The 57,671-nt window shown below is 33.9% G+C and carries 51 protein-coding genes (1 of these 51 running past the window's edge); 17 read left to right on the forward strand and 34 right to left on the reverse strand.

Features of this window, described 5'->3' with window-relative positions:
- Window positions 1-201: 201 nt before the first annotated feature.
- The 8 genes from ACIDC4_RS13910 to ACIDC4_RS13945 all read right to left on the reverse strand — a co-directional run bounded on the left by ACIDC4_RS13910 (window position 202) and on the right by ACIDC4_RS13945 (window position 13,744).
- Window positions 202-528 carry a hypothetical protein gene (locus tag ACIDC4_RS13910; protein ID WP_412045101.1) on the reverse strand — a complete coding sequence of 109 codons (327 nt, stop codon included), beginning with the start codon at window positions 526-528 and terminating at the stop codon, window positions 202-204.
- Window positions 529-727: 199 nt separating this feature from the next.
- Window positions 728-1,132 (reverse strand): hypothetical protein, encoded by a 405-nt coding sequence (locus tag ACIDC4_RS13915; protein WP_412045102.1) that lies wholly within the window; start codon window positions 1,130-1,132, stop codon window positions 728-730.
- 307 nt (window positions 1,133-1,439) lie between these two features.
- Window positions 1,440-2,006 carry a hypothetical protein gene (locus ACIDC4_RS13920; RefSeq protein ID WP_412045103.1) on the reverse strand — a complete coding sequence of 189 codons (567 nt, stop codon included), beginning with the start codon at window positions 2,004-2,006 and terminating at the stop codon, window positions 1,440-1,442.
- Entirely contained in the window at window positions 2,003-8,755 is a 6,753-nt protein-coding gene (locus ACIDC4_RS13925) for an RHS repeat-associated core domain-containing protein (protein ID WP_412045104.1), read from the reverse strand. The genes ACIDC4_RS13920 and ACIDC4_RS13925 overlap by 4 nt, the downstream gene beginning before the upstream one ends.
- A 5-nt stretch (window positions 8,756-8,760) precedes the next feature.
- Complete coding sequence (locus tag ACIDC4_RS13930; protein WP_412045105.1) at window positions 8,761-9,216, reverse strand: T9SS type A sorting domain-containing protein; 456 nt, start codon at window positions 9,214-9,216, stop codon at window positions 8,761-8,763.
- A 139-nt stretch (window positions 9,217-9,355) separates the two neighbouring features.
- Window positions 9,356-11,206, reverse strand: coding sequence for a glutamine--fructose-6-phosphate transaminase (isomerizing) (gene glmS, locus ACIDC4_RS13935; protein ID WP_412045106.1), 1,851 nt, complete (start codon window positions 11,204-11,206; stop codon window positions 9,356-9,358).
- A 9-nt stretch (window positions 11,207-11,215) separates the two neighbouring features.
- On the reverse strand, window positions 11,216-12,916 hold the full coding sequence (bamH, locus tag ACIDC4_RS13940; RefSeq protein ID WP_412045107.1) for a BamH family beta-barrel-assembly machinery protein: 1,701 nt from the start codon (window positions 12,914-12,916) through the stop codon (window positions 11,216-11,218).
- A 21-nt stretch (window positions 12,917-12,937) separates the two neighbouring features.
- On the reverse strand, window positions 12,938-13,744 hold the full coding sequence (locus ACIDC4_RS13945) for a glycogen/starch synthase (RefSeq protein ID WP_056248169.1): 807 nt from the start codon (window positions 13,742-13,744) through the stop codon (window positions 12,938-12,940).
- 78 nt (window positions 13,745-13,822) lie between these two features.
- Here ACIDC4_RS13945 and panC point away from each other — a divergent pair, with 78 nt between their 5' ends.
- The 4 genes from panC to radA all read left to right on the forward strand — a co-directional run bounded on the left by panC (window position 13,823) and on the right by radA (window position 17,991).
- Window positions 13,823-14,701 carry a pantoate--beta-alanine ligase gene (gene panC, locus ACIDC4_RS13950; protein WP_412045108.1) on the forward strand — a complete coding sequence of 293 codons (879 nt, stop codon included), beginning with the start codon at window positions 13,823-13,825 and terminating at the stop codon, window positions 14,699-14,701.
- A 14-nt stretch (window positions 14,702-14,715) separates the two neighbouring features.
- Window positions 14,716-15,066: an aspartate 1-decarboxylase gene (gene panD / locus ACIDC4_RS13955; RefSeq protein WP_026727479.1), complete on the forward strand. Its 351-nt coding sequence runs from the start codon at window positions 14,716-14,718 to the stop codon at window positions 15,064-15,066.
- A gap of 409 nt (window positions 15,067-15,475) precedes the next feature.
- Window positions 15,476-16,630, forward strand: coding sequence for an alpha/beta hydrolase (locus ACIDC4_RS13960; RefSeq protein ID WP_412045109.1), 1,155 nt, complete (start codon window positions 15,476-15,478; stop codon window positions 16,628-16,630).
- Entirely contained in the window at window positions 16,630-17,991 is a 1,362-nt protein-coding gene (radA, locus tag ACIDC4_RS13965; RefSeq protein WP_412045110.1) for a DNA repair protein RadA, read from the forward strand. The genes ACIDC4_RS13960 and radA overlap by 1 nt, the downstream gene beginning before the upstream one ends.
- A gap of 92 nt (window positions 17,992-18,083) precedes the next feature.
- Here the strand turns inward: radA and ACIDC4_RS13970 are convergent, their stop codons facing one another.
- Window positions 18,084-18,563, reverse strand: a complete 480-nt coding sequence (locus ACIDC4_RS13970; protein WP_412045111.1) for a DUF6252 domain-containing protein — start codon at window positions 18,561-18,563, stop codon at window positions 18,084-18,086.
- A gap of 255 nt (window positions 18,564-18,818) precedes the next feature.
- On the opposite strand from ACIDC4_RS13970, the gene ACIDC4_RS13975 reads away from it, so the two are divergent.
- Window positions 18,819-20,783 (forward strand): transglycosylase domain-containing protein, encoded by a 1,965-nt coding sequence (locus tag ACIDC4_RS13975; RefSeq protein ID WP_412045112.1) that lies wholly within the window; start codon window positions 18,819-18,821, stop codon window positions 20,781-20,783.
- Window positions 20,784-20,904: 121 nt separating this feature from the next.
- Here ACIDC4_RS13975 and ACIDC4_RS13980 read toward each other — a convergent pair whose 3' ends face one another.
- Window positions 20,905-21,654: a LytR/AlgR family response regulator transcription factor gene (locus ACIDC4_RS13980; protein ID WP_412045113.1), complete on the reverse strand. Its 750-nt coding sequence runs from the start codon at window positions 21,652-21,654 to the stop codon at window positions 20,905-20,907.
- Window positions 21,651-23,474 (reverse strand): tetratricopeptide repeat-containing sensor histidine kinase, encoded by a 1,824-nt coding sequence (locus ACIDC4_RS13985; RefSeq protein WP_412045114.1) that lies wholly within the window; start codon window positions 23,472-23,474, stop codon window positions 21,651-21,653. The genes ACIDC4_RS13980 and ACIDC4_RS13985 overlap by 4 nt, the downstream gene beginning before the upstream one ends.
- A 146-nt stretch (window positions 23,475-23,620) precedes the next feature.
- Here ACIDC4_RS13985 and ACIDC4_RS13990 point away from each other — a divergent pair, with 146 nt between their 5' ends.
- The 4 genes from ACIDC4_RS13990 to ACIDC4_RS14005 all read left to right on the forward strand — a co-directional run bounded on the left by ACIDC4_RS13990 (window position 23,621) and on the right by ACIDC4_RS14005 (window position 28,202).
- Window positions 23,621-24,583 (forward strand): SIMPL domain-containing protein, encoded by a 963-nt coding sequence (locus tag ACIDC4_RS13990; protein ID WP_412045115.1) that lies wholly within the window; start codon window positions 23,621-23,623, stop codon window positions 24,581-24,583.
- Between the two features lie 111 nt (window positions 24,584-24,694).
- Window positions 24,695-25,855 carry a vWA domain-containing protein gene (locus ACIDC4_RS13995; protein ID WP_412045116.1) on the forward strand — a complete coding sequence of 387 codons (1,161 nt, stop codon included), beginning with the start codon at window positions 24,695-24,697 and terminating at the stop codon, window positions 25,853-25,855.
- A gap of 15 nt (window positions 25,856-25,870) precedes the next feature.
- Window positions 25,871-26,494 carry a murein L,D-transpeptidase catalytic domain-containing protein gene (locus tag ACIDC4_RS14000; protein ID WP_412045117.1) on the forward strand — a complete coding sequence of 208 codons (624 nt, stop codon included), beginning with the start codon at window positions 25,871-25,873 and terminating at the stop codon, window positions 26,492-26,494.
- A gap of 67 nt (window positions 26,495-26,561) precedes the next feature.
- Window positions 26,562-28,202 (forward strand): DUF4139 domain-containing protein, encoded by a 1,641-nt coding sequence (locus tag ACIDC4_RS14005; RefSeq protein ID WP_412045118.1) that lies wholly within the window; start codon window positions 26,562-26,564, stop codon window positions 28,200-28,202.
- An 89-nt stretch (window positions 28,203-28,291) separates the two neighbouring features.
- On the opposite strand, the gene ACIDC4_RS14010 is transcribed toward ACIDC4_RS14005, so the two are convergent.
- From ACIDC4_RS14010 to ACIDC4_RS14030, 5 genes are all read right to left on the reverse strand, one after another.
- Window positions 28,292-29,329 carry an aldo/keto reductase gene (locus ACIDC4_RS14010; RefSeq protein WP_412045119.1) on the reverse strand — a complete coding sequence of 346 codons (1,038 nt, stop codon included), beginning with the start codon at window positions 29,327-29,329 and terminating at the stop codon, window positions 28,292-28,294.
- A gap of 221 nt (window positions 29,330-29,550) precedes the next feature.
- The gene (locus tag ACIDC4_RS14015; RefSeq protein ID WP_412045120.1) at window positions 29,551-29,850 is read right to left on the reverse strand and encodes a type II toxin-antitoxin system RelE/ParE family toxin; all 300 of its coding nucleotides are present in this window, start codon (window positions 29,848-29,850) and stop codon (window positions 29,551-29,553) included.
- On the reverse strand, window positions 29,843-30,094 hold the full coding sequence (locus ACIDC4_RS14020) for a hypothetical protein (protein ID WP_072957136.1): 252 nt from the start codon (window positions 30,092-30,094) through the stop codon (window positions 29,843-29,845). Before ACIDC4_RS14020 ends, ACIDC4_RS14015 begins: the two co-directional genes overlap by 8 nt.
- A gap of 120 nt (window positions 30,095-30,214) precedes the next feature.
- The gene (locus ACIDC4_RS14025) at window positions 30,215-31,159 is read right to left on the reverse strand and encodes an OmpA family protein (RefSeq protein WP_412045121.1); all 945 of its coding nucleotides are present in this window, start codon (window positions 31,157-31,159) and stop codon (window positions 30,215-30,217) included.
- A gap of 124 nt (window positions 31,160-31,283) precedes the next feature.
- Entirely contained in the window at window positions 31,284-32,045 is a 762-nt protein-coding gene (locus ACIDC4_RS14030; RefSeq protein ID WP_412045122.1) for an exodeoxyribonuclease III, read from the reverse strand.
- 118 nt (window positions 32,046-32,163) lie between these two features.
- Between ACIDC4_RS14030 and ACIDC4_RS14035 the strand changes: the two genes are divergently transcribed.
- Window positions 32,164-33,966, forward strand: coding sequence for a GNAT family N-acyltransferase (locus tag ACIDC4_RS14035; RefSeq protein ID WP_412045123.1), 1,803 nt, complete (start codon window positions 32,164-32,166; stop codon window positions 33,964-33,966).
- Window positions 33,967-34,057: 91 nt separating this feature from the next.
- Here the strand turns inward: ACIDC4_RS14035 and ACIDC4_RS14040 are convergent, their stop codons facing one another.
- The 5 genes from ACIDC4_RS14040 to ACIDC4_RS14060 form a co-directional block, all read right to left on the reverse strand.
- A complete protein-coding gene (locus ACIDC4_RS14040) occupies window positions 34,058-35,158 on the reverse strand; it encodes a suppressor of fused domain protein (RefSeq protein ID WP_412045124.1) in 1,101 nt (366 codons plus the stop codon).
- Window positions 35,159-35,416: 258 nt separating this feature from the next.
- Complete coding sequence (locus ACIDC4_RS14045; protein WP_412045125.1) at window positions 35,417-35,881, reverse strand: DUF2752 domain-containing protein; 465 nt, start codon at window positions 35,879-35,881, stop codon at window positions 35,417-35,419.
- Complete coding sequence (locus ACIDC4_RS14050) at window positions 35,856-36,236, reverse strand: DUF4234 domain-containing protein (RefSeq protein ID WP_412045126.1); 381 nt, start codon at window positions 36,234-36,236, stop codon at window positions 35,856-35,858. The genes ACIDC4_RS14045 and ACIDC4_RS14050 overlap by 26 nt, the downstream gene beginning before the upstream one ends.
- A 182-nt stretch (window positions 36,237-36,418) precedes the next feature.
- Complete coding sequence (locus ACIDC4_RS14055) at window positions 36,419-37,366, reverse strand: 2-hydroxyacid dehydrogenase (protein ID WP_412045127.1); 948 nt, start codon at window positions 37,364-37,366, stop codon at window positions 36,419-36,421.
- A 113-nt stretch (window positions 37,367-37,479) separates the two neighbouring features.
- Window positions 37,480-39,006, reverse strand: a complete 1,527-nt coding sequence (locus ACIDC4_RS14060) for a hypothetical protein (RefSeq protein WP_412045128.1) — start codon at window positions 39,004-39,006, stop codon at window positions 37,480-37,482.
- A gap of 229 nt (window positions 39,007-39,235) precedes the next feature.
- Between ACIDC4_RS14060 and nhaA the strand changes: the two genes are divergently transcribed.
- Together nhaA and ACIDC4_RS14070 are read left to right on the forward strand one after the other, a co-directional pair.
- On the forward strand, window positions 39,236-40,381 hold the full coding sequence (gene nhaA / locus ACIDC4_RS14065) for a Na+/H+ antiporter NhaA (protein ID WP_412045129.1): 1,146 nt from the start codon (window positions 39,236-39,238) through the stop codon (window positions 40,379-40,381).
- 4 nt (window positions 40,382-40,385) lie between these two features.
- On the forward strand, window positions 40,386-40,928 hold the full coding sequence (locus ACIDC4_RS14070) for a hypothetical protein (RefSeq protein WP_412045130.1): 543 nt from the start codon (window positions 40,386-40,388) through the stop codon (window positions 40,926-40,928).
- Between the two features lie 152 nt (window positions 40,929-41,080).
- Here the strand turns inward: ACIDC4_RS14070 and proC are convergent, their stop codons facing one another.
- From proC to ACIDC4_RS14135, 13 genes are all read right to left on the reverse strand, one after another.
- A complete protein-coding gene (gene proC / locus ACIDC4_RS14075) occupies window positions 41,081-41,857 on the reverse strand; it encodes a pyrroline-5-carboxylate reductase (protein ID WP_194617951.1) in 777 nt (258 codons plus the stop codon).
- Window positions 41,858-41,957: 100 nt separating this feature from the next.
- A complete protein-coding gene (gene mgtE / locus ACIDC4_RS14080; protein ID WP_194617952.1) occupies window positions 41,958-43,307 on the reverse strand; it encodes a magnesium transporter in 1,350 nt (449 codons plus the stop codon).
- Window positions 43,291-44,076, reverse strand: a complete 786-nt coding sequence (gene rsmA, locus ACIDC4_RS14085) for a 16S rRNA (adenine(1518)-N(6)/adenine(1519)-N(6))-dimethyltransferase RsmA (protein WP_083692330.1) — start codon at window positions 44,074-44,076, stop codon at window positions 43,291-43,293. Before rsmA ends, mgtE begins: the two co-directional genes overlap by 17 nt.
- Before the next feature lie 111 nt (window positions 44,077-44,187).
- Window positions 44,188-44,391 (reverse strand): hypothetical protein, encoded by a 204-nt coding sequence (locus tag ACIDC4_RS14090; RefSeq protein WP_412045131.1) that lies wholly within the window; start codon window positions 44,389-44,391, stop codon window positions 44,188-44,190.
- 36 nt (window positions 44,392-44,427) lie between these two features.
- Window positions 44,428-44,739: a DUF4286 family protein gene (locus ACIDC4_RS14095; protein ID WP_412045132.1), complete on the reverse strand. Its 312-nt coding sequence runs from the start codon at window positions 44,737-44,739 to the stop codon at window positions 44,428-44,430.
- Between the two features lie 141 nt (window positions 44,740-44,880).
- Entirely contained in the window at window positions 44,881-46,662 is a 1,782-nt protein-coding gene (locus ACIDC4_RS14100) for a tetratricopeptide repeat protein (protein WP_412045133.1), read from the reverse strand.
- Between the two features lie 82 nt (window positions 46,663-46,744).
- Entirely contained in the window at window positions 46,745-47,563 is an 819-nt protein-coding gene (gene lgt / locus ACIDC4_RS14105; RefSeq protein ID WP_412045134.1) for a prolipoprotein diacylglyceryl transferase, read from the reverse strand.
- Window positions 47,564-47,653: 90 nt separating this feature from the next.
- The gene (gene serS / locus ACIDC4_RS14110) at window positions 47,654-48,925 is read right to left on the reverse strand and encodes a serine--tRNA ligase (RefSeq protein ID WP_412045135.1); all 1,272 of its coding nucleotides are present in this window, start codon (window positions 48,923-48,925) and stop codon (window positions 47,654-47,656) included.
- A 307-nt stretch (window positions 48,926-49,232) separates the two neighbouring features.
- Entirely contained in the window at window positions 49,233-50,651 is a 1,419-nt protein-coding gene (locus ACIDC4_RS14115) for a tetratricopeptide repeat protein (protein WP_412045136.1), read from the reverse strand.
- A gap of 40 nt (window positions 50,652-50,691) precedes the next feature.
- A complete protein-coding gene (locus tag ACIDC4_RS14120; RefSeq protein ID WP_412045137.1) occupies window positions 50,692-52,236 on the reverse strand; it encodes a patatin-like phospholipase family protein in 1,545 nt (514 codons plus the stop codon).
- A gap of 106 nt (window positions 52,237-52,342) precedes the next feature.
- Window positions 52,343-52,720, reverse strand: a complete 378-nt coding sequence (locus tag ACIDC4_RS14125) for a PKD domain-containing protein (RefSeq protein ID WP_412045138.1) — start codon at window positions 52,718-52,720, stop codon at window positions 52,343-52,345.
- A 98-nt stretch (window positions 52,721-52,818) separates the two neighbouring features.
- Entirely contained in the window at window positions 52,819-53,385 is a 567-nt protein-coding gene (locus tag ACIDC4_RS14130) for a hypothetical protein (RefSeq protein ID WP_412045139.1), read from the reverse strand.
- A 259-nt stretch (window positions 53,386-53,644) separates the two neighbouring features.
- Window positions 53,645-54,187, reverse strand: a complete 543-nt coding sequence (locus ACIDC4_RS14135; protein WP_065451933.1) for a DMP19 family protein — start codon at window positions 54,185-54,187, stop codon at window positions 53,645-53,647.
- Window positions 54,188-55,369: 1,182 nt separating this feature from the next.
- On the opposite strand from ACIDC4_RS14135, the gene ACIDC4_RS14140 reads away from it, so the two are divergent.
- From ACIDC4_RS14140 to ACIDC4_RS14160, 5 genes are all read left to right on the forward strand, one after another.
- Window positions 55,370-55,834, forward strand: coding sequence for a hypothetical protein (locus ACIDC4_RS14140; RefSeq protein WP_412045140.1), 465 nt, complete (start codon window positions 55,370-55,372; stop codon window positions 55,832-55,834).
- A 50-nt stretch (window positions 55,835-55,884) separates the two neighbouring features.
- Window positions 55,885-56,646: an MBL fold metallo-hydrolase gene (locus tag ACIDC4_RS14145; protein WP_412045141.1), complete on the forward strand. Its 762-nt coding sequence runs from the start codon at window positions 55,885-55,887 to the stop codon at window positions 56,644-56,646.
- A gap of 148 nt (window positions 56,647-56,794) precedes the next feature.
- Window positions 56,795-57,076 carry a hypothetical protein gene (locus tag ACIDC4_RS14150; protein WP_065451928.1) on the forward strand — a complete coding sequence of 94 codons (282 nt, stop codon included), beginning with the start codon at window positions 56,795-56,797 and terminating at the stop codon, window positions 57,074-57,076.
- Between the two features lie 44 nt (window positions 57,077-57,120).
- Window positions 57,121-57,555 carry an SMI1/KNR4 family protein gene (locus tag ACIDC4_RS14155; protein ID WP_412045142.1) on the forward strand — a complete coding sequence of 145 codons (435 nt, stop codon included), beginning with the start codon at window positions 57,121-57,123 and terminating at the stop codon, window positions 57,553-57,555.
- Window positions 57,536-57,671 carry the start of a hypothetical protein gene (locus ACIDC4_RS14160; RefSeq protein WP_412045143.1) on the forward strand. Its footprint extends 338 nt past the window's final position, so the window shows 136 of its 474 coding nt (coding positions 1-136); its start codon is at window positions 57,536-57,538; its stop codon lies off the right edge, out of view. Before ACIDC4_RS14155 ends, ACIDC4_RS14160 begins: the two co-directional genes overlap by 20 nt.

Consider the following 57,671-nt stretch of genomic DNA (forward strand, 5'->3'; position numbering starts at 1 on the left):
ATTAATTTTAGCTCCAGTTTTCCTTCTTTACAAGATATCAATAAAGTAAATAGTAGAACTATTAGAATATTATTTTTCATTTCAATTATCTTTGAATATTATAAAAAAATCTAGGATAAATCTTATCCTAGATTTTTTAATCTCTATTTATTTCCATTTTAAAATATCACTCAAATCCAGAAGTGTTTAACTTTCTGCTATTTAAAATCTAATTTTCTGATAGTTTCTATTTAATAAAACTGGCTTTCCTACAGAGAGAACTTGCATTTTTTCGCAACTAAATTCGATACTCTCATCTTCATAATCTTGAATATAAAAATTTATTTGTTCCAGCCCATCTTCAGAAACATCTACAATATCAAAACCTGATACAAAATGCAATCCCGAACCACTAAAATTAAATTTTACATTTTTTACATTTTCAAAACTAAGTATAAGTTCAATAAAACTTTGATTTAAATCTGGCCACATTACTCTGTTATCTCGTGATTGAAAATAGCAACTTACTTTTAAACCATTTGATTCCACCGCATCTCATTTATATAATATATCACTTGGTTTCCAATGACTATTTTTATCTATAATATCTTCCAATTTATTTATGCTTTTTATAACTTTTTTTTAAGTTAGATACCTTTCTCTTCCAAAACTCGACCGTATAGCGTGAATTTGCAATCCGAGCAATTGGGGGCGCGGAAGCTGAGGAACACTTCATAGAGCTGAGTAACTATGTTCCTCTTATAAGTTCCTTAAAATTTTTGGCTTTTTTAATATTTTCTACCCACTTTAATTTATAGTCGTTTACTTCAAGATCACTTATTCGAGTTAACATGAGATCTCTCAAATCATCCAAATTAACTGTTTCATCCAATACTTCAAATATCATTTCATATTTAGATTTTACAAAAAAAGTCCTCCAGTTGCACTTTCTTTTTTCAAGTCTAATAATTTTATAAATAGCTCCTTTACTGTCAATAATCTTATGACTTAACCTTAGTTTCTCAAACAAATCATAAGATTTATTACAAAAGTAAACATCATAAAATATTATTTCGCTTACATTTTCCAGATTCCATTCATTTATCGAAATATCTAAAACAGGAAAAATGATTTTATTAATATGATCTTTCATAGATCTTTATTGTTGTTTGATCCCGCGCTCACGTACGAATCTTTTCGTGTGGCGCGATCTACTTAAACAACCAGCCAACCCACAACAGCAAAACTTATAAAATATAAGCCTTCAGGATTATGGAATTTATAATTTCTGCTCATTTTTTAAATATTAAAATCGATATTCTGAACCTTAATCAGCATGCCGCCACACGAAAGGATTGGTGCGGGAGCGGGGCGAAGTCAGAGACATTCGCACAGCAACTATGATGAAGAACTTCGCAGAGCGGGATAATTTGAAAACTGACTGTTACCTGTATTTTTTATTACTTTATTATTAACCAGTCTATTATTGTTTTTTTATCATTATCTATGACAACTCCAATCGAATATCCATGATAAATATTTTGATTAGATTTAAAATATTTATCATATTTCTCTTTTAAATAAATACCTTTCATTTCATTTTTTATGAAAAAAAAAATGTTTTTACTTAAATAATTCTTTGGGATAATTAAGCTATCGTTAACATTGGGCAATATTTTTTCATTACATAGATTACAACTATTAATATTTTCATTAGGAATGTATTTGATACAGTTATCTCTTGATGGAATAATTTCTTTGTACTCTTTTTGAATTTTTAGAACCTTTTTATCGTACTCATCTTTTGAATAACTTTTTCCAATAAAAACACCGCAAAATCCTTCTGCTTCTATAGAATAAGGATACCTAATATGCATGATATCGCTTTCGTTTATTTGTTTATCATTTATTAGAAATTGAGAATTAACTTCAGCAGATATCTCATTAGAAAAATCTCTATAGGCATTAATTTTTCTTGAATCATTACATCCAAATAATATTAAGAATATAAAATAGTACTTTTTCATTTTAAAAGATATAAATATTTTGATAAATTCCCTCCAGGGTATGATTGTTCACTTCTATGAATAGTCTCAAAAGTTGCAGAAGGATATAAAAATCCCCCCATACCTTTCATAAAGTTCGAAAACCAGCTATTGGTATATTCGAAGGTTTTATAGAAGATTTGTTTAGTGGTACTTAACCCAAAGTCCACATCTAATATTTTTGAAGAAGCAGTAGATCTAAATAAATTTTTTTCCAAAACCCACTTTGTTTTACCCCATATCTCTGTTCGATACGTATTTTTTACCGTTACTGTTCCTGAGGGAGTTACTGCACTTACTGCAGTCTGCTGAACCTCCTCCACTATAGCATCTTCAGGAACTTTAATATACTTTTCTTTTTGCTTTTCAGATAGCGTTTCATATTCATCATCAAATATGCTATAATCTCCTATCTTATGCATTGCATGATTCAATGCACTCACCACAAGACCAGTAGCAGCACCCTGCCAGAAATTACCTCCAGTAAGCGCAGCACCAGCACCACCAGAAACAGTACCAAAGGCAATCATACCTACTCCGCTACTTGCAAAATTACCCCCTAGACCACTCATACCCGTATTAGGTATAGCAACACCGTTACTACCTGCTTCGGTCATACTTGATCCTCCACTCCATGCACTAGCAGCCATACTACTCAATGCCCCAGCTGCAAAACCACTCCAGAACTTACCACCTGAAATTGCCGTCATACCTCCCTGAAAAGTACCGTGTGCCGCCGCACTAAAAGCGGCCTGCGAATAAAAATTAGCAAATAAATTGCCTGCAGCTGTCCCAATACCAAATGTTACTGCTGAACTTGCCGCACCTATAAAGGTTGCTTTAAGTAACCCACCTACAGTAAAAGGAACATCGGCTACTAATGCCGTTATAGTATATGTTAACGCAGCTATAGCTGCCCCTATACCTATTACAGCACCAATAACAATTTCACCACTTGGATCCGTATATTTTAATGGGTTGTTTAATACATACCCATAACGGTTATAGTTTTGCGTATTAGCAGCATCCTGAATAAAATTATCCGGTTGCAGAAAGCGGTGCAGTTTTGGGTCATACAAACGTCCGTTCATGTTTATAAGTCCTATACTCTGCAAATGTTCGTGACCTGTGTAGCCACGATCTAAAACCGTTAAACCTTCCAGATCTGTACCAGCTCCGTTTTGTACTTTTAATATGGCTCCCCAGGCATCAAATAATCGTTTTTCGACTATTGTTCCTGTATTATCAGTAATAGCTAGTATCGTGCCCTGATAATCTCTATGTAAATATAAATAATTTTGTGTTGTGCCGTCACTCTTCATTAGCAAAGGAGCACTATAACCATCACCGCCAATATAAGTTATAAACTCTATTGCTCCGGTTGTTCTGTTTTCTTTAATCTCCATAGTACCATCGCCAGAATAATGTTTGCGAAGTGGTCGAAGTAATTTTTCTTCCTGCGAGCCTCCGTAAAACATCGTACTGCGATCGTTGCCGTCATTATAAGTAAAATTTAAATAATCGATTAAATTTCCGTCGCGTCCCACTTCTTTAATGGTAACCGGGCTTTTAAATGTATTATAAACAATATCCAATTCGAGTCTTGAAGAAATATTTGCTCCTGCTCCCCTGTTTTGGTAGTAGCTTAAAGTCTCAGGAGTTGTAGTGATCGAATTATTTTGATATACTTTTCCACTTACTGTATAATTATAAGTTCCTACATTATTTTGAGCAATTCTTCCCTTTACATCATAAGTCTGTGTTTCCTTTTGCGCCTGTGCATTATTATAGGTTAATAATCTGTCTAATTCATCATAATCAAAACTTTCATTCCAATTGAACAGGTTATTTGTTCTGTTTTTCAAATTCCCTCTTTTGGGCTCAAAAGCTGTTATCAAAGTCATTACATTACCAGGATTTGTAACGGTTCTGTCAAATTTAAATTGAGACGCATAACCATATTGATCATAATTATTGGTGATCGCAATGCCGTTTCCTAAAGTTGCACCGGTAAGCTGTCCTCTTTCATTTGATGCATTAGTCTGCCATAACACCTTTTGGGTATCATCGTCTACAAGCTGCCATGCAAAACCATTTTGATAGGTATGCTTTATTTTTTTTGAGCTTGATTTCACTAAATCTGCTGTAGATGCTATTGACTTTTCTGTTAAAGCACGACCATAAGTGTCATATGTGAGCTCTTTTGTAAAAATGGCGTAAGGTGTATTTTCTGTTGTTTTAATGACCCTATTATACTTATCATACTCAAATGTGTTGTTTATTGCACTGCCGTCCTGATTGTTGACAAATGAACTGCCGGTTATTAAGTTTACAGCATTATATGTATAAGTTGTTTTACTGCTGGTATTATTACTGCCTGCAATTGTTTTCTCTGTTGTTCTTCCATAATTATCATATTCATAAGCTGTAGTACCATTTGGTGTGGTTTCTTTTTTAATTTGCCCAAAAGCATCATATGAGTACGTATAGGTACCAGCACTAGGGTCTGTCATGGCTATTTTATTGCCCCAGCCGTCTATAGAAATCGTTACTATGTTCCCCTGATAATCTGATTCTTTAAGCTGTCCGTTGGCATAATAAATAAAATTAACCGAACCACCCGGATCTGTGGTTTGCGTTTTATTACCTAAAGCATCTACAGTTGCAGTAGTAATCTTACCATCATCATCGCTTTTAGTCATAAGCCCGTTATATTCTAATTTTTGAATTTTACCCGTATATGCTGTTATTGTTTTTGGGCGCATTAAATAATCATACTCATAAGTAGTCCATTGGCTTGGAGATGAAAAATAAGGCTCGCTTTCTTTAGTTTTTCTTCCTAGTCCGTCATACACTACTTGTTTAGAGATTAAAGTACCTGCTGTAAAACCTTTTGTTGTAGAGACTACTGTTCTTGCCAAAACATCATATCGGGTAATGGTTTTACCTTCTGTATTGTTTGTTGTAGTAGTGGTGTAACCTCCATCAGATAATTTTGTATAAACGATAGTACTTGTCAAAGGTGTATCGGCAACATTTTGTGTAGTTGTATTGGTAAGTTTTCCCCAATTATCATAAACATAATCATTAACTACTCCCAAATAATCTGTTGATTTTGTAACCTGACCTAAGTTATTATAAACAAAATTTGTAACGAACTTTTGATGGTCTGTTTTTTTAATCACGAAACGTTTCGTAGTATCATACTCATCTATAATAGTTCTTGGTACAGGCGGAGTTGGAGCTGCTGGAGCGCTCACTGTTTTGGTTAATAAATTACCCAATGCATCATAAGTCATATCTTCAATAATCGGATAGGTATTATGCCCTTTTTTCTCGGTTTTGGTTAAGTTTGTTCCCGTATAAGTATAAATTTCTTCAGCTGATCTTATATCGCCTGTATAGATATGGGTTGAAGTATTTACTTTTCTAGGACGCCCTATATAGTAAGCACTACCCGTTCCGGCTGGATTACTGTCATATTGTGTATCAACAGTGGTCGTACCCTGTACTGCACCTCCATAATATTGTTTAGAAACACTTCTAACTTCTAAGCCATAATAATTATTGCTGTCTGCATTACCATCATAAGTATAAATCGTCTCCGATTTTACATTCGTCAGATGATCCTGAACCGTTTGTTTGGTAAGTAAAACATTGTAAACACTACTATTTAAATTTGGCGCATCTGTACTCTGTGATGTAGCTTTGGGAGATGCTGTAAAAATACTGTTATTGGCACCACTTGCAATAAATCCATCTTTTAAAATTATCTGAGGTGCTTGATAATGGACCGCAGCATCATCATTAATTTTTGACGATGCCGTTATAGAATTACCTGCTTTATAAGTTTGACCGGAAGTTACTGGGCTAGTAATAGTAATATTATCAATAACAGAACTAGAATAAACAGCATCACCTCCTCCTTTTGTGTAAGTCGCAAAAACATTGGTTTTGGTACTTAACAAATTACCTGGTATATCATTAAAAACTGTATTTCCTGCTGTACTAGTCCAGGTTATAGTGTTTGCACCACGAAGTGCAACATCATTGTACTGTGTTGTCCATATTTTTGCATCAGAATCTTTTAGATACCAACTGCTTCTTGTATTTTTGATAAAACCAACTGTTCCGTAATTATAATTGGATACAAATCCTCTGTATCTAAAATCCTGATATTTCGAAACTCCGTTTATTGTAGCAGTCAGTTTAGAAACCAGAGAACTGTTTGGATTTTTGATGATTTCTATATTGGGATAACTGACACTGTTAGCAGATGAATAAAAATCAAATTCTCCATTACTCTGACCAATGTCTGCAGCTTCCATTGCTTTATATTCAATAGTCTGTTTGATATTGCCACTAGATTCTTCTACAGACAGTAATCTGTTTTCGGCATCAACATTTTTATTGAACTGATAATACTCTATCACATTTCTATGACCTCTAACTACAATAAGGTCTGTATTAGATCCATTATATTTATAATTAGAAGCTACAGGAATAGGGATATCTGGTGAACCAGAATCAAAAGTAGTTGAATCATATGTTTGTACAAAACCTGACGCTCCCACTTTGCCAATATTATTTGTAAAAGCCGTTACCTGCCATTGCGTATTATGGTCATTTATTGTCCATTTTGGCTTGTAATATTTTCGCCATACTCGTACCAGATCAGATTTTCCATCACCATTAATATCTATAGCATAATAATTACTAAGATGAACCTGTGTATCATAGTACTTTCCTGTATTTGGCCAATACTCTACAATGTTATGCGATTCCTTTGTGAAAAATTCTCCTCCGGCCGGATTAGGATTACCATAATAAATATGCCATTGAATTTGGTTTTTTCCTCCTTCAGAATCCGGTAGCATAACATCTGTTTTTCCATCCCCGTTAAAATCTCCAAAAAGTATTTGTTTTGTAACAGAATATCTATCTATTGTTCCAGAGCCAATTACTTCCAATTCAATCCATGGAGCAGTTAAAAGCTGTTTAAAGCCTACTACTTTATATTTTCCATCTTTATTTACTATTAAAATATCTGACTTCCCATCTCCATTAAAATCAGCAATATATCTTTGGTCTCCTTGTAAAACTGAACTGTCCTGAAATTTCACATAACCGCTTGAACCCAAAGTTGAAGATGCATTAGGGTCAAGATTTAATAAGGAGAATTCTTTATTTGAATCTGATCCTGTAAAAATAGTATAAGTTCCTGGGTAATTGGTTGTATACCTTACACCTTCATCTGTATAATTAAAATATGTTTGCCCTGATATAGATTCAGAGTAGCAATATTCATTTATAGTACTTTCAATCAATACTTCACTAATACCATCTCCATTAAAATCTCCTTCCAGATAAATATTTGAACTTTTATATTTTGGATAATCTACTTCTTGATAATAGGGCTTATAACCCAAGCTCTCTTCTATATAAGTATCTAGTGATGGCTTCCTCGAGATGCTATTGTCAAAAGCAATTATTTTAGTCTGATTTACTTTAGCATTTCCAGAAGAAACATTAAATACTGTAAACTCAACATTAGTAGTAGTTTCAGTTGCACTAACAATAGATTGAAACTGATTTACTTTGTTATTAAGCAAAGTGGTAGCAGAAAAAAATTGTCTTTTATTAGCGGTAAAAGGTAATTTTATAGGAGTATCCGTTTTTGTTCCATTAAATAAATTAGTAAAAAGCTCACTTCCTGCAACAAAATCTAATCTTCCGTCTCCGTCGAAATCACCAGCAATATCAGTTTTGTCAAAAGCCAAATTATTGGTATATGTCTTTTCTGTTCTTTCCTGATCTCTTTTAACAGGACTATAAGTAAAAACTACTGGATTTGACTCTTCATTTTGAGCGTTTATTTCTGTTATTTTTTCTACACGCTCATAGCCCAATTCTTTATCCTCTATATGTGAAAGCCTATAAGTTCTAAAAATACCGTTGTTAGCATACACCTTTATATCTTGTAATATTTGGGTAGCATAAACAGGTACCCCTTTTAGATAATCTTTTTCAATACGTTTTGAATTTTTATAACTAAAACTAATCTTATTCTGAGCAGCAATTCCTGCTGTCATATTACCGCTAAAAATAATATTATCCATATACAACTGATTTATACCAGCATATGTAACTGTTTTATAATTATAATCTATAAAATTGGCATTTACATCCTCATAATGAACGATATACCAAGAGTTAAGAGAAACGGAATTTTGTAAGCTACCGGCACCTTTTGAGCCATACCAACTTCTGGATCCATCTGGTGCTGTTACAATAAAATATATAGTTGTACCTTCTATTTTTAACTCAATTCTAGTATTGCTTTTGTATTCTGTTTCATAAGTAGAACCACTTGCCCAATATGTTCCTGTTTTTATTAGTAGACGCTGACCATCTAGTGCCAACTTATCATTATCATCAAAATCAACTCCATCAACAAAACCATCAATATCACGACGTGTAGCGATACGACTAATTGTCGAAATACTATTTATACTCCAACCTTGTCCCGCAATACCACCTCTTACTCCACTATTGTAGGTAAGATTAATTATTGGCGCAACATTCTTAATACTTGGCGGAGTAGCTATTGGCAAGGTATAAATAGCTGATCCCGAACTGGAAATTTGTAATTCTCCTTTAGTATCTGTAAAATTTTGAGAAAAAGAAAAATAACTTATTAAAAACAAAATAAAAAAATAAAACTTTCTCATGACTCTTATTGTTTGATTATTTTAATAGATTTCTCGCCTCCGTCTTTATACGAAAGCAAAACAAGATAAACTCCTGTAGGATAACTTTGAAAAGGGATGTTCAGATTATTCATTGTCGCATTTCCTGGATAGGTTCTAAGAATTTGACCTGTCAAAGAATAAACATGAATTAAAGTGACATAATTATCCTGAGTCAATTGCCATTGCAAATACAACTCTTCTTTTACAGGGTTGGGATAATATGAGATAACATCCTGCGGAGAAAATTTTAATAAGTCATCATCTTTTAGTGCCTCAATTTCTTTTATATCTTCTACGCGTTTTGCAGATACAGAACAACCAGACAAACACAAAACTCTTTCGACCTGATTTCCCGCCTGATCATAATTAAAAGTTAGCTTTTGTTGTGCATTTGCTGAGAAGCAAAACTGAAATAAAATGATAAGTAAACATCTTTTCATAATACTGATTTTAAAACATTTCCTACAAATATATATTTATATTTTAAATCTTACAAAATTTATGTTAATAAAAAATTATAACCACAAAAAAAGCGAGACTCCCGTCTCGCTTTTTTAAATATTTATATTGAAATAAAATCTATTCTACAGTAACTGATTTTGCTAAGTTACGTGGCTGATCTACATTACAACCTCTCATTACTGCTATATAATAAGACAGCAACTGTAAAGGTATTGTTGTAATTAATGGAGACAACGCATCTGAAGTTTCAGGAATCTCAATAACATAATCAGCTAACTCACGAACCTGAGTATCACCTTTAGTTACTACAGCGATGATTTTACCGCTTCTTGATTTAATTTCCTGAATGTTACTTACAATTTTATCGTAGTGACCTTGTTTTGGTGCAATTACAATAACCGGCATATGCTCGTCGATCAAAGCAATTGGACCGTGTTTCATTTCTGCAGCAGGATAACCTTCGGCATGAATGTACGAGATCTCTTTAAGCTTTAAAGCTCCTTCTAATGCTACCGGAAAATTATATCCACGACCTAAGTACAAACAGTTTGGCGCATCTTTAAATATTGCTGCAATTTCTTTTGCTCTGTCGTTTGTTTGTAATGCCTCTGCTACTTTTTCAGGAATTATTTCCAATTCTTGTAAGTACGTACGGTAATCAGTATTCGACAAAGTTCCTTTAGCTTTACCTAATCGCAAAGCGATCATGGTTAAAACAGTAATTTGAGTTGTAAATGCCTTTGTAGAAGCTACTCCAATTTCTGGTCCTGCGTGCGTATAAGCACCAGCATGGCTTTCTCTTGAAATAGACGATCCCACCACATTACAAACTCCAAATACAAAAGCTCCGTTTTCTTTAGCCAATTTTATAGCTGCCATTGTATCAGCCGTTTCTCCAGATTGAGAAATAGCAATTACAACATCATCTTTATTGATAATTGGGTTTCTGTATCTAAACTCAGAAGCGTATTCTACCTCAACAGGAATACGTGTAAATTCTTCAAAAATATATTCCGCTACTAAACCTGCGTGCCATGAAGTACCGCACGCTACAATTAGAATACGTTTTGCGTTTAAGAATTTTTCTAAGTTATCCTCAACACCTGCCATCTGAACAATTCCTTCATTCGCATGAAGCCTTCCTCTGTAAGTATCTTTTATAACACTTGGCTGTTCGTAGATTTCTTTCAGCATGAAATGATCATAACCACCTTTTTCAATTTGCTCCAAATTCATTTGAAGCTCCTGGATATAAGGATCTACTAAAGAGTCATCTTTAATTTTTCTAACTTTAAGAGGCTTGTGCAATCTAATGTTTGCCATTTCACCATCTTCAAGATAAATGGCATTCGAAGTATATTCAATAAAAGGCGAAGCATCAGAAGCAATAAAATATTCTCCTTCTCCAACACCAATAGCCAATGGACTACCTAATCTTGCAGCAACTATTTCGTTTGGATTTTTCTTATCAAAAACAGCAATTGCATACGCTCCTACTACCTGATTTAAAGCAATTTGAACTGCTTTACCCAATTTTATTCCTTCTTTTTTCTGAACTTCTTCAATCAAATTGACTAAAACTTCAGTATCTGTATCAGACTTAAAAGTATATCCTCTTTTGATTAATTCCTCTTTAAGCGGCGCATAATTCTCAATGATTCCATTATGAATAATAACCAACTCACCTGAATTAGAAAGATGAGGATGTGAGTTTACATCGTTTGGAACACCATGTGTTGCCCAACGTGTATGCCCAATTCCTATAGTTCCGTTTGTAGTAAAATTATCTTTTGCTTTAGCTTCAAGATCTAAAACTTTACCTTTTGTTTTACAAACTTTTATACCTGTTTCAGCATCATATAACATGACACCCGCACTATCATATCCTCTGTATTCGAGTCGCTTTAATCCTTTTATAATAATAGGATAGGCATCTCTATGCCCGATATATCCAACAATTCCACACATATATTCTTATTAATTTGGTTTCGTGTAGTACACTTGCAATTGAAGTCTTTTCGCATAGTTAGCATCTGTTGAAGGAATATTTCCTCCAAACAATACCGTTCCTAGCGGACTCATAATTGAAGCTCTCGGTACTTCTGAAAAATAGTCATTTGGATTAGCCGGATCAATTAAAATTCTGTTTTTTAATTTACCTGAAGTTATGGTGTTTATATCTCCCGTTACTACCAATCCTAATTTCACATTTTTTACAGTCGCATCTTTTATTAAATTACGAACATGGCTCGTTAATCTAATTTTGTACGTTGTACCTCTCTTTGTAGTAGCGTCTACATTAATTATACCACTATAGACGATTTTATTATTAATACCATCAGTAGATCCGTCTGTACTAAAATCTACAATTGGTATATTATTTACTAAATCATACAAGTAAATTCTTTTTGGCTCCCAAACTCCGGTCATTTTAGCTGCATCAATAGAGAAAACTAAATTAGCCTCATTGGCCAGCCATTTTTTATACTTCACATTATTTCTAATTTCATCTAATTGATCTGAAACACCATTAGGAGTATTCACTACATTCCCCTGATCATCGTAACTTATTAAATCAGTTTTACCGAATAATTCAATTACCGCAAGCGACCCCTGACCTCCTCTTAAATAAAGACGATCATCTCCTGCATTTTTATTAGGATTCGTTACCGCAGCAGCATAAGCAGGATCTTTAACATCATTATATAAACCGGCCGCAGCTCCGCTTAGATTAATAACCAATGTTTTATCTTCCGTTGTAGCATCATCATCTGTAGTTACAGCTGTTTTTGCCTTGTACCTGATCGTGATTTTAGCATTGCTACCTTGTTTGAAAAAATTCAATAATGCGAGATTCGTCGGGTTACTTCCAGATTTCTCTACTTTAAAATACAATCCTCTAAAATATTCCTGAAAAACTGTTGTAGAAGAAAGCTTTGATGCCGGCGCATTAAGAATTTTATCTTGAAAAAATTGTTTATTTAGTTTTAAACGCATTTCAGGAGCAGTATAAGTGTAATTATACTTTTTTACCGCAGCATTAGCATCTACTACCGTTGAATCTTGTTTCTGTTGAATGTTACTAAAAAAGAATGCATCGTTTTGTGACGGATCCGTAGCATCATTTAATCGATTACCCGGCGGAATTATATTTCCAAAAAAATCAGCATCCTGATCTGTATAATACAATTGAGCAAATTGAGAACCGCCATCTATATACGAAGAACGCATTTGAACACCAGACTCGTAAACACTCAATTTAAGTTTCCCACTTTTATCTCCATAAATAGAGTCTAATGCATAATAATTCCCTCCGTCAGGATTTGCCCCTGTCGCATGACTAAAATAAGGTACACTAAGCACTACGCTTTCGATTACAGGTGATTCACCAATAGTTGGCGCATTGGTTTCTAAAGCAACCTGACTTACAAAATTTGCCGTAGTCGTTCCAAAAACCGCGTTATCATATATACCCAAACCATTAAGTGTCAATCCGTTTGACTGAACTGGAGTTACTTCCTGATTATAAGCTAAAACATCATATTCTGTATGTTCCAGACCAAAATGATCGTCTCCGATTAAACCCTCACCTATTTCATTAAAATCTTTATCACAAGAATATAAAAGGACAACAGTTGCTACTAATAGAATTTTCTTAATAAAAGAAGTATTATACATGTTTAATAATAATGTTAAAATTTAAAGACCCATTGTTTTATAGAAATTTGTATACGCTTCAGCGAATGCATCTTTCGTGGCGAAAGGTAAAAAAGGTTTTCCTGAAGATTCTATAAATTTTGTTAAACTTGGGGATACGTTTTCAGATGCGATAATTACAGCATCAGAGTGTAATATGCTAGCTTTTAGAACATTTTCATAGTTTGGCGTTTCTAAATCAGAAATTGCTTCATGAGGAACTCCATCAAATTTCACCTTATTTATCATTTCTAAATCCAGATTTTCATCAAAAGACTGTCCGTAAACAGAAGTAACTATTTTGGTTTCAGAAAATAAAGCTTCATTTTTATAATAGTGCTTCATGTAAATTGGCAACATTGCAGCCAGCCAACCATGCACGTGAATGATATCCGGAACCCAATTTAGCTTTTTCACCGTTTCAACAACTCCTTTAGCAAAAAATATTGCTCTTTCGTCGTTATCAGGATACAAAACTCCTTCTTCGTCAGCAAAGGTTGCTTTACGTTTAAAATATTCATCGTTATCAATAAAATAAACCTGAATTCTCTCTTTTGGAATCGAAGCCACCTTGATAATCAATGGCATATCTAAGTCATTCACTACCAAATTCATTCCTGAAAGTCTAATAACTTCATGTAACTGGTGTCTTCTTTCGTTGATATTTCCATATCTTGGCATGAAAATTCTTATCTGACCTCCTTGATCGTTGATCATTTTTGGAACGTCATAAGACATTAAAGAAACCTCATTTTCAGCCAAATAAGGCACGACTTCAGATGATACATATAATATCCTCTTATCTTTCATAATAGTATTTTACTTAATTTTTGGTAATAAAAACGTTGCAAAATTACAAAAATTTATGCAGTTTATAACTAATATATTATGTTTGCACTAAATTTTAATAATACTGCCATGCATATTTTCTACGGTAAAGTAGCTTTGATAGCTTATTTAAAAACTATCAAAACCGCAAATTCAACCATCGGATTTGTACCAACAATGGGCGCTTTACACCAAGGTCATCTGGCGTTAATGCAAAGATCAATAAAAGAAAACGACGATACCGTTGTAAGTATTTTCGTTAACCCAACGCAATTTAACAACCCGGAAGATCTCGAAAAATATCCAAGAACACTTGAAGAAGACGTAAAAAAAATGCGCAATTTAAGTGACAAAATGATTCTTTACGCTCCAACTGTAGATGATATTTACGAAGGACATACTATATCACAATCTTTTGACTTTGACGGACTGGAAAATCAAATGGAAGGCAAGTTTAGGCCAGGACATTTTAACGGAGTTGGAACAATAGTAAAACGTTTGTTCGAAATTGTAACGCCAACTAATGCTTATTTTGGAGAAAAAGATTTCCAGCAATTGCAGATCGTTAAAAAAATGGTCGAAAAAACACATTTACCGGTAAATGTTGTGGGTTGTCCAATTTTTAGAGAAGATAACCAATTGGCAATGAGTTCACGTAATGAACGTTTAACTCCCGAAGAAAGAAAAGAAGCTTCTATTATATATAAAGTTTTAACCGAAGCAAAAGAAATATTTCAAAATGGAACTCCCGAAGAAACGATTCAATTTGTCGAAAATTCTTTCAAAGACAATGAGCGTTTTGAGCTGGAATATTTTGTAATTGCTGACGAATCTACATTATTACCTATCGATCATAAAAGTAAAGACAAAAACTACCGTGCATTTATAGCAGTATTTGTTAATTCTATAAGGTTGATTGACACCATTTCATTAAATTAATTTACCTTTGCAACATGCAAATTCAAGTTATAAAATCTAAAATTCATCGAGTAAAAGTAACTGGAGCTGATTTAAATTATATTGGCAGTATTACTATTGATGAAACTTTACTGGAAGCCTCAAACATTATTGAAGGTGAAAAAGTATCTATTGTGAACATTAATAATGGCGAACGCTTTGAAACTTACGCTATAAAAGGAGAGAAAAATTCGGGCGAAATTACCCTGAACGGACCTGCTGCAAGAAAAGTTCAAAAAGACGACATCATTATCATTATATCCTATGCAACCCTGGAATTTGAAGAGGCTAAAACCTTCAAACCATGGATCATTTTCCCTAATGAAAACGATAATTCGCTAACCTAAGCTTTCCTTTTACACATTATTCAACTTTAGTTTGTCAAATTTACTTTTGTGCAAACGATATTTTATTGGCTGAATTCAATTTTTGATTTTAAAGAATAAATAAAACTTTCTGGAGTGATAAAAAAATAAGAATAAATTTACCGCAGAGCGCACAAAGTTTTTACTGTAAGGGGTTTATAAAAAACACAAAGTTCACAAAGCTAAGTCAATACAAAGCTTTGTGAACTTTGTGTTTTCTGAAGATATTATTAAATAAAATCTTAGTGTATTTTGCGGTTAAAATAATTATTCTTTACAAACCTGAATTTACATTGCTATTTTAAAAATCCTACAATAATAAAAAAGCAAATAAAGTATTATATTGCTACACTATTTCAATACTTTTTAATTCACTGAAATGCCCCAAATCATGAAAAAAGTTTACTTACTGCTTACCTTAATTTCTTTTTCTGTCTTTTCGCAGAAAACATTCGACAACATCAAATCTGAAAAACTTGGTGTAGAAAGAAGAATAACGATTGGACTTCCTGAATCCTACGAAGCCAATCCCGAAAAAAAATATCCTGTTTTATACTTATTAGATGGAGATTATTTATTTGATCCTTTCTCCGGAGCTTTAAGTTATGGTGCTTATTGGGGAGATTTACCCGAAGTTATTATAATTGGTGTTCATCAAAATAAAAATGACGAACGTGAAGATGACACAACCGTAGATCAAAATACCGGACTTCCTTTTGAAAAAGGAGCAGAATTTTTCGAATTTATTGGTGCCGAATTAGTGCCTTATATCGAAAAAAAATACCGTACATCACCGTTTAGAATTATTGCCGGTCATGATGTAACAGCAAGTTTTATTAACTTCTATCTGTATAAAGAAAAGCCTCTTTTTAATGCTTATATTTCTTTTAGCCCTGAATTGGCCAATAAAATGGAAGTTAGAATACCGGAAAAATTTGCCAAAATCACAGAACCTTTATTCTACTATTTGTCTGTAGCAGATGGAGACAACAAAAAGATCAAAGAGCCTATCGAAAAATTAGACAGTAATATTAAAATCGCTAATAATCCGTTAGTAAATTATAAGTACGATTTGTTTAAAGGCACAACACACTATACTGAGGTTTTGCACGCTATTCCAAGTGCTTTATACCAAATATTTGAAGTTTACAGACCAATTAATTCTGCGGAATACAATAATAAGATCGCCGTTCTTGAAACTGGTTATGCTGATTATCTGGAAAATAAATACAACGTAATGTCTAAAGTTTTGGGAGTTCAGATTCCGGTAAGAATGGGTGACTTTAAAATTATAGAAACCCTGATTTTGAAAAAGAATGCTTATGATGAATTAGGTAAAATGGCCGAAATTGGAAATGTAAATTATCCAAAAGCCATGTTAGGAGAATACGAATTAGGATTGATGTATGAAAAAATGGGAGATCCTAAAAGAGCTTCAAAAAAATATCAAAATGCTTCACAAATGGAGCCAATTGGCGATTTAAACAAAGATCTGATGTATGAGAAAATCGACCAGATGAAAACACTCGAAAAAACCGGTAAATAATGTCTAAAGTTAAAACTTCTTTTTTTTGCCAGAACTGCGGCACCCAATATGCCAAATGGCAAGGACAATGCAATGCCTGCAAAGAATGGAATACTATTGCTGAAGAAATCATTCAGAAGCAGGAAAAAGTAGCCTGGAAAAGCGAACCTACTCCAACTGGAAAGGCTCCCCGTCCATTAAAAATAAATGAGATTGAATCGACTCAGGAAATCCGTATGGATACTACTGATGGCGAATTGAATCGTGTTTTGGGTGGTGGAATTGTTCCCGGATCTTTGACCCTTTTGGGCGGTGAACCCGGAATTGGAAAAAGTACACTTTTGCTTCAGATATCATTAAAATTACCTTATAAAACTTTATATGTTTCGGGCGAAGAAAGTCAGAAACAAATAAAAATGCGTGCCGAAAGAATTACGCCAAACAGCGACAACTGCTATATTCTGACGGAAACGAAAACGCAGAATATCTTCAAACAAATTGAAGCCATTCAGCCTGAAATTGTCATTATCGACTCTATTCAGACTTTGCACACGGACTATATCGAATCAACGGCTGGAAGTATTTCTCAGATTAGAGAAACGACTGCCGAACTGATCAAATTTGCCAAAGAAACCAATATTCCGGTTATTTTAATCGGACATATTACGAAAGACGGAAACATCGCCGGACCAAAAATCCTGGAACATATGGTTGATACCGTTTTACAGTTTGAAGGCGATCGAAACCACGTTTACCGAATTTTACGTTCGCTAAAAAACCGTTTTGGTTCTACTGCCGAACTTGGAATTTATGAAATGTTAGGAAGTGGTTTACGCGAAGTCAGCAATCCGTCTGAAATATTGATTTCGCACAAAGACGAAGAAATGTCGGGGACGGCGATTGCTACAACTATGGAAGGCATGCGTCCGTTGATGATCGAAATACAATCGCTCGTAAGTACTGCAGTTTACGGAACGCCACAACGAAGCACAACTGGTTACAACGCCAAAAGGCTGAACATGATTTTGGCTGTTTTAGAAAAAAGAGCCGGATTTCGTTTAGGTGCAAAAGATGTCTTTTTGAACGTAACGGGAGGGATTTCTGTTGATGATCCCGCAATTGACCTCGCTGTTGTTGCCGCCATTTTATCTTCAAACGAAGATATTCCGGTAACAAAAGGATTCTGTTTTGCCGGCGAAGTTGGACTTTCGGGAGAAATTCGTCCTGTAAATCGTGTCGATCAAAGGATTCAGGAAGCCGAAAAATTAGGTTTCACTACTATTTTTGTATCGAAATATAATAAAATCGCCTTAAAAAATCCTGGAATCAAAATTGAACTTGTTGCCAAAATTGAAGACGTAGCCGGTATTTTATTTGGATAAAATCAAAAAACAGATTTTCTATTATAAAAAAATGCTCATGAAAATTTTATACAAATCTTCATGAGCATTTTTTGCTTAAAGAAGCATAAGATCTATCTTAAAACTCTAAAACTTCCTTCTGTAACAGTAAATGTCTGTTCTCCTGAAGTAGTTCCCGAAAAAGTAAATGTGCCTTCAATTTTTTTATCATCAACAGCGGTAATATTTATTTTTCCAGATTTAGCATTAGCATTATTTATTGCAGGCAAAAAACTAAAAGACGCTTGATAAGTAGTCTCCATATTTGATAAATCATATACGATATCATGGCTTCCCTTAGTAACATTCAAAGGCGTCCATAATGAGATTTTTTTGTATGTGTTATCAATTCCCGTACTTCCCATAATATTCATGTTTAACGAAGACATAACGCCAGGCTCAAAATTGTATACTGTACCATTGTATGTGAATTTGATAAATTCTTCCTGATCGTCCGGAGTTCCTTCATCATCAGAATCATTACTACTGCATGACGATAACACCATTGCACAAATGGCAAAAGACAAAAACATAATTTTTTTAAAGATTTTCATTGGTTTGATTTTAATATTATTAATTGCGCAAATATATATTGTGTAAATTGTAAAACTTTACGGCTTCTCTCAATTTTGACACTAAACCATAAATTTCTTCTATTATTTAGAAAAACAAAAAACACAATAACAACAAAATCAAGACTTTAAATCATTATTGAAAATTTACAAGGAAAATTTTATAAGCTGATAAATTTAAATTTAAATTTACACTAGCTTTGAAAAGCGAAAAATTCCGAATACCAATCTCCATTTATGAAATTCCCAAAACAAAAAATATACAAAGCACTTATAATACTTGCATTAGTATTGATAGTGCTTTTTTTAGGCTTTTACTTTTTTCGTGATTCGCTTTTAAAACAAGCTATTGCCAAAGTAAAAACTAAGATGAATACCGAATACAACAGTACATTTTCTGTAAAATCGGCTACGTTTGATGGTTTAAATGGTATTAAATTGACCAATGTTGTTTTGGTTCCTAAAAATGCTGATACACTTTGTAATATTGAAAAAATTGAAACCAGCATCAGTTTATCCAATTTATTAATTGGTGATGTACAAATTGGAACTTTAAAGGTAAATAACGGCTATATTCAATTAGTAAAAAAAGGAAATGTCCGCAATTTTGATGCTTTTTTAAAGAAAGACAAAGCCGATACTGACAAAAACGAAAAACGTAAATACGCAGCTTTTGCCTATCGCATTATTTCTAAATTACTGAATCTGGTTCCTACAGACATGAAACTGGAAAATTTGAATTTCAAGATTGATGACAATGGCAAAAAGACTTCTGTTGCTGTAAATAAACTGGCTTTAGACAACAAACAACTCGAAACCAATCTTCATGTTCAAACTAAAGATTTTGACCAAAAATGGAACATAAAAGGATTTGCTGACCCAAGAAATAAAAAAGCTGATATTCGTTTCTTCAATTTAGATACCGGAGCAATCAGAGTTCCGTATTTAGACGAGCGATATAACTTAAAAGCAAGTTTCGATTCTATCAGACTAAATGTTCAAAACATAGAAAAAGATGGAAGCGAATTGCACATCGACGGTTATACTTCGATTACCAATTTAAAAATTAATCATCCTAAAATTGCCAGTAAAGATGTAATTATAAAAAATGCACGTTTTGATTATCGCTTTTTATTGGGAGATGATTTTATTTCGATAGACAGCACTTCGACAATGCAGTTGAACAAGATAAAAGTGAAACCTTATATTTCGTACAGCACCGAAAAAGATACGATATATACTTTGAAAGTGGATATCCCAAAAATGAAAGCGCAGGATTTTATTGTTTCATTGCCTGACGGATTGTTTACTCATTTTCAGGGAATGGAAGCAACCGGAAATTTCGATTATAAACTGGATTTCAAATTCAATAAAAACAAACCGAATACTTTAGTTTTTGATAGTAAACTGAACAAAGAGGATTTAAAAATCACTAAATACGGAGAAGCCGATCTTAATAAATTAAACGGCGAATTTGTGTATCGCGCCATTATCCAGAATGTATTGCAACGCCCGGTTTTAGTTGGAAATGCAAATCCTAATTATACGCCTTTAGACCAGATTTCTCCTTATTTACGAAAATCTGTTTTGACGACCGAAGATCCGTCTTTCTTTCAGCATCGTGGTTTTATCAATGAAGCTTTCAAACAATCTATTCTAAAGAACATCAGAACCAAAAAATTCTCTCGTGGCGCCAGCACCATCAGCATGCAATTGATTAAAAATGTGTTCCTGACCAGAGAAAAAACACTTTCGCGTAAGCTCGAAGAAATTCTATTGGTTTATATCCTTGAAAACAATCGCGTGGTAAGCAAAGAAAGAATGCTTGAGGTTTATTTCAACATTATAGAATGGGGACCAAATGTATATGGAATTGGCGAAGCAAGTCATTTCTATTTCCAGAAAAGTCCGTCGGCTTTAAATGTGGATGAATGTTTGTATTTGGCGACTATTATTCCGAAACCAAGAAAATTCATGTATCAGTTTAATGATCAGGGAAATCTAAGGGACTTTGCGGTACAAAACCAGAAGTTTTTAAAGAATTTAATGTTTCGTCGTGGTCTTTTAGTTCCTGAAGATACAATAGGTCAACTTCCGGTTTATATTTCTGGTAATGCAAGATCTTTAATCAGAATAAAAGCTCCGGATTCAACTGCGGTGAAAAATGATTCGCTGTCGATAGAAGAAGAATTTGACTTGTAATACTTATTTAACCGCAAAGTCCGCAAGGTTTTACGCAGAGTTCGCAAAGGTTTTTATTTCACAACTTAAAGAAATCTTAGCGCGCCTTGCGTAAAACCTTGCGGACTTTGCGGTTAGAAAACTACTTAAAGTTCTTTAAAAAATCTTCTTTATAAGTAGGCGACACTTCGATTTCTGCACCGTCGTTTAGTGTTACAATTCCTCCTTTATTATACGATTTTACACAATTCATATTAATGATATGCGATTTATGAACCCGGATAAAAGGCAAAGGCAAAATCTCTGAAAAGTGTTTTAAAAATCGGCAGACCATTTTCTTGCTTCCGTTATTCAAATAGAGATCTGTAAAATTTCCATTTCCGCGTAAGCGAACAATTTCTTCCATTTTTACGACTTCAAAACCTTCGAGTGTTGGTAAAATTACCTGTTGCTTTTCTGGTTTTGATTCGTGAAAATTCTCGACGATAATTTTATTTCGATTAAAGATTTCATGATTCATGATTTGATGCTGGACTTTGTTTACCGCCACAATCAATTCTTCGATACTAATGGGTTTAAGCAAATAATAAGCCGCACTTTGGTTTAGAGCTTTTAGCGAATATTCAGAAAAAGCGGTTACAAATATGGTTTCGAATTGTAAATCTTTACACGCTTCAAGAACATCGAAGGCATTCCCAAAAGGCATTTCGACATCCAGAAAAACCAATTGCGGCCGAATTTCATGCAGCAACGGCACAGCTTCTTTTATATTCTGCGCTTCACCCACAACTTCAACCTGCGGGCAATATTTACTCAAATAGTTTTTGAGTACTTCGCGTGCCGCCAATTCATCTTCGACAATTACACTTTTTATCTTCTGAATAGTCATCATATGGTATCAATTAATGGAAAAACAATCTGAACTATTGTTCCGGATTCCGGCAATGCTTTCTCTTTAATCTCAAAAGCAATATTCTTTTTATACAATTCATTCAGCAAGCCAATTCGTTCATTGGTATTATTAAGTCCACGGGATTCATGCACTTTCTGGTTGATCGTTTTCAGTTCCTGACTTTTGGTTAAACCAATTCCGTTATCATCAATAATTACGACAATTTTCCCATCAATAAACCGGAATTGAAGCTTAAGAAATCCCTTTTTGTCGAGATAACGCAAACCATGCCAAATCGCATTTTCAAGATGTGGCTGGATAATCATATTGGGTACAAAAACCCTTTCTGCATCCAGAGTTTCATCAACCGTAATTTCAAAATCGAACTTATCCTGAAAACGCAAATGTTCCAGATCCAGGTATTTTTTTAATTGCTCGACTTCTTTATCCAGCGAAATAAAATCTTTATTCGAGTTTTCCATCATATTCCGCATCAAATTCGAATACGAAGTCAGGTATTTATTGGCTTCCAGTTCTTTATTTTCAGAAATAAACTGATTGACACTATTTAAACTATTAAAAATAAAATGCGGATTCATCTCGCGTCGCAACGATTGCAAAGCGATTTCTTTATTCTTGGTTTTTATAGCGTACAACGCTTTTACAATAAAAGCAAACAACAACAACAGCAATAAAATTGATCCTAAAAGAAAGTAGTTGAAGGTGTTTTTCTTGGTAATTAATTCATCTTTTAATGATTTTTCTTTTTCTAGCTGACGTATCTTTCCTTCTGTAACCTGAAAAGTTTTCGCATTAATCAAAGTAGTGTCAGATTGAATTAACTCATCAAAATTTTGAAAGAATTGCTCATAAAGTGCCATACTTTCTTTTTCATTCCCATTAGATTTATAATACTTTGCTAAGGCTGATAAAGTATTTTTGGCTTCCGCCGAATTTCCTTTTTTAGACGCCAAATGATACGCTTCTTTCAATGAAACTAATGCTTTCTTTGGTTCTTCTTTTTTAAAATAAAGCGTTGCCAGCGATTGCAATTGTTTGATTTGGGTATTAAAATCTTGTTTGGTTACGGCTTCGGCCAAGAGTTTTTCGTTGATCCCGATTGCTTTTTCAAACTGATTGTCTGAGGCATAAACATTCGCAATTTCATTCTTAATCTTAATTACAGATTCCGGTTTGTCTTTTGCGTAAGCGAGTGCATTTTTATAACTTTCTATTGCAACGCTTTTATCTTTTAAGTCTAATGAATTTTGGGCTTTCTGAACATACGCTTCTGTAACTTCCTGGCTTTTCTTTTCCTTTTTCAGCAATTCAATATTCGAATCTACATAATTGGTCTGACTGGCAGGATTGGATTGGTTTTTAAGTCGGTTGGCATCGTTTAAGTTGATCTTTTCTTCGGCAACATCTTTGGATAATGCGCCCGCGACTTCGTAATTTTTAATCGCCGAATTAAAGTTTTTTTGGTTTTCCTGTACTTTGGCCAAACTACGCGTTACACGGGTTTTATCTTCAGTCCGTTTTAATTTGGTGTAGCTGTTTAATGCTCGTTTAAAATATTCCTCGGCTTTGGCATTATCACCATTATTTAAAAATTCGTTGGCCAATTTCTCATAATTCACGGCAATTTTCGATTCATCGTTTTCATCTAATGAAACCGATAAATCTTCAGCCGCCTTACTGATTTTGACCTGCTTGCTTTTTTCGGCTTTGGGCACAGGAATTGCCTGCGCTATTGTTCGTTGCGGAAACAATAGTACTATACAAAGCGCACTAAAACTAATTAACCAATGACGTTTCACAAATAAGTTGTTTTGAAAATGTAAAGTAACCTAATTTCAAATTCCCATCCTATATTTTTCACCAAGTCAAAAGACCCGTTGACCCATTCTTCCAAAAGTACGTTTTTTCATTCAATACATTTGGCATCAATATAAAAATTACAATCATGAAAAAACTATTCTTTACAGCATCAACAGCATTATTTTCTACGTTCATAATGGCACAGGCTTCCGGAAATATCAATTATCACGATCAGGAATCTTATAACAATACCGCTATTGATATAAATTTTCCTTCAAACAATGATATTCTTGTAAGCGTAAAAGGGCTTGCAAATGTTAAGGCAGACGCGTATACAGCCATTTTTAGCATCACTCAAAACGGTAAAACCACTAAAGAAGTGAATGAATTAATGGACCAAAGAATTATGCAGTCTCTAAATGAAATTAAACTTAAAAAAGGAGTGGAAACTTTTGTTGACATGATTTCTTTTGTTCCGGTTTATGAATACGAAACAGAAAAAAAAGTGTTTAATCGTAAGACTTATAATGAAGTTCCGGCAGGATTTGAATTGCAGAAAAACATTCATATCAAATTCGATGATCCCAATCAGTTGAATGAATTTATTGCAATTTTATCCAATTATGAAATATACGATCTGGTGAAGGTGGATTATTTTTCTAATGCATTAGAAACCATCAAAAAAGAAATGACAACGAAAGCAAAACTTCTTGTTCAGGAAAAATTAAAAAACTATCAGGAATTGCTTGGAGAAACATTTATAAATACTGAGAAAAAAATTACCGATGATTTCATTATAAATGTACCCATAGAAATGTATAAATCGTATGAGGCGTACAATAGTTCTTCTTTAAACTTAAAAAAAGCCGCAAACATTAATCAAATCAACAAATCGGTTACACTTTATTACCAGCCGGTATTTAATAAAGATTTTGATTTTGTAATGAACTCAACGGTTTTAGAACCTGTTATTCAAATACAATATGAAATTAAAATTGCGATTAACAGAGAAAAGAAACCGGTTTCAAAAACAGATAAGGAATTTATTCTGGTGACTCCAAACGGCGATTTAAAAAACCTTAATATCAATACAACGAAACAAAACTAATCTGACAGAATCGTTTCACCAAGTCAAAATACCGTTTCACCCTTTCTGTAAAAAACAAGGTCTTTAAGTTTTTAAGTTTGATCTGTAATCAACAATTAAAAACTCGAAATCATGAAATCAAACCTATTTATCTCAGCACTTTTAGCCACTGCAATTTCTTTTGCAAGCTGCAATTCTTCGAATGCAAATTCTAAAAAGAATACTGTAATCGAAAAACCAATAACGACAGAAAATACCAAAATACAAGTAGCACTTTTACTGGACACTTCCGGCAGTATGGATGGTTTGATAGATCAGGCAAAATCCAGACTTTGGAACATTGTAAATACGCTGACCACTTTAAAATATGACGGAAAAACGCCTGATATCGAAATTGCTTTATACGAATATGGAAATGACGGATTATCTCAAAAATCGAATTATATACGACAAATAGCGCCTCTTTCGACAGATTTGGATTTGATTTCAGAAAAGCTATTTGCTCTGAGTACTAATGGAGGCAATGAATATTGCGGCGCTGTAATTCAGGATGCGACCAAAAAACTAAAATGGGCGAAAGACGACAACAATATGAAGCTGATTTATATTGCCGGAAACGAAGAGTTCAATCAGGGCGGGATTAATTATAAAGAAGCGATTAGTGATGCCCTAAAAAATGGCATTTATGTGAATACTATTTATTGCGGAGATAAAGCACAAGGCATACGCGAACTATGGAAAAACGGTGCCGATTACGGAAAAGGGAAATATTTTAATATCGATTCTAATGAATCTGTGCGATACATTGCGACGCCGTATGATGATGAAATTACAAAATGCAATGAAAAAATCAACAAAACTTATATTAGTTATGGTGCCAAAGGTTCTGCAAAAAAAATGAATCAGGAAACTCAGGATAAAAATGCACAGAAAGTTTCTGCATCAAATTATGCTGAACGTGCGGTAAGCAAATCAAAAGCGGTTTATAAAAATGAAAGTTGGGATTTGGTAGACAAAGTAAAAGAGGATAACACCGCTATTTCTAAAATCAAAAAAGAAGAATTACCGGCAGAACTTCAGAATAAATCTGAAGCTGAAATCAAAACAATTGTCGAACAAAAAACGAAAGAGAGAGCCACAATCCAGAAAGAAATTGGTGAATTGGGCAAAAAACGTCAGCAATTTATTGATACCGAAACTAAGAAAACCAAGAAACAAGATGATCTGGGAAATGCCATCAATACATCGATCGTTGGTTTTGCAAAAGTGAAAGGTTATACGGTGGAGAAATAAAACCAATCGGTAAACATGAAAAAGAAAATCTTCCTTTTGCTGCTGTCCAGTATTTTTGGTCTGAGTTTTGCATGTACGAACAAGAAAGAAGAATCGATAAGTATCAAAAATTCAAAACCGGTTTATTCCTACGAAGAGAAACTAAAAAGTGAGATCACTGAAATCAGGAGTTTTTTGGGGAAAACGCCTAAATACAATTCAGATGTTGTTTTCTTTTTAGACATGAAGATTGAATCTGGAAAAAACCGGTTTTTTATTTACGATTTAAAACACAACAAAATACTCGATAAAGGTTTGGTCGGACACGGTTCCGGATCTGAAACTGGAACTTACGGAAAGCTAAAATTTAGCAATGTCAAAAATTCGAATTGCAGTTCTTTAGGAAAATATGCCATTGGCGGTTCCTATTCAGGAAGATTTGGCAAAGCCTATAAACTCTACGGTTTAGACAAGACAAACAGTAATGCTTTCGACCGAAATATAGTACTTCACAAATATGTTGACGTTCCTTTTGAAGAGCAAATTAATCCTATTTGCAATAGTTTGGGATGCCCAATGGTCAACGAAAAGTTTTTTAGCGTAATCGAAAAAAAGATTGATAATTCTAAAAAGAAAATCATTTTAGTAATTTATTATTAAGTTAAACCAACCTTCGGGCAATTTTTGTTATCTATACTTTTATAATAACACTTTAAATTATAAACTCATGATTAAAAAACAAGCCACATTGCTCTTATTGCTAATAAGCACGTTTGTATTGGCACAAAAGCCAATTTTTACTACTGCCAAAGTAAAATCAGCAACAGTATATTTTAATGCCGCCGAATTATCTCAAACTGCAACTGCAACACTACCAACTGGTGCGAGCGAAATTGTAATCAAAAATGTTGCGGTGAATTTAAATGAAAATTCTGTGCAAATTGGCGCACCATCTGGCGTAACAGTTCTTTCGGTTCAATTTACCAATAATTATATTTCAGAATACGAAACAGATTCTAAATCGCCTGCGCTAAAAATAGTTAGAGACAGTATTGCTTTGGTTCAGAAGGAAATTCAGAAAGTGAATAATACCATTAATTCTGAAAACAAAACGATACAGCTTTTAGATAAAAACCAGCAGATTTCGGGCGTAAATTCAGGTTTGAACGTAGCTGAATTAATGAAAATGGTGGATTATTATAAAAACAAACAAATCGAGATTGCCAACAATATTAATACGCTTTCTGAGAAACAGCAAAAATTAAACGAATTACTGTATAAATTACAAAGCAAACTGGAAATTAATGCTAATAAAGAAGAAAAAACTTCATCCGGTAAATTAATTGTTCAGGTTATGAATGAAGTTGCAGGAATCGTTCCGTTAGACATTTCATACTTAACAAATAATGCTTCGTGGACTCCGTTTTATGACTTACGTGCCGAAAGCGTTACGGCGCCAATTAATATGATGTACAAAGCTCAGGTTGTTCAGAATACCGGAATCGACTGGAAAAAAGTAAAACTTACTTTGTCCAGCGGAATGCCAAATCAAAACAATCAGGCACCAATATTAAGTTCGTGGTTTTTGAGAGACAATAGTTTTGCTCAAAATGGTTATGGATCGCAAAGAAATAAAATGAATCAATTGCAAGGACGAGTTGCAGGACTTGCTGTAGAGAGCAACGAATTGAAGGAAGTTGTTGTAACGGCACCTGTAATGAAAAAATCATCTGTTTCAAGTTATACAACTGTCGAAGAAAATCAATTGAATGTTTCGTTTGATATTGATATTCCTTACGATATTTTATCAAACGGAAAAGTTCATAGCGTTTCTTTAAAAGAAATAAAATTACCTGCATCTTATAAATATTATGCTGCACCAAGAGTAGAAAACGAAGCTTTTCTGTTAGCTGAAATTGCAGATTACAGTAAGTATAATTTATTAAGAGGCGAAGCCAATATTATTTTTGAAGGCATGTATGTTGGTAAAACTTTTATAGAACCGAACCAAACGAGCGATACTTTGAATTTAAGCATGGGACGTGATAAAAAGGTTTCGATTAAGCGAGAAAAAGTGGCTGATAAATCAGGAACTAAGTTTTTATCTGCCAAGAAAGAACAAACTTTTACTTTTGACATCACAGTAAGAAATAATAAAAAAGAAGCGGTTGAATTGTTATTGAAAGATCAATATCCGTTAAGTACCAATAAAGAAATTGAGGTAGAATTATTGCAAAGTGACGGTGCAAAAATAAATGCCGAAACCGGAATACTTACCTGGCAATTGCAGCTAAAACCAAATGAAAACAAGAAATTCAGAATTAGTTATAAAGTCAGATATCCTAAAGACCAGAATTTGAATTTATAAAGGAAACCGAATTGAAACACAAATTCCACTAATTTTCACGGATTAATCTGTGTTTATTAGTGGAATTTGTGTTTAATCTAAAACTCTAATTAAGGAGCCGGATCAGGAATTATCGCCTGAACTCCCGCTATTTCGGTTAAGATTTCTTTCGACAAAAAGACATCAATTGTATCGATGTTTTCTTTTAATTGTTCCATTGTCGTTGCACCAATAATCGCGCTCGTTAAAAACGGTTGTTGCAAAACAAATCCTAATGCCAATTCTGTCAATGTCAGGCCGTGTTTTTTAGCAATTTCCTGATACAATCTTGTCGCTTGCAAACATTGATCACTATTGTAACGTGTGTACTGCGGGAAAAGATTGATTCTTGCGTTTGGATGTGCTTCTCCGGTTAAAAACTTACCTGTTAAAACTCCAAAAGCCAAGGGAGAATAAGCCAGTAAACCTACATTTTCATATTTTGAAACTTCGGCAGAACCTACTTCAAAAAGACGATTTAATAAATTATACGGATTTTGAACGGTTTTGATTCTTGGCAAATTGTGGTATTTGCTTTCTTCCAAAAGACGCATCATTCCCCAGGCATTTTCGTTAGAAACCCCAATGTGTTTTATTTTTCCTTCTTTAATTAATCCGTCAAAAGTTTCCAGAGTTTCTTTAAAATTATCTTCCCATTCAGCATCGTGATCTTTAAAACCGCGTTGTCCAAAATAATTGGTTGGTCGTTCCGGCCAATGCATTTGGTACAAATCGATATAATCTGTCTGAAGACGTTTTAAACTATTTTCTAATGCGTATTTAATACTTTCCGGAGAAAAATCTACTTTCTCTCTCATATAAGTAAAATTAGGGTTTGGACCCGCAATTTTAGAGGCCAAAACCACTTTTTCGCGATTTCCGGTTTTCTTGAACCAGGTTCCTATAATTTTCTCTGTACTTCCGTAAGTGCTTTCGTTTGCAGGAACTGAATACATTTCGGCAGTATCAAAAAAGTTAATTCCTCTTTCGAGTGCATAATCCATTTGTTGATGTCCTTCTGCTTCAGTATTTTGTTGCCCGAAAGTCATTGTTCCGAGGTTTATTTTACTAACTTTTATGTCGGTGTTGGGTAGTGTGGTATATTTCATTTCTTTTGAGTTGCTAAGTTGCTGAGTGACTAAGATTCTAAGTTTACAGCTTTTGAATTATAAAACTCAAAGATACGACGGGATTTTTCAAATGAAAATTGTACAAAAGTTAAAAAAAGGATAAGGTTTTTTTTTAAGGTTCTGAGTTGCTAAGATCCTAAGGGACTAAGTTTTATTTTTGATAAACAAAAAAGGTTCAAAGTAAAACTTTGAACCTTCTGTTATTTTAAGCTTTTCAAAGGATTTTGAAACGAATTAAAAACCCTAATTACAAAAATTGAGTTTTCTTTAATCTGATATAATACTTTATAATTTCTAATGATAATTCGTCGGCAATCAAATCTATATTCATCTACCTGAAATTGTTCAGCAAATACAATACTATTTGTACAATTAAACAATTCATCTCTAATTTGAATTGCTTTTTCTTTAGAGACCACTTTCTTCAATGAAATATAAATATCTTTTAAATCTTCTTTCGCAATCTTAGTCCAAAAAACTACAAGTTTACTATTACTCATTATCCCAATCTTGCATTTCTTTCGATAAATCTTCTTTTGAAATTATTCGATTGTATTTTACATCATTCAATCCTTCCTCAACTTTATTATTATATTCAGATAAAGTTAAAGGATTCCCCTGCGCATCATATGAAACCACTTCATTTAAATAGTTATCAAACACAGAAGAAACAATTCTTAATACTCTTTCATCAGCAAGATCTAATTGATGACGTATTTTATCTTTTAATTCTGGAAGTCCCATAATTATAGCTTTTTTAGAGTTTCAAAGTTACAAAAATATAAAATCAAAAAAGGCCCAAAGTTCAAAACTCTGAGCCCTTATAAAATCTTAGCAACTTAGTCCCTTAGAATCTTAGCAACTTTAATTAATACTATTCAACATATCAGCGATTTCATCTAATCTTGGTGTTAAGATGATTTCGATTCTACGGTTTTTAGCTTTTCCTTCCGGGGTAGCATTACTCGCTAGCGGAGAAAACTCGCTACGACCTGCTGCTGTTAATTTTTGTTTGTTGATTTTAGCGTTTTCGCTTAAAATATTTACAATTGCCGTAGCTCTTTTAGTCGATAAATCCCAGTTGTTTGCAATTGGTCCTGAACCTGCATACGGATCATCATCTGTATGACCTTCGATAAGAACTGAAAGATCCGGATTGTCTCCTAATACTTTTCCTAATTCTACAACGGCTTTTCTACCTTCGGTTCCAACGGCCCAGCTTCCTGAATTAAAAAGTAATTTGTTTTCCATAGAAACATATACTTTTCCGTTTTTTTGTTCCACAGTCAAACCTTTACCTTCAAAACCGTTTAAGGCTTTAGATAAAGTTTCTTTTAGTTTGCGCATTGCTTCTTCTTTTGCAGCAATCATAGCTTCAAGTTCGTTTAATCGACTTGCCGTTTTATCAAGACTTGCTTGTTCTTCGGCTAGTTTTTTTGATTTTGCTTCTAATTGAGCTAACAATTCACGGTTTTTAGCCATGTTTTTCTCTAATGCATCGTTGCTGTTTTTTTCTAATGCATTGTATAAATCCTGCAAAACTTTGAACTTACTTTGCGCCGCAGCCAAATCTGCTTTTTGTTTTGCCAATTCGTCTTTGGTAGCATTTAGATCTTTGGTTAGATTATCGCGTTCTAATTCTAACTGATTTTTTGATTTTTGTAAATCGGCATTTTGATCTGCGATGGAACGGTTTTCTTTTTTAAGATCTGAATATTTTGTTTCAAGATCGTTGTAAATTTTCTTGGATACGCATGAAGTCATAGACATAGCTAGAACTAGTAATCCGATGGAGGCCTTTTTAATCATATTACTTTTTGGTTTTTATTTTTGGGGAGCATTAATAATGAACAATGTCAAAATTCAATATCAATAACAATATTAATATTGAATTTTTAACTTGCTATTCTCTCAACAAGAACAGTACCAAACTTTACTCGATTTCGACTAAAACCGGGCAATGATCTGAATGTACGGCGTCCGGAAGAATTACGGCGCGTTTTAATCTGTGCTGTAAAGAGTCGCTTACCAAATTGTAATCAATACGCCAGCCTTTGTTATTTCCTCTGGCTCCGGCGCGGTAACTCCACCATGAATAATGATGCGGATCTTTATTGAAATGACGGAAACTGTCGACAAAACCTGATTTCATAAAGCCATCAAGCCAGGCACGTTCTGCAGGTAAAAATCCAGAAACGGTTTTGTTACGAACAGGATCGTGAATATCGATGGCTTCGTGGCAAATATTGTAATCGCCACAAATAATCAAATTAGGTATTGTTAGCTTTAGCTCGTTAACATAAGTTTGAAAGTCATCCATAAACATAAATTTATGATCTAATCTTTCAATATTGGTTCCTGACGGAAGGTAAAGACTCATTACAGAACAATCGTCGAAATCGGCACGAAGGTTACGTCCTTCAAAATCCATGTGCTGAATTCCGGTTCCGTAAACTACATTATTGGGTTTTGTTTTGGATAAAATAGCTACTCCGCTATAACCTTTTTTGGTAGCGGGATAATAGTATTGATACGGATAACCGGCATCTTTTATTAAATCGACCGGAATTTGTTCTTCGGTGGCTTTTATTTCCTGAAGACAAATAACATCAGGGTTGGCATTTCGTAACCATTCGATAAAGCCTTTAGTTATTGCGGCGCGTATTCCGTTTACATTATAAGAAATAATTTTCATCAGTGTTTTTTTAAGGATTCCAAATGTAATAAAAAAGTGGAAAGTTTGTGTTTGAAACAGCGAAAAGTAGACTTTTTTGTTATCTTTGTTCGCTGCTCTAATAAATTAAAAATAGTACATGGGTTTAGTTACCGCGAAAGAAGTTGCAAAGGCAATAAATGTTGAGAAGTACGGAGTTCTTGGTACTTTTTCAGGCTGGATTCTTATGAAGGTCCTTAAAATTTCTACCCTTAATAAAATTTACGATCATAATAAACATTTAGAAGACGTTGCGTTTTTGAACGGAGTATTGGATGAATTGCAAATTAAGTTTGAAATTCCGGAAGAAGATTTAAAACGTTTACCTAAAGATGGCGCTTATATTACCATTTCAAATCACCCTCTTGGAGGAATTGATGGTATTTTGCTATTGAAATTAATGCTCGAAAGAGAACCAAATTTCAAGATTATCGCCAACTTTTTATTACACCGAATTGTTCCGCTAAAAAAATACATTATGCCGGTTAATCCTTTTGAGAATCATAAGGATGCTAAATCGAGCGTGGTGGGAATTAAAGAGACTTTGCGTCATTTAAGTGATGGAAAACCGTTAGGAATTTTCCCTGCCGGGGAAGTTTCTACCTATAGAGACGGAAAATTAGTAGTGGATAAACCTTGGGAAGAAGGTGCTCTAAAATTGATTAGAAAAGCCAAAGTTCCGGTTGTACCGATTTATTTTCATGCTAAAAACAGCCGATTATTTTATTGGCTTTCTAAAATTGATGATACCTTAAGAACTGCTAAACTACCATCTGAATTGCTTACGCAGAAAGACCGTGTAATTAAAGTTCGTATTGGAAAACCAATTTCTGTAAACGAACAAAATGAGTTTGAATCGTTTGAAGATTACTCTGAATTCCTGAGAAAGAAGACTTATATGCTTGCCAATCCTTTTGAAAAGGACCATAAATTATTGGACACGGCAAGTTTAAAAATACCAAAAGCACCTAAAAAAATCGTTACGCCTGCAAACGAACTAGAAATGATTAACGAAGTAAACGCGTTAAGAAATAGCGATTGTCGTTTATTGCAGAGTAAAAATTACGAAGTATTTTTTGCAAGAGCAAAATCGATTCCGAATATCCTGCACGAAATTGGCCGTTTGCGCGAAATCACTTTTCGTGAAGTGGGCGAAGGAACTAATGAATCTATCGATTTAGACAAATTCGACCAATATTATCACCATATGTTTTTATGGGATGATGAAACCAAAAAAATTGCCGGTGCCTATCGTATGGGATTGGGTTCTGAAATTTACCCTAAATACGGTATTGAAGGTTTTTATTTGAATGATTTATTTAGATTCGAACCTGAATTGCATGATATGATGCACAAATCGATCGAAATGGGTCGTGCGTTTATAATCAAAGAATACCAGCAAAAACCAATGCCTTTATTCCTTTTATGGAAAGGTATTATTCATACTACGTTACGTTATCCTGAACATAAATATTTATTGGGCGGTGTGAGTATCAGTAATCAATTCTCTGACTTTTCGAAATCACTTATGATTGAGTTTATGAAGTCGAATTATTATGATCCTTATATTGCGCAATACATTCACCCGAAGAAAGCGTATAAGGTAAAACTAAAAGATGCTGATAAGGATTTCATCTTTGATGAAGCAGAATCTGACTTAAACAAATTCGATAAAATCATTGACGAATTAGAACCAGGAAATTTACGTTTGCCGGTTTTAATTAAAAAATACATCAAGCAAAATGCACGTGTTGTCGCTTTTAATGTCGATCCTTTGTTCAACAATGCCGTAGATGGTTTGATGTATATAAGAATCGCAGATATTCCTGAAAGCACTATGAAACCTGTTATCGAAGAGTTTCAGATAGAATTGGAACGTAAATTATCTGAGAAAGAAGATTAATTACAAAATTGGATATAAAATAAAAAAACTCATAAGCCGCAGCTTATGAGTTTTTTTATTTTAATACTTTATTTGCTTGTTGCTGTTCACTTTAAACAACTTCTTCCCGGTTTAAATTAAATATTTCTTCTCCAATATCATCTAATTTATCAAGCACACCCTCAACTCCGGATTCTATCATTTCTGCTCTTTCTTTATTTGATATTGGAACTATCCATAAAAAAGTAGTATTTGATTCTCTATATTGAGGCAATTGAATTTCCGGCAGCACTTTGAGCTTATTGGTAAGTATACCAAAATTAAATTTTTCATTAACTCCTGTTTGAAACTCTACAGTATGCCCTTCTGCTAAAAAAGTAACAAAATCCCAAGGTATTGCTGTTATCCCGCTTATAGAGCTCCCAATTTTATTTATCTGGTCGTTATTCAATGCAGACTTTAGAATAACTCCAAGTTCTATTCTATTAACATCACTTGTGTTTTCAAAATACATCTCTATTTTGGGCTGTGGTCGCAATGATACTGCTACTGTTGCAAAAACAACTTTTTCTTCACCTTGATTTACACAAAGACCTTTTGGAGGCCATTCTGCATTATCAATTGCAAAATATTTTTCACTTTTACCGAATATTTCATCGTAATAATCTAAAATTTCTGGCTGCAGAATTCTAAAAGGACTCATTTCTTCATCCCATGATTTTAAAAATTCGTCTGAACGTTTAACACGCGTGCGCATTTCATTATCTTCTGAAAGTTCCCACGCAAAATCGCCTGTTCCTTTACAATCGCGAGCGTATCCGTAAAAACCGCCATTACCTCCCCAACTAGGAATGACACATAAAATTTCTCCGTTTTCTAATAACGCCGCTCCATCTCCTTCTTCCAGCCAAACAATTTCCAGAGTATTAGCATTAAGTCCTTCCTGTCCTTCCGGAAATTTGCAAAACTCTTTGGTTAACATAGGAGGAACACCTTTTTCCATCAATGCTGTCTCTATTTCATTTGGAGCTGCGCTTAAATTTCTAATCCAACAGCTTTTTGTACCAAAATCTTCATTATCCCCAAACAGATAAAAGTAGGCCGTTCTATTATCCTGTTCTACAATTGCAGTTATTGGACAGCCAGGACTTCTTAGCTCAAGAATAACCTTAGGTTTTTCAATTTTATTATTGTTTCTACTAAATAATCCCATGTTTCTATATTTATTATTCCCAGATTAAATTACGCTTAAGCAACGTTTTTTATCTTGAAAACACTATTAATTTTAAACTAAAATAATACTTTTTAATTTCAGTTGGCACGAACTTATCTGTAAAAATTATGGAAAAGTAATTTATCACTTCCTTTTAAATTTGATCATCTATACGCTCACACTATAGGGAAAATACTTAACGTTGACGCGAAGTCAAAAAAAAATCCCATTTGCTTTCACAAATGGGAACTTAATATTTTAAAACCAAATCGACTGATGTAAGATATCATCAAAGGAGTTATTCCTAACAAATAGTACTAACCTTATCAAATGATAAAAGGCCAGAAAATAAGCCATATTATAGGCTAATTTTCGATTGTATAGAATTCCTGTAAAATATTCTTTTTTGGTAATGATTTCTGTGGTTAATATAATAATGGTCAGCCAGCAAAATAGAATAACAAAAGGTCCTAAAATGTGGTAACTAACACTCTTATAAATATCTCCCTGATAAAAATACACCAACGATTTTGTTATACCACAACCCGGACAAGGAAATCCGGTAACCATTTTAAAGGGACAAAACGACTGATCTGTTTCTAAATGGTCATTGTGGTTGTTAAGCATTAAGAAAAACGGAATTATCAGTGTAATTGCTGCACCGATAATTCCGTAAACTTTACGCTTTACTCTGCTATTATTTGTATAATCTGTTGATATCACCTTGTACGATCATTGCAGCTGCCATAGGAAAGAAAAGACCTAAAACAATTAATAAAGTAGACTGATCTTTTTGAAGCTCACCAGTTTTTTCATAAACTTTTGGCAACGCATCTTTACCAGCTAAGTAATAAAAATAAATATTTACAGGTAAACAACATCCTGCAAAAATTGCAATAGGCTGCGAAATAACTTCTTTTTTAGCTACAGCATTAAAAACCTCTGCAACTTTAATATTCCAATAAATCAAATATAAACCACAAGTTAAAAATCCAAAAATCAATACCATTATTGGATCTACTTTGAATACTGGGATTTCGTTAAAATCATTAGACGTCTCTTTAAAATTGTTTTCCATTTTTATTTATTAAAATTAATTGGTTAGTTCCTACTCTTCGGATTTTCGGCTACTCCTTATTTAGAAACAATATTATTAAAAATTAACTGTAAAAACTAATAATCACCTGAAAATTGTACAGAAAAAACTCGTTATAAAACTCTAAAAATATTACAAGCCTTCTAAGTGCTTTTTGACTGAACTTACTTTGAGTAAACTGTTTTAATTTTATCGACAATAACCTGCGCCAGGCGTTCATGGCTCTCAAATGTCCAACCGGCAATATGAGGCGTTAGTAGAGCATTTTTAGCTTCTAGAAGATATTGAAAAGCTTCGGGAGTATTTTTATCCTGAAATAAAGTTTCAAAGGATAATTTTTCATATTCCAAAACATCCAAACCTGCTCCCAAAATCTTTTTAGACTTCATCGCTTCAACCAAATCTGCCGTGACGATGTTTTTACCACGTGATGTATTGATGATCCAAAATGGCTTTGCGAAAGCATGTATAAAATCAGTATTGACCATTTTATCTGTTTCAGGAGTCCACGGAAGATGTAAACTCAAAACATCGGCTTTTTGCTGTAATTCCTGTAATGAAACTTGTTTGGCATTTTCGTCTCCAATATTTTCTAAAATATCATGAAAGATAACATCGACTTCAAAACCGCGAAGTTTTTTAGCGAAAGCTTTTCCCATATTTCCATAACCAATAATCCCTACCGTTTTGCCATCTAATTCGTGGCCGCGATTACTTTCACGATTCCAATGTCCGGCTTTAATTTCGGCGTCGGCCTGATTCAAATTATTAAATAAAGACAATATTACGCCCAATGAATGTTCTGCAACAGCGTTGCGATTACCCTCAGGAGCAGCAATCAAATGAATTCCTTTTGTTTCGGCATACTCACAATCGATACTTTCCAAACCCGCGCCAACTCTGGCAATAAACTGCAAATTGGTCGCTTTGTCGAGAAAGGTTTTATCAATTTTAAAACGGCTTCGAATTACGATTCCGTTATAATCTTGAATTTTGGCCTCGATTTCTTCTTTCGAAGATTTAAAATCGGCGTGGTTTTCAAAACCGGCATCTTCTAATTGTTGCCAAAGAATTGGGTTATTGCTGTCGATATGCAGAATTTTTATGCTCATTGTAGTTGTTTTTTTATGGAAACAAAAATACGGCTAATTCTTTATATTTTCCCTTCATTACTCATCGAACAAAATGTAAAGCAAGCCAAAAATGGTATTAAAATATTTTTTGATTAGTCTAAAAGATAAGCAAACGAATAGAACACATATGGCGAATCGTATTTTATCACTCCTGTTGTTAGCTGACCATTTGATTCTTTCATTCTAAACTCAGTAAGCGCAGCATAACCCGGTGTTTGAAACTGACGAATTAGACGTCCTTCTTTATTTATCACGAAAATTGCCACACTCTGTTTTTCATCTCCATTAGATTTTTCCGTCAAGTACAACCAAAACACAAAATCTCCATTGGCACGTTTAAATCCTTCTGCACTATTGATGTACGGTACTTCGTAATTATCCGGGAATACAAATTGTATTTGCCATAAAGCTGTATTATGTGAACTCAGTTTTTCGAATATGATTTTATTCGAAAACATTCCTTTTTGCTTAAAGTTATAGGTTTCCTTTTTTACTTCATCTTTATAAAATGTAACCGTCGACCAGGTTTCTTCTTTCGCTGGTTCAACAACAGATTCCTGAGTTTCTGCAGAAGTTTCTGTTTCGCTTTCCTCTTCATCACTTTCCTCAGGTGCCGATGGTCCGCGATAAACAGATTCATAAGGTTCTTTATCTGACTTGTCTGTAGTAACTTTTAAATCTGAGTTTACTGTAAATCTTTTATTCGTTGCATAATAGTAACCATCGGCACTTGTATTTTCTATTCCTTCAATATACAAACCGCCATCACTATTCAATTTTATTTTATCTATTTTCGTATCTACGTACTGCTCAAAAACATTCATTTTTAAAAGTTTAAGATTAGTGTCGAGTATTGCGACAAACGGCATTTGCTCTACTTCAGACTTTCCAACTTGTCCATAAACACAGATTTTACCTTTTAGATATTCTACAGAAAAATTACCTGTTGGTATATACGAAATACCTTTTTCCTGAAAAGATTTTAGGAATATCGATTCCATTGATTTACTAACCGTTTCATAACCTGAGTAGGTATTATTAAATTTTAGTTTATCGATATGATATTCTTTTAAGTTATAGCGCACTCTTCCTTCGCCAGTTTGTTCTTCAACGGACTGAGTTAAAGTTCTATCTTCTTTTTTGATAAATAATGTAAACCCGCCCTGATTGTCTGTTTCAACCTGAGTGGTAAAAAGTTCATACTTTGTTTTAGGTTTTAATGCCAGTTTTTGCTTTTTTATTTCTTTCCCTTCTTTATCGAGTATTAAAACAAAAGCAGCAGTATTGTTACGGTTTTCATCACTTTCTTCGATAACGAAAAGCATATTTCCGTTGGCTAATGCATGAACACCTTCAAGATATCCGGTTTTCATATCCCATTTATATTGCCATAATTCGGGTGAATTGTATTTTTTCGAAAAATGAATAACTGATTTTACTTTCAGTTTTTCATTACCGGTTATTGGCTGATCCTTTTGATAGTTTTTGTCAATACTTACAGGAATGGGCTTTTTTTCAGAGATTTTTCCATCATTTTGAGTGTTTTCTTTTTTACAGGAAATTTGAATCAGAATAAAAAAAAGTATTAAAGCGCGAAATAGACCTATTTTATAGTTCATTAAGGTGGTTTTGGTTATTAAGAAGCACGAAAATACTATTATTTTTTTTAAGTTTTTTCTTAAATCAACAACGATTAAGAAGCTTCTAAAAAGCATCAAAATTTATTTTAAAGATGTTGTAAAGTCAAATAGAAAGCTGCTGAATTTTTTATTGGTGAGATTTTTTTTAACTTTGAATAAATACGAATAGAGAAAATTTCTCTTTTTTAAATCTTCAGAAACCTCCGCAATGAAACTAACCAAGACTTTTAAAGCCTTTTTTGACAACGAAAAATCAGGAGGATTGCTCTTACTATTTGTTACGCTTATATCGCTATACCTTGCCAACTCCCCTTTTCAAACTGAATATATTGCTTTTTGGGAAAAAGATTTAGGCGGACATTCGATCACACACTGGATTAACGATGGTTTAATGACCATTTTCTTTTTATTGATAGGCTTAGAACTGGAACGAGAAATCTATCACGGAGAACTATCAAGTATAAAAAACGCTTCATTACCAATTATGGCGGCTTTTGGCGGAATGTTGGTTCCCGCGGCTATTTTCCTGGCTTTAAATTTTGGAACTGCAACACAAAACGGGGCAGGAATTCCTATGGCAACTGATATCGCGTTTGCCATTGGGATTTTATCTCTTTTAGGAAAAAGAGTTCCGGCGTCATTAAAAGTATTTTTAACAGCTTTGGCGGTTATAGATGATCTGGGAGCGATTATCGTTATTGCTATATTTTACACCACCTCAATTGCATTTGTAAATCTTGCTATTGCTTTAGGAATATGGGTTTTCTTGTTTATTTTGAATCGAATGAAAATTCACAATCTGATTCCTTATTTAATTGGAGGAATTGTGATGTGGTACTTCATGCTTAATTCGGGAGTTCATGCTACCATTACGGGTGTTATTCTGGCATTTGTAATTCCGTTTGGAGATGGCGGAGAAAAATCTTCTTCGTATAAATTACAGCACTTTTTACACAAACCTGTTGCTTTTGTTATTTTACCGCTATTTGCTATTGCCAATACATGCATCGCTATCGAATCTGACTGGCATCAGGGATTAAATCATCCTAATACATATGGTATTATTTTAGGTTTAGTGATAGGTAAACCATTAGGGATTTTGCTTTTTTCTTCGATTGGAGTAAGTGCCGGTTTATGTGCTTTACCCAAGAGTCTAAAATGGGCGCATATTCTGGGCGCAGGAATGTTAGGCGGGATAGGTTTTACAATGTCTATTTTTATCACGCTCCTGGCTTTTAAAGATCCTGAGGTTATTGTTTTTTCTAAAATTGCCATCCTTATTGCATCCGTACTTTCCGGAATATTTGGATTTGTTTATTTGAAATATATCCTGACAAGAAATAAAACCATTTGATTTTATGAATTCGATATCTAAAATTACAGCTGTATTTGTACTTGCATTGCTGGTTTTGGCCTGCAATAACAAACCAAAACCTGTAATCGAAAAAGATGCTTCTACATCAAAAGTTTCACTTAAAACGAACACAAATGAAGACGTTATTGAAGGTTTATATGAAACACATCCGGAATCCGAAAATAGTGACGAATGCAAAATTTCGATTGAAATAACCAAAACTAAAACAGGTTATAGTTACTTTCTAAAAACGAAACTTCGAAAATTAAAAGGTATCGCCACGTTAACCACCAACGAATCCGGGGAAAAAATTATCGCTTTAGAAGGCATAGAATGGGATGAATATGAGGGTGATATTAGCCGTGAAGAAGAAAATGATTCTATCGCTGATTCAGGAACAAATTCTCAAGAATTAAAAATCCCTGTAGGAATTGGCGCGGGCTACACCCAAGATACTCTCACGATTCAGAATTACGGTAATGCCATGAATTCTTACACTAAGATTTCAGAATGCGGGAGGAAATATATACAGCTGATTAAGAAATAGATTTTTTAAATTCCAAAATTTCAGTTGTGAATAAATTCCAAATCCTAATTTTCCACAATCTTGTCATCTTTGACAAACTGTACGAAAACAAAAAATCCCAAACCCCAACAAAGTTGGAATTTGGAATTTTAAATATTGTAATTTATTAAATTTTATCCCTTGATCTGTTTCAAAGAAGTCTTAATACCTTTTATCAAAGATGAACTAAAGCCATTATGTTCCATTTCGTTCAATCCTACGATTGTGCAGCCCTGCGGCGTTGTTACACGATCGATTAATTGTTCCGGATGTACTTTTTCCTCTAGCAACATTTTAGCAGCTCCTTTTACAGTTTGTGCTGCAATTGCCAAAGCGGTTTGAGAATCAAATCCTATTTCGATTCCGGCTTGCATCGAGGCACGAATGTATCTTAAAGCATAAGCTGTTCCGCATGCACCAAGAACCGTTGCAGCATCCATTAATTTTTCATCGATAACGGGAGCAGTTCCTAAATCCTGAAATAAGTCAACGATTGGCAATGCTTTTTCTCTGTCCTTTTCAGGGAAAGAAATACAGGTTGCCGATTCGCCAAATTGTGCTGCAATATTGGGCATAATACGAATTACCGGAAAAGCATTGTTTGTTTTTTCCTGAAGCATATCCAAAGACAAACCACTCACTGCCGAAGCAATGGTTTTTCCCGGAATTGCTGATAAAATTTCAGCAAAAACAGTATCGACCTGATACGGTTTAATGGTTAAAATTACCACATCGGCCTCTTGAATATTATGTTTATTATCTGATGAAACCGTGATTCCGTACTCTGTTAAATATTGAATACTGGCGATGTTTCTTCTTGTAACTGTGACTTGGTTGTTTTTGGAGAATTTAGCAATTCCCAAGGCTATAGAAACCCCAAGATTTCCTCCTCCTATGATATGTACTTTCATTGCTTATTTATTGGCTGGTTAATAGCGAATTTTTCAGCCACAAATTACACAGATTTTACAGATCTTAAATCACTGTATTCTATTAATTTGTTGCAAAAACTTAGAAACCAAGAATCAATTTGGCTACTCCAAAATAGAGCATAATTCCAAATACGTCATTGGTTGTGGTAATAAACGGACCTGTCGCGATTGCGGGGTCAATTTTATTTTTATGTAAAAATAACGGTACCAGAGTTCCTAAAGTCGCAGCAAATAAAATGACTACAATCATCGAAATTGAAATGGCAATTCCCACTAAATATTGTTGGTACATTATAGAATGATACGCCAATAAAAGCAAGGATATAATGGTTCCTGAAATCATAGAAACGCTAATCTCTTTGCTAAAATAACCACGGCTAAATTCTTTTAATGTTCCGTTTGCCAAACCTTGCACCACAATCGCCGATGCCTGAACACCAATATTTCCTGCGGTTGCAGAAAGTAACGGAACGAAAATAATTAAGGTTGAATATTTTTGAAACGTTGCTTCATTTCCTTTCAAAACAAAAGATGCTACAATTTCGATCACCATTCCTATTAAAAGCCATGGCAAACGCGCTTTTGTTAGTTCAAGCACACTATCGTTTGATTCTACGTCCTGTGTAATACCCGCCGCTAATTGATAATCCTTATCAGCTTCGTCCTTGATTACGTCTACGATATCATCAATTGTAATTCTACCTACCAAACGTCCTAATTCATCAACAACCGGAATTGCCTCTAAATCGTATTTTTGCATGATACGCGCTACCTCAACATCTTCGGTATCTACGTTTACAAAGTTGAGTTTTCGAATATAAATATCAGAAATTTGTGTTTTGGTCGAAGTTGTCAGTAAATCTTTTAGTGATAATCTTCCTTTTAATCGGTTTTCATCATCGACCACATAAATCGAATGTACTCTGGAAACATTTTCTGCCTGAATACGCATTTCTTTTACACACGTCAGTACATTCCAATTTTCATTGACTTTTACTAACTCTTTTCCCATCAAACCACCCGCAGAATTTTCGTCGTAACGCAACAAATCGACAATGTCTTTTGCGTGTTCAACGTCATTAAGCTCAGAGATTACTTCCGCTTTTATTTCCTGCGAAAGTTCACCAATAATATCGGCCGCATCATTCGTTTCAAGCTCATCAAGCTCTTCTGCAATTTCTTTAGGCGAAAGTCGGCTTAAGATGTTTTCACGCAAATCATCTTCCAGTTCCAGAAGAATTTCTGCCGTTTTATCACTATCTAAAACCTTAAAGATATAAGTTGCCTCATCAAAATCCAGTTCATCCAGGATTTCGGCGATATCAGCATGGTGCAGATCATTTAGTAAAACTTCAAGTTCTTTGTCGTTTTTGCTAACGATATGCTCTTCTAACTGGTGGATTAATTCTTTGCTAACTTTGAACTCCATCGGCTTCTATTTTTTGAGTCAGAACAATAAATTCGTCTACGCTAAGCTGCTCCGGACGCTTATCAAAGATAGTGTCTAATCGCAATTCATCAGATAAATTTAATGTTTTCAAACTGTTACGTAATGTTTTTCGTCTTTGCTGAAAAGCCGTTTTTACTACTGTAAAAAACAACCTTTCTCCGCACGGAAGGCTATAATCTTCCTTTCGGGTCATTTTCATCACACCCGACTTGACCTTGGGCGGAGGAATAAAGACGTTTTCATCTACTGTAAACAGATACTCTGTATCATAGAAAGCCTGGGCCAATACGGATAAGATCCCGTAAGCCTTTGAGCCTTTTTTCTCGCAAATTCTTTCAGCAACTTCTTTCTGGAACATCCCCGAAAATTCTGGGATCTGATGTTTGAATTCTAAAGTTCTAAAAACGATTTGCGTTGAAATATTATAAGGAAAATTTCCAATAATAGCGAATTGTTTATTTTCGTAAACCTCGTTTATATTGTATTTCAGGAAATCCTGAGAGATAATCTTATCTTTTAGTTTTGGATAATTTTCGCCCAAATACACCACAGATTCACCATCAATCTCGATCACGTGCGTGTTAATTGGTTTGTCAAGCAAATACTTAGTCAACACACCCATCCCCGGTCCTATTTCTAAAACCTCATCATATCCTTTTAAGCTTAAAGTATCTGCAATTGCTTTGGCGATACTTTCGTCTTTCAGGAAGTGTTGTCCTAAATGTTTTTTGGCTTTTACTTTTTCCATTTTCTTTTTTATTAGCCACAAAGGCACTAAGGTATTTTTGCCACGAAGACACTAAGACACAAAGTATTATTTTTATTTTTGTTTTGTGAGATTTGCCACAAAGGCGCTAAGTCACAAAGTTTTTTTATTCTTTTCCAAATCAATTACAATCTGGAAATTGTCTTTGTTTTTGTCTACTTTATTCTTCACAGGAAATCTACTTATTCTCTCACTTAAGCGTAAAAAACTATAAAATCTTTCAACTTTAGACAACTTCAAAAAATCCTCTTGCTGTTGTTTATTACTTTCTTCTTTAGTTTGAAATCTAATTTCCATAATTTTTTATTTTTACTAAGACTGAAAACTTAGATTTTAATGCTCCGAAATCACTTCTAACTCTGTTCTGAAAGAAAGCATTTTATCTGCGAACAATCCTAAAGCTTCTCTGTGAAACTCAGGTTCGTCTTCGATATAATATTTTTCCAAAGTTTCTTTGCTGTCAGTAACATATTGAACAGAATAGGTAATTCCACCCATTTCTTCTTCAATTAGAACTTTTACAATTCTTGCTGACGAAAATTTATTGGTAGCCAGAATTTCCGGTATGTGTTTTTCCTGCATCCATTTTAACCATTGGTCATGAACGCTCTCGTGTATGTTTGTGGTAACGTTGTAAATAATCATTTTTTTTTAAGGTTCTGAGATTCTAAGGCTCTAAGGTTCTGAGTTTTTTTTTACTGTTGATCACTAAAATCTTTACAAATCATCATATTACTAATTCTCTATCTATTGGAATTTGGAATTTGCTTTTTTTGGAATTTAATTCTACAAATTCTTGTCTCCTCTCAACTCTCGGTATTTTTTTCTGGCATCAACAAAGTAAATACTGTCCTGATGATTAAAAATTACCTTTTCATACAAAGGTTTTGCCTTTTCTGTATCTTTCAATTCGTCGTTGTAAATTTCTGCCGAAAAAAACAGCGCTTCATCTACATAAATTCCGTCGCTATGATTGTCAATGATCTGTTGATATTGGCTTAAAGCCGAATTAAAATCTTTTTGACTTTCATAAATTTTACCTAAACGCAACAACGTTACAGCTTCTATTTCTTGTCCTTTAAAGGCTTTTAAAATACTCTGAAACTGAGCAATTGCTTCCGGTTTCTTATTCTGATAGATTAAAAAATCACCTTTTGCAAATTGTTTTAATGCCGTTTGTGTTGAATCAGCCACGGTATTGTCATTTATCAGTAAAAAATATTCAAGAGCGTCATTGGCAATCAACTGTGTGTTTGCGGCTTTCAGCTCTTTAAACTGTTTCAAAGCCCATTCAAAATCGCCTTTGTAATAACTTGTTTTTGCCGCTTTTAAACTGGCTTCATGCGCCATGACATCATTCTTTAAATCCAATTGAATTTGCGAATAATAAATCAGCGCCTGATTGAACTTTTCTTCTAAAAGCAAGATGTCCGCCAACTCCATCTTCGCATCTGCTTTTTGATAATCATTCAAATTTAATTCTAATGCTTTTTTAACGATTGCCTTTCCTTCTTCAGTCTTTTTAAGATTAAAAGCCAGGAAATGCGCCTGAATTATTTGCAAAGATAAGGTAAAAGGAGTTATTTCATAGGTTGCAAGCAATTGTTGTAACTCTGTATTGATATTTGGATAATCTTTTTCCTGTGCTTTATCGATTTTAATTTGCATTAAATACGAATTCGTCTGAATCAGCAAGTCTAAATCTTTGGTATTTAAAAGAATAAAATTCAGAATTTCTGTAGCTGTATCGGTGTCATCTTCATTCAAAGCAAACTGACTTAGATTGACAATACTCGAAAGTGATTCCGGTTCGCGTTTGTAAATCGCTTTTTCCTGAATAAAGGCTTTCCCGAATTCTTTTTGCTGCACATAAAACCAACTCAGGTAATGATTCCAGAAAACGTCCTGATCTTTTTGAGTTCTTAGGATTAATGCTTTACGCATGGCATCTTTAAAAGCCGTATTATCGGTTTCACCATTCATGAAACGGGATAATTGCGTTTGTATTAAATTGGCGTTTTGCGGATTATTATACGATTCGGTCAATAAAAGATCAATCATTTGATCGGTTTTCCCTAACTGCCCGTACAACATTCCAATCTGGAAATTAAAATTATAATTGGGCTGTATTTGCATTGCCGTCTGATACGCTTTTAAGGCATATTCGAGCAATACTTTTTTCTCGAAAGAATTCCCAATTCCGTAAACATCATTCGGACTGGTTTTGATTTTTCCTATAGCCTGCTCGTAGTAATCTTTGGCTTTAGCCTCGTTTTTCTGTAATTGATAGTTATACCCCAATTCTACTAAAAAAACACCTTGTTTGTATCTGTTATAGCGTTCCTGAATCACTTTTTGAGCCAAATCAAATTGTTGTAATTGCTGGTAACAATCGATCGTTCTTAAAAAATACTGAGTATTGGATGGCGAAATTTTCAGCAACTCTTCATAACTGATTTTAGCTTTTTCGAAATCACCTTTATCGTAGTAATATTGAGCCAATTGCTCGTTTTGCGAAAAAGCAAAAGCAGACCATAGTAAAACGATATAAATAAAGATGTTTTTCATAATTCAGTCTTTTTTTTTCAGTTTTCAGTCTCAGTTTTCAGTCTCAGTGCAATTCACTGTAAACTGACACTGCGACTGCACACTAAACCTTCTTCGATTTCCAGATTATCAAAGCTACACCAATTAAAATAAAAGGAATACTTAGTACTTGCCCCATATTAATAATCATATCATTTTCAAAGGCTTCTTGATTCTCCTTGAAAAATTCGATTATAAATCGGGCCACAAACATTAAAGTTAAGAAACATCCGAAGATAAATCCATCAGCTTTTTTAAACTTTTCTGTTTTATAAAGATAAAGAACAATTATGAAAATCAATAGATAAGCAAATGCTTCGTACAATTGTGTTGGATGTCTTGGGATCATATCATCTCTTTGAAAAACAACTCCCCAGTTTCCGTTCGTTGGTTTTCCGTAGATTTCAGAATTCATAAAATTCCCAAACCTTATAAAAGCGCCTGTTACCGGAACTCCAATGGCCATTTTATCTAAAATCCATAAGAACTTAACATTGTATTTTCGGCAATATAAAATCATTGCGATCAATACACCAATAGATCCTCCGTGACTAGCCAGACCCTGGTAACCCACAAACTTATAAACTCCCGCTACTTTCTGAATAGGTAACAGAATTTCTATTGGATGCTGTAAAAAATAAGAAGGCTCATAAAAGAAACAATGACCTAATCTGGCGCCCAAAATTGTCCCGACAATTACATAAACCAATAAACTATCCAGATTATCCAGCGAAAGATGTTCTTTTTTATAAATACTTCTTACGATATAATACCCCAGTAAAAGTCCGATAGCAAAAAGAGCTCCATAATATTTTAAAGGAAAACTATCCGTTATCATGACAATAACCGGATCTACATTCCAATTTAAAATTCCGTTACTCATAATAGGTTCTTTATTAAAGTATTCAGTCGCAGTTTACAGTCACAGTCAAAAACTGTAAACTGTCACTGCGACTGTACACTTATTTTAATCTTAATTTATAATATCAAATCCGCAGTAAGGGCGTAAAACTTCTGGAATTACGATTCCTTCCGGAGTTTGGTAATTTTCTAATATTCCGGCCAAAACTCTTGGCAAAGCCAATGAACTTCCGTTAAGCGTGTGTGCCAATTGGTTCTTTCCGTCTTTGTCTTTGAAACGCAATTTCAAACGATTCGCCTGAAAAGTTTCGAAGTTAGAAACAGAACTGATCTCTAACCAACGATCCTGCGCAGTAGAAAACACTTCAAAATCATATGTCAAAGCCGATGTGAAACCCATATCTCCACCACACAAACGTAAAACTCGGTATGGCAATTTCAATTCTTTCAAAATATCTTTTACATGTTCTACCATTCCGTCAAGTGCTGCATAAGAATTATCCGGATGTTCAACACGTACAATTTCTACTTTATCAAATTGGTGCAAACGGTTTAATCCGCGCACGTGAGCTCCGTAAGAACCTGCTTCACGACGGAAACATGGTGTATATGCTGTATACAAAATTGGTAATTCAGTTTCAGCTAAAAGAACATCGCGGAACAAATTTGTAACAGGAACCTCAGCAGTTGGAATTAAATATAAATCATCAATTGTTGAGTGATACATTTGTCCTTCTTTATCCGGTAATTGTCCTGTTCCGTAACCTGAAGCTTCGTTTACCAAATGCGGAACCTGAACTTCATTATATCCTGCAGCCGTATTTTTATCTAAAAAGTAATTGATTAAGGCACGTTGCAAACGAGCTCCTTTTCCTTTATAAACAGGAAAACCAGCACCGGCAATTTTTACACCCAATTCGAAATCGATGATATCGTATTTTTTTACCAATTCCCAGTGAGGTTGTGCACCTTCGTGAAGAACCGGAATATCGCCTTCTTCAAAAACATTTAAGTTATCGTCCGGAGTTTTTCCTTCAGGAACAATATCAGCCGGAAGATTGGGTAAAGTATATAATAAATTGGTTAATTCGGTTGCCAAAGCTTCTGCTTTTTCGCCTAGTTCTTTACTTTTTTCTTTTAATGAAACCGTTTTTTCTTTTAAGATTGCCGCTTTAGCTTTCTCTCCCGCTTTCATTAATTCTCCAATGTCTTTGGATAATTTATTAGATTCAGATAAAGTGTTGTCTAATTCAACTTGTGTGGCACGACGGTTTTCGTCTAATTGCACGACTTCTTCAACAACGCTTTTAGCATCGATATTTCGTTTTGCTAAAGCCTTGATTACTTTCTCCTGATTCTCTCTAATAAATGCGATTTGTAACATAGCTTGATTTTTATAACTATTGTATTTTTTTATAACGGAAGCAAATTTAAGGAAATGTTTTATAAGATCACGACAAAGTTGATTCTAAAGTTATTTCTGGGGTTATTACACGGAGATCACGAAGGGTTACACAGAGATGCGCAAAGATTTTAAATAAATAGAAGTTTTATATTTTGAATAGAACACAACCCCAGCGGGGTGAAATCTTTGCCTCAATATACCGCTCCGATGGAGCTTTAAGACAAAATCAATATCGTTTTCTATAAATATGACGCTTCTCTGAAGCTACATTTTGATTAATTTGATTTTATTCTTTAATCAACTTAAATGTTTCCTCAACACCTTCAGCCGTAACTTTCAAAATATAAAATCCGGGATTTAAAGCAATAACATTTATAGTTCCATCTGTAGTTTTGCCTTTTAAGGCGCTTTTTGATTCGAAATCAAAGAACTCGAAATCAAAATTTTTAGTTTTTAAATTCTCAATAGAAACAACGCCGGAAACAGGATTTGGTAAAACGGAAGGTTTTTTAACATCTTTCAGTTCAGGTTCGGTATTATTACAGGCACTTTGTAATAATGACGGCAAATCTTTCTCATCATAAACCAAATCATACTTGAGTTCTTTTGCTTGCTGAAACAACTCGCAGGCTTTTTTATTTTTATGTTGATCCAGATAGATAATACCGAGATTTTTCATGGCATACGAATTATTCTTATCTGTTTTCAATGCTTCTTTCAAATCACTAATTCCTTTGTCAGATTCTCCTAATTTATGGTATAACAAACCTCTTGTCGTTCTTAAATCCCTTCCGCCATATACTTTATTATCAATTATGGCTCTTTCGAATTTAAAAGCAATCGTAATATTCTCCATTGCTTTTTGATATTCGCCCATATCACTATACAATCTGGCAAGTGCCCATCTTGCATTGGCATGATCCGGTTTTTGAGTTACGATGTTTTCAAAATAATAAGCTGCCAGGTCATACGCTTTTCGGTCTTGCAGCAAAGTAGCAAAACTGTACAAAATACGCAGATCTTCAGGAGCATTTTTTACGGCTTTGTAATAATAATTAAAAGCAAAATTGTCCATATCGAGTGACGCATAAATATTTGCCAGTCGATCGTAAAGCTTGCTTCTGAATACATCTTTCTTTTCTGCCAAAGAATCAGACAACGCTTTATTTTTAGGATCCTTATCTACAGAATATTCAACTTTTTTTAAATCTTCAAGTGCCAATGTGGTATTGCCAAGACTAATGCTTAAAACCCCGCGATTGAATAAATCATTGACTTGTACAGGATTGTAATTGGTTTTGGTATTAATTTCGGTCAGTAATTTGAGTGCTTTCTTCACGCCTTCTTCCCTCTCTTTGCCAAAAGGCAATTTGTGATCTGTTCTGCTTACTAATTTTCCGTGCGAATAATTCCAGGTTACGAGCTTTTCTCCTTGTTTGTTGTACTGAAAAGAATCAGCATTTTTTAAACCTTTACCATCATAATAAAAAACTTCATTCAGCTTTCCGTTAGGATAATAGGTTTTAGTGCTGTCCGGTTTATTATCAGGTCCGTACCAAATTTCGACAGAAACCACATGATCATTATAAAAGTAACGGGAAACATCTTCTGGTTTTTCCTTGCTTGTTTCCTGAGCAGTTAGCAAAACCGGAAAAAGCAATAAGGCAAACATTATTTTTTTAGATAGAATAAGCTGTTCTTTCAAAGTGGTAAGAATTAAATAGAAAATCAAATTTCGGGTAAAATTACTTATGTTCTACCAATAATTCTCTTAATTCATTGGTTTTTAAATACGCGGCAAAACGTCCTGAAAGCAATAAAACCTCTCTTTCGTCAGGCGTAATTCTTAGTTTGGTTTCTACGTGTGAGGCATATTCGTACAATAATAAAACTTGTCTGGCAGATAAAGCTTTGAATTTTTCTTTGCTTAAAGTAGCCACAATTATTTCGCCGTCTTTATCTTTTTTAAACGAATCCTCACCAAACTTCATGATTAGTTCCTGCTTAAAAGTGCCAAATAATTTTACCCAGCTGCTCGCTTCGTCATTGGTATTTTTCAATTCAAAAACTAAATCTTCATAGGGATAATCTTTTTCCATTTTTACCAAATAATCCCTAATTGTGGTAAACCCAATAATCTGATAATTCGAAACTGGTATTTTATAACGTTCAAAAGTATTTTCGACATCTTTATCAAAAGTCATATAGCGAGTTTGAACCGTGTATAAAGAAGCAGTTTCGAACAACGAAATCAATCTTATTTTGGCATCGGTTATATACGGCGTTTTTTTTCCTTGCCCCAGGCAATCAATAAAAAGCGCTTTCTTGTTTTTATCACTCACTTTTGTATCGTTATGTAGCAACTCTACGAGAGTTTTATATCCCATATTGTCTGAAGCTCCACCATCGACAATACACAATATTTTATCCTGATTTTTAACGCCAAATTTCACTTTTGGCAAAACGCCCGGAAAAGCCGAACTCGCCGTAATGGCATAAGTAAGCGGAAAATCATAACCATCATTTACTTTATTTTCATTTAATGAAATAGCAGCTTTGTTGGGCGCCAGAGACGAATTCAAATTCAGACCCCGAATAATATGAGGCATAAACGGAATACGTTCGCCATTATTAAAAGCCGTTCCGTTGGCCACAAACATGGGTAAAGACGGGACTGATTTGCTGCTCTTTGGAACAAAAAAATCCGACAACATCATTTGAGAATTAAATTTATTGGTATTATCAGGATTTATAGCGTCGTATTGCAAAATATCTGCGTCTATGCGTTGCGTCATCGATATTTTATCGCCTTTTTCGTTTCGGCTATTATTTAAAAGAGATAAAATATTGGCCGATTTATCGACGTAATCCTTATAAGCATCCGCTTTAGAAAAGTAAAATTCGTTGAAGGAACAATTATCCTGAAACAATTTATTTTTAAGAATCGTAAGATAATATCCAGCCGAAAAACAACCTCCGGAAACGGTAGAGAAATAATCAATTTCGTTCAGGAAATTACGTTGAGAATCGTTTTCCTGAATTTCCTCTAATCCCAAAAGTACGCCCATACTAAAAAACTGCGCTCTCGAACCTCCGCCCGAAATCCCGATTCCTAAAGCGATATTAGGATTCTGGAACTTTTTATCCCGTTCCTGAACCGACTTATAATCGTCTAATGAAACCGATGGAATAGAACTATAATTGATTTCTGAAAAAAGGTTGATTTTGTTTTGAGAAAATCCTATCTGAAGAAAAAGCAAAAGCAATATCTGGAAGTGTTTGTATCTCATTTTGTGGCTTTTTTTATTGCTAAATCAGTAAAAGCAAAATTACGAGAAACTTAAACAAGTTAAATATTAACTAATGAAATCTTTAACATTCAAAAGACACAATTCTCTAATTTACAGTAATACTTCTTGTTGGCGAGGATGTACAAGTTGCTCCTCCATTCTGAACCGTAATATCCGCCTTTGCAGTATAAGTACCCGCTGCGCTATAAACATGCGAAATGGAAACCGTTGTTCCCGTTGCTGTAACTGTCTCTGCAGGAGTACCATCGCCAAAAGTAAATTTTACAGATTTCAAAGTATTCGTTCCCGAATATTCAACTGTAAAATCTATTTTTTTAGGATTAGTAGCATCTGTCGAATGTTTTACCTTCTCGAATAAAGACTCTCCTACGCAATCCAGGCCTTTATCTATATCACTTTTACTGCACGAAATACTTAAAACAAATAATGCGGCAATCATCAAAATTGGAGATTTACTTTTCATGTCAGTAATTTTTAGTGGTTTGTTTTTAACAATGTTATTTTCACAAATATAATAAATATCTCTCATTGCTTTTTTGATATTATCACCAAAACTATTTTTCATTCAACATTAAATAATCTCAAAATATACGAGAGTTCATAAACAATAAAAACGATGACCAAAACAGTATGAAAAACTTTATTATGCACCTTAATCGCCACCAGACACAAGATAATATGACTAATAATGCGAACAAAATATTCGGTTTGATTGTACAAAAAGTAGTTCCCGCCCTTTATCGCCGTATCGATAATATCGGCTCCAAAACTTATCGCCAGAATAGCAAAAAACCAATTCTTACGCGAATAAAAATAATCTTCATAACCTGTATAATCTGCCAAATCATCAGGATACAAAATAGCGCACAACAAATAATAAATCAGGATATAACAAATGATAAAGAAATAATCAGCAAAATACCATTCGTTAATTAACTTCAAATTAAACTCCCACCACCAAAAATGAATAATCAGTAAAAAAACATAAAATACCCAAAGCGAGTGCACAAAATAGATTTTCTTACGCCCCGGATGCTGAATAAAAATCACAGATCCTCGAATAAGGTGCGTGAGACTCAAACCCAAAATAATCCCTATAATCGATTTGATGTGTGTTAGTTCTTCCATAAAACAATTTCGATTTTATAAAGAACTAAAATTAAGCATTTTACCACAGAGATACACGGAGTTTTTTATTAGCTATGTCAGGCTGAGCGGAGTCGAAGCCCCGCAAAGTTTTTTTAAAGAAATTTTAATTAATCGCATAAAGTCGCAAAGAAATAAAACTCTGCGTCTTCGTGCCTTTGCGCGAAATTTTATAGACATTCAAACAAAAATCTTTGCGAACTTAGCGTAAAACTTTGCGCTCCTTGCGGTTAAAAAAAACTTAAGCTCTCTTAATCTCATGCCCCACATATTCCTCCAAAGCAGCAAACATATCATCTACAGAAAGCACTTCGAAATCAGGATGGTTTTTCAGAAAATTAGCGTTTAGCGTAATCAGGTTTTCTTCAAGTTCAAAAAACGTATCATTATTCAAAGAATCACGAACCGGATTTACACCTTCCAGTTTTCCGCTTACAAATTTATTCAGCTTTACGCTGCTCATCAATTTTACCTTTTTGCTTTGTTGCTGAAACAATTCAAGATGTTTTTCGGCGCCAATCAATGCCAAACCTTCTTCGATAAGTTCGTTCAGTTCTTTATTCCAACCCGATTTATAAACAAACTGCGAAAAATTTCCTTCCGCATATTGCGAATAGTAATAATCAAGATAATAACTCATCAACGCATCTTCGTGAATAAACTCGTCATCGACACCTTCCTCACGCATTAAATTAATCACCGAAATATTAGAATGAATCACATCCTGAAGATTTTCACTATTCATTGCCGTTTCAGAAACTAGTATTCTACCGAACTCCTCCATTTTGATATTTTTTAAGATTGATTTGCAAATTTCGGCGAAATAATAATAACAACGCGAATAATTTTTTGGGCGTTCCCTCCGGTCGGGCTATTCGCTGCAAGTCCTCGCACTTCCTTCGTCAGGCTGTGGGCTTTTCGCTGCTATCCCTAACGCAATTCGGCATTCAAAAGAATACTTGGCAAAGATTTTGTTTTACGCATTCAAAATTCCAACTAACCAACTAAACCACAACAACATGAAAGAAATCATACAAAAGCTTACTCCTTTCTCTTTTAATAACTAATCTTTGGGCAACTATTACCTTCTTCGTCTATTACTTTGAGACAGGATTATTTAGTGGCTTTAAAACTCTTCTGCTTTTTGGATGGAGTTGCTGGATTAGTTCAGGTTTAGGTTTACTAGCAATATTACTTTCACTTTTAAGAATCTGGAAATCCAACCAATCAAAAGTTTTTACATTGGTACTCACTGGTTGGTTAAATATTTTCTTTTCATTTTTACTTATTACAACAACTTTTTTCGAAATAATTATTCCTGAATCTTTTATTTATTCCTTTTTTATAATTAATCTCATTATTCCGGTGGTGATATATTTTAAAACAAAAAAGATTATTAAAAATTATAATAACCAATAGTAAAGATTTGCAATCTAGAGTGTACGAAATTTTTAAAATGGACTGAAAGTCCTAAAAGCAATAGCGTAGTGCAGCGCACTACGAAATTAAATTAAAAATAAAAATTGCCCTGAAAGGGCAAGAGAAAAATACACAATAACAATTTTGGAAAAATCATAACAAATGCGCCCTTTGAAATTAGGCTTACGCCCTTACAGGGCTTAAACAACAACCTTTTTCATTCATAGTGCTTCGCACCATGCTATTGCTAAAGCTCTTTCAGAGCAATAGGTTTCGAATATTTATAATTTTCAACAATAAAAAAAATCATTCATCAACATTCTGAAAATCTGTAACAAGTATTTCATTACTATGGGACTTCTTAATGTCTGCTTTCGATTAAATCCAAAAACAATTCTCAAAGATTAATTCAAAAAATGAGGCTTTCCTCAAAAGAGCAATTATCAATATCATTTATATTTGCGCTTCATATTAAAACATCTTAAACTTAATCAACAGATTTATGAAAAATTGCAGCATCAAAATATATTTCCAAATAATAATCCTGATGTTCAGCATTAGTGTTTTGGGTCAAAATGAAAATAATAAAACAATGACTTCTTTTGTTCCAAAATCAAAAGCTTACGATATTTATTATCCAAAAACTTTTGTACTAAACGAAGACAACGAAGGCATTGTCACAATTACAGATTCAGCGTCAGAATTAAACATAACAATCAGTTCATACGGATTCGATCAGGAAACTACCGACGAAAAACTGATTCAGCAACTCACCGAATTTGTCAAAAATTACCATACCAAAGAAATTACACGAGAAAACTGGAACAGTTACAAAACAAAATTTGACATTTTGGTCGAATTAAAAGTTTCAGACGAAAAAGCAAATTGGGTTTGGTGGGGAGTTGTAAATAAAAAACAATTGGTATTAATCTCTATAAATAAAAAAACACCAATTTCATCAGAAGACACCAATCTGCTTCAATTCATGATCAACAATATGGTAATTAATTAAATTGCAACCTTAACTTAGCACATCAACAATCAATCAAAAACAAAATCATCATGCCCCAAATACATCACCTCAACTGCGTAAAAATTGTTTCACCTGTAAACGATAATGTTTGCGGACATTGCTTATTGATTCAGGAAAACGACAAACTCATTTTAGTCGATACCGGAATTGGACTTTTAGACATTCAAAACCCGGAAGAAAGAATCGGCCAACAACTTATAGATATGGTGGGGTATCGCTTTGATGAAAATCAAACCGCCATCAGACAAATCGAAAAACTGGGACTTGATCCGGAAAAAGTTACCGATTGTATTATTTCACATCTTGATAATGATCATATTGGCGGTTTGGCAGATTTTCCAAACGCAACCGTTCACGTTGGATTGGAAGAATGCGACAACTATATTTCCGGAAATCCAAGGTATTTAAAAACACCTTTATCGCATCAGCCAACAATAAAAACCTACGAAAAATTAGATTTGAACTGGTTTGGATTCGAAGCCAGAAAAGTTGATATCGATATTGAAACAGAAATGTACCTAATTCCCCTTTTCGGACATACATTAGGACATTGTGGTGTTGCGATAAAAACAGAAAAAGGATGGATATTTTATATTGCCGATGCCTATTATATGCGAATTGAACTTACCAATAGCGATCATCCTGTAAATCAATTAGCAAAAATGCGAGCCGAAGACAACGATTTACGATTGAGCACTTTAGATAAAATCAGAAATTTAATAAACGAACATCCTGAAATCGAAGTTTTTGGATATCACGATATCGAAGAGTTTAATTTTTATAAAAACTAAAAGCAAAATTTTATAAAAGAAATAGAAATTTTAACGCAACCATTTTTCAAAAGGGTCATCTGTTAACAAAGAGAATGCTTTATCCGATCTTGAAATACTCAAATACGAAAAAGCAGTTCTTTATTAAAAACGTAAAAACCCTTAGTTTATGGATGACCTACCAAAAAACCTTACCTTATTTTACGTCTCAGGCATATGCTCTCTCATAGTAGGAATAATTTATGCCATAATGCTCATCGACGGAAATTCAGGACCAGACGGATTAATGGGAATTTATATTTTGTTTGGTTTGCTTCCCGTTATTATTCTCATAATAATCGATCGGTTTCTGGTTACAAAGTTTGGGAATCAAAAAGTAAACATAGTAGAGTTCTCTTTTCTGGGATTTATTTTATTCTTGTGGATTATAAAAATGCTTTTAAATTTGTAAAATGCTCCTAAAAAACATTAAGTTTATATATTAAATATATTTTCATGAGCCTACAATACAACTTAGAAACACAATTTCTAAAAAAAGTCGAGGACCCTAATAATATAACAAACAAAAGAGAAATCTTAACAGATGATCAAATAAAAAGCATTCTTGAAAAACACCCAAAAATTCCGAAAGATTATATTGCTTACTTGCAAGAAATTGGTTCCGGAAATTTTAGAGAATGTAAATTTAAAGTCCATCCCTTTCTTTTTGATCTTGAAGATATTGGACTTGAAGATCATTATGAGCTAAAATCTAATGTATATTTTTTTGGAGATAATTATTGTGGCGACTTTTCAGGCTTTGACTTTGACAATAATGACGGCAATGTTGTCGAATTTTGGCATGAAAGCGGAGAACTATATTATACTAATCAATCTTTTCACACTTACATTCGGGAGCAAATGCAAATAGATGAAAACGAAAATAACTAACTCAGAATTTGAAGAAACTTTTTCATCTCTAACAAGAATGGGAGAAAGATTTGCGAGCGCAAAAAACACTTTCGAATTATTAAAAGAATTAAATCCGGAAACCACAACAGCACAAA

The organism is Flavobacterium sp. C3NV (assembly GCF_046825355.2).
Taxonomy (GTDB): domain Bacteria; phylum Bacteroidota; class Bacteroidia; order Flavobacteriales; family Flavobacteriaceae; genus Flavobacterium.

Bases quoted from the DNA above. Each gene is read 5' to 3' on its own strand.
- proC (WP_194617951.1), bottom strand. From the start codon at position 41,857: ATGAAAGTACATATCATAGGAGGAGGAAATCTTGGGGTTTCTATAGCC.
- panD (WP_026727479.1), top strand. From the start codon at position 14,716: ATGCAAATTCAAGTTATAAAATCTAAAATTCATCGAGTAAAAGTAACT.
- ACIDC4_RS13915 (WP_412045102.1), bottom strand. From the start codon at position 1,132: ATGAAAGATCATATTAATAAAATCATTTTTCCTGTTTTAGATATTTCG.
- ACIDC4_RS14090 (WP_412045131.1), bottom strand. From the start codon at position 44,391: ATGGAAATTAGATTTCAAACTAAAGAAGAAAGTAATAAACAACAGCAA.
- mgtE (WP_194617952.1), bottom strand. From the start codon at position 43,307: ATGGAGTTCAAAGTTAGCAAAGAATTAATCCACCAGTTAGAAGAGCAT.
- ACIDC4_RS13945 (WP_056248169.1), bottom strand. From the start codon at position 13,744: ATGAAAGATAAGAGGATATTATATGTATCATCTGAAGTCGTGCCTTAT.
- ACIDC4_RS14145 (WP_412045141.1), top strand. From the start codon at position 55,885: ATGCCCCAAATACATCACCTCAACTGCGTAAAAATTGTTTCACCTGTA.
- ACIDC4_RS14125 (WP_412045138.1), bottom strand. From the start codon at position 52,720: ATGAAAAGTAAATCTCCAATTTTGATGATTGCCGCATTATTTGTTTTA.
- ACIDC4_RS13920 (WP_412045103.1), bottom strand. From the start codon at position 2,006: ATGAAAAAGTACTATTTTATATTCTTAATATTATTTGGATGTAATGAT.
- ACIDC4_RS13960 (WP_412045109.1), top strand. From the start codon at position 15,476: ATGAAAAAAGTTTACTTACTGCTTACCTTAATTTCTTTTTCTGTCTTT.
- ACIDC4_RS14015 (WP_412045120.1), bottom strand. From the start codon at position 29,850: ATGAGTAATAGTAAACTTGTAGTTTTTTGGACTAAGATTGCGAAAGAA.
- ACIDC4_RS14010 (WP_412045119.1), bottom strand. From the start codon at position 29,329: ATGAAATATACCACACTACCCAACACCGACATAAAAGTTAGTAAAATA.
- bamH (WP_412045107.1), bottom strand. From the start codon at position 12,916: ATGTATAATACTTCTTTTATTAAGAAAATTCTATTAGTAGCAACTGTT.
- ACIDC4_RS14140 (WP_412045140.1), top strand. From the start codon at position 55,370: ATGTTCAGCATTAGTGTTTTGGGTCAAAATGAAAATAATAAAACAATG.
- ACIDC4_RS14060 (WP_412045128.1), bottom strand. From the start codon at position 39,006: ATGAACTATAAAATAGGTCTATTTCGCGCTTTAATACTTTTTTTTATT.
- ACIDC4_RS13980 (WP_412045113.1), bottom strand. From the start codon at position 21,654: ATGATGACTATTCAGAAGATAAAAAGTGTAATTGTCGAAGATGAATTG.
- ACIDC4_RS14030 (WP_412045122.1), bottom strand. From the start codon at position 32,045: ATGAAAATTATTTCTTATAATGTAAACGGAATACGCGCCGCAATAACT.
- ACIDC4_RS14025 (WP_412045121.1), bottom strand. From the start codon at position 31,159: ATGATTAAAAAGGCCTCCATCGGATTACTAGTTCTAGCTATGTCTATG.
- ACIDC4_RS14020 (WP_072957136.1), bottom strand. From the start codon at position 30,094: ATGGGACTTCCAGAATTAAAAGATAAAATACGTCATCAATTAGATCTT.
- rsmA (WP_083692330.1), bottom strand. From the start codon at position 44,076: ATGGAAAAAGTAAAAGCCAAAAAACATTTAGGACAACACTTCCTGAAA.
- panC (WP_412045108.1), top strand. From the start codon at position 13,823: ATGTTTGCACTAAATTTTAATAATACTGCCATGCATATTTTCTACGGT.
- ACIDC4_RS14150 (WP_065451928.1), top strand. From the start codon at position 56,795: ATGGATGACCTACCAAAAAACCTTACCTTATTTTACGTCTCAGGCATA.
- ACIDC4_RS14050 (WP_412045126.1), bottom strand. From the start codon at position 36,236: ATGGAAAACAATTTTAAAGAGACGTCTAATGATTTTAACGAAATCCCA.
- ACIDC4_RS14070 (WP_412045130.1), top strand. From the start codon at position 40,386: ATGAATTCGATATCTAAAATTACAGCTGTATTTGTACTTGCATTGCTG.
- ACIDC4_RS13930 (WP_412045105.1), bottom strand. From the start codon at position 9,216: ATGAAAAGATGTTTACTTATCATTTTATTTCAGTTTTGCTTCTCAGCA.
- ACIDC4_RS14035 (WP_412045123.1), top strand. From the start codon at position 32,164: ATGGGTTTAGTTACCGCGAAAGAAGTTGCAAAGGCAATAAATGTTGAG.
- ACIDC4_RS13925 (WP_412045104.1), bottom strand. From the start codon at position 8,755: ATGAGAAAGTTTTATTTTTTTATTTTGTTTTTAATAAGTTATTTTTCT.
- ACIDC4_RS14055 (WP_412045127.1), bottom strand. From the start codon at position 37,366: ATGAGCATAAAAATTCTGCATATCGACAGCAATAACCCAATTCTTTGG.
- ACIDC4_RS14135 (WP_065451933.1), bottom strand. From the start codon at position 54,187: ATGGAGGAGTTCGGTAGAATACTAGTTTCTGAAACGGCAATGAATAGT.
- ACIDC4_RS14005 (WP_412045118.1), top strand. From the start codon at position 26,562: ATGATTAAAAAACAAGCCACATTGCTCTTATTGCTAATAAGCACGTTT.
- nhaA (WP_412045129.1), top strand. From the start codon at position 39,236: ATGAAACTAACCAAGACTTTTAAAGCCTTTTTTGACAACGAAAAATCA.
- ACIDC4_RS13990 (WP_412045115.1), top strand. From the start codon at position 23,621: ATGAAAAAACTATTCTTTACAGCATCAACAGCATTATTTTCTACGTTC.
- ACIDC4_RS13975 (WP_412045112.1), top strand. From the start codon at position 18,819: ATGAAATTCCCAAAACAAAAAATATACAAAGCACTTATAATACTTGCA.
- ACIDC4_RS13970 (WP_412045111.1), bottom strand. From the start codon at position 18,563: ATGAAAATCTTTAAAAAAATTATGTTTTTGTCTTTTGCCATTTGTGCA.
- ACIDC4_RS14155 (WP_412045142.1), top strand. From the start codon at position 57,121: ATGAGCCTACAATACAACTTAGAAACACAATTTCTAAAAAAAGTCGAG.
- ACIDC4_RS14130 (WP_412045139.1), bottom strand. From the start codon at position 53,385: ATGGAAGAACTAACACACATCAAATCGATTATAGGGATTATTTTGGGT.
- lgt (WP_412045134.1), bottom strand. From the start codon at position 47,563: ATGAGTAACGGAATTTTAAATTGGAATGTAGATCCGGTTATTGTCATG.
- ACIDC4_RS14095 (WP_412045132.1), bottom strand. From the start codon at position 44,739: ATGATTATTTACAACGTTACCACAAACATACACGAGAGCGTTCATGAC.
- radA (WP_412045110.1), top strand. From the start codon at position 16,630: ATGTCTAAAGTTAAAACTTCTTTTTTTTGCCAGAACTGCGGCACCCAA.
- ACIDC4_RS14100 (WP_412045133.1), bottom strand. From the start codon at position 46,662: ATGAAAAACATCTTTATTTATATCGTTTTACTATGGTCTGCTTTTGCT.
- ACIDC4_RS13995 (WP_412045116.1), top strand. From the start codon at position 24,695: ATGAAATCAAACCTATTTATCTCAGCACTTTTAGCCACTGCAATTTCT.
- ACIDC4_RS14000 (WP_412045117.1), top strand. From the start codon at position 25,871: ATGAAAAAGAAAATCTTCCTTTTGCTGCTGTCCAGTATTTTTGGTCTG.
- ACIDC4_RS14120 (WP_412045137.1), bottom strand. From the start codon at position 52,236: ATGAGATACAAACACTTCCAGATATTGCTTTTGCTTTTTCTTCAGATA.
- serS (WP_412045135.1), bottom strand. From the start codon at position 48,925: ATGTTACAAATCGCATTTATTAGAGAGAATCAGGAGAAAGTAATCAAG.
- glmS (WP_412045106.1), bottom strand. From the start codon at position 11,206: ATGTGTGGAATTGTTGGATATATCGGGCATAGAGATGCCTATCCTATT.
- ACIDC4_RS14040 (WP_412045124.1), bottom strand. From the start codon at position 35,158: ATGGGATTATTTAGTAGAAACAATAATAAAATTGAAAAACCTAAGGTT.